Genomic DNA, 57,239 nt, shown 5'->3' with positions numbered 1-57,239 from the left:
TCCCTGCGCGTCCTCGACGGCGCAGTTGCTGTGTTCGACGGCAAGGAAGGTGTTGAGCCCCAGTCTGAGACCGTTTGGCGCCAGGCTGACAAGTACGACGTCCCCCGTATCTGCTTTGTCAACAAGATGGACAAGATGGGTGCTGACTTCTACTTCACCGTTCAGACCATCATCGACCGCCTGGGCGCACGCCCGCTGGTTGTTCAGCTCCCCATCGGCGCTGAGAGCGACTTCCTCGGTGTTGTTGACCTGCTCGAAATGAAGGCATACGTCTGGCCCGGCGACGCCAAGGGTGACGTGACCATGGGTGCCTCCTACGAGGTTCAGGATATCCCCGCTGACCTGGTTGAGAAGGCTGAGCAGTACCGCGCTGAGCTGGTTGAGGCTGTTGCTGAGGCTAGCGAAGAGCTCATGGAGAAGTACCTCGAAGAGGGCGAGCTGTCCATCCCCGAGATCAAGGCTGGTATCCGTCAGCTCGTGATCGCAGGCGAGGCATTCCCCGTTCTCTGTGGTTCTGCATTCAAGAACCGCGGTGTTCAGCCCATGCTGGACGCTGTGATTGAGTACCTGCCCTCCCCGCTGGACGTTCCGGACGTTGTCGGCTCCAACCCCTCCAACGAGGAAGAGAAGCTGACCCGTAAGGCATCCGCTGACGAGCCCTTCGCAGCACTGGCATTCAAGGTTGCAGCTCACCCGTTCTACGGTCAGCTGACCTACACCCGCGTGTACTCCGGTGTTGCAGCTCAGGGCCAGCAGGTTCTGAACTCCACCAAGGGTAAGAAGGAGCGCATCGGTAAGCTCTTCCAGATGCACTCTAACAAGGAGAACCCGGTTGAGGAGATCACCGCAGGTCACATTTACGCTGCGATTGGTCTGAAGGACACCACCACCGGTGACACCCTGTGCGACCCCGCACACCCGATCGTTCTCGAGTCGATGACCTTCCCCGACCCCGTGATCTTCGTGGCTATCGAGCCCAAGACCAAGGGTGACCAGGAGAAGATGTCCACCGCTATCCAGAAGCTTTCCGCTGAGGACCCCACCTTCACCGTTTCGCTGAACGAAGAAACCGGTCAGACCGAAATTGGTGGTATGGGTGAGCTGCACCTGGACATCATCGTTGACCGTATGAAGCGTGAGTTCAAGGTTGAGGCTAACGTTGGTAAGCCTCAGGTTGCTTACCGCGAGACCATCAAGAAGGCAGTCGAGAAGGTCGACTACACCCACAAGAAGCAGACCGGTGGTTCCGGTCAGTTCGCAAAGGTGCAGGTCTCCTTCGAGCCCCTGCCCCTGGATGGCGAAGAGCTGTACCTGTTCGAGGACAAGGTCACCGGTGGCCGCGTTCCTCGCGAGTACATCCCCTCGGTCGACGCTGGTATCCAGGACGCTATGAAGTTCGGTGTCCTCGCTGGCTACCCGATGGTCGGCGTGAAGGCAACCCTGATCGACGGTGCTTACCACGACGTCGACTCCTCCGAAATGGCGTTCAAGATCGCCGGTTCGATGGTCTTCAAGGAAGGCGCTAAGCGCGCTAACCCGGTCCTGCTCGAGCCGCTGATGGACGTTGAGGTTCGTACCCCCGAGGAGTACATGGGCGACGTTATCGGCGACCTGAACTCCCGCCGTGGCCAGGTTCGTTCCATGGAGGACGCATCCGGCGTTAAGATCATCAAGGCTATCGTGCCCCTGACCGAAATGTTCGGTTACATTGGCGACCTGCGTGGTAAGACCCAGGGTCGTGCAGTGTTCTCGATGGCATTCGACAGCTACGGCGAGGTTCCCAAGAACGTCGCTGACGAGATCATCCAGAAGAGCCGCGGCGAGTAATTTTCGCGTCTCACCCGTGGGCCACGGGCTAAAAACCTGTGGCCCACGCCAAAATTTTCAATTAAATCCATTATTGAGAGCATGAACAGTTTCATCTCTGCGGCGTAATCCGCTATTGTAGACGCTAGACCGTTTTATAACGGGATGCGCCGGAGCGAAGATCCGCGTGCATGTTTTCAATCGTTCTAGGAGGAACACTCTTGGCTAAGGCTAAGTTCGAGCGCTCCAAGCCTCACGTTAACGTCGGTACCATTGGTCACGTTGACCACGGTAAGACCACCCTGACCGCAGCAATCTCCAAGGTTCTGGCTGACAAGTACCCGGACCTGAACGAGAAGCGCGACTTCGGTATGATCGACTCCGCTCCCGAGGAGCGCCAGCGCGGTATTACCATTAACATTGCTCACATCGAGTACCAGACCGAGAAGCGCCACTACGCACACGTTGACGCTCCCGGCCACGCTGACTACGTCAAGAACATGATTACCGGTGCGGCTCAGATGGACGGCGCAATCCTCGTGGTTGCAGCTACCGACGGCCCCATGGCACAGACCCGCGAGCACGTTCTGCTCGCTCGCCAGGTTGGCGTCCCCACTCTGCTGGTTGCACTGAACAAGGCAGACATGGTTGACGACGAAGAGCTCCTCGACCTCGTCGAGATGGAGGTCCGTGACCTCCTCTCCTCGCAGGAGTTCGACGGCGACAACGCTCCCGTTGTTCGCGTTTCCGCACTGAAGGCTCTCGAAGGCGACCCCGAGTGGGTTGCTAAGGTCGAGGAGCTCATGGACGCAGTCGACACCTACATTCCGGACCCCGTGCGTGAGAAGGACAAGCCCTTCCTCATGCCCATCGAGGACGTCTTCACCATCACCGGTCGTGGCACCGTTGTTACCGGTCGTGCAGAGCGCGGTACCCTGAAGATCAACTCCGAGGTCGAGATCGTCGGTATCCGCCCGATCCAGAAGACCACCGTTACCGGTATCGAGATGTTCCACAAGCAGCTCGACGAAGCATGGGCAGGCGAGAACTGTGGTCTGCTGCTGCGTGGTCTGAAGCGTGACGATGTTGAGCGTGGTCAGGTTGTCGTGGAGCCGGGCTCCATCACCCCCCACACCGAGTTCGAGGCAAACGTCTACATCCTCTCCAAGGATGAGGGTGGCCGTCACAACCCCTTCTACTCCAACTACCGTCCTCAGTTCTACTTCCGTACTACTGACGTGACCGGCGTTATCACCCTCCCCGAGGGCACCGAGATGGTTATGCCCGGTGACAACACCGAGATGACCGTTACCCTGATCCAGGAAATCGCAATGGAAGAGGGCCTCGGCTTCGCTATCCGTGAGGGTGGCCGCACCGTTGGTTCGGGTCGCGTTACCAAGATCATCAAGTAATTGCCGTAAATTTACGACAATTCGCTAAAGATCTGCCGGAGGGGAGACTCTCCACCAGGTAGCGATACTCAAGGACCCCCGCATCTGCGGGGGTCCTTTTGTTATGCCTTTTTGCGGGTTGCTGAAGGCTCTGGCAAAGGAGAGAACGGCATTATCAGCTGGACTGTACCCAAACCGCTCTAAGCGTTATCAGTTCGTCCTAGTAGCCGCTCAAGGCTTCTGAAGGGGTATGCGTGGCCGATAATGGAGTTTACGGTGAATCTGTAACGGCAGGGAACACCCTCCCCGGCGGCGGTATGACATATCCGTACCCTCTAGCCGTAGATTCTGAACTCCTGGATATGGAAAGAAGCTAGATGTGGAAAGCCCTGGGGCAGGGAGCAGAGGAACGACTGCCTACTCCGTTCAGAGATCTGCTGGTTCGGAGACAGAATCTGGGTCATGCGGACCGGCTTACGGCGGGGGAGCGTCTAAAGACCCTGCAGATAGGAATATAAAATCTTCGGACAAAGAAAAACGGTTCCCAGCCTGAAGGCTGGGAACCGCAATTCGAATGACTGCCCCTCGGAAGGGACATAGGTAATCCTACTACAGAATGCCGTAGGAATAGAAGCTATACGTGCTGATAGCTAGATGTTTTCCTCGTGGCGAGGCTCGTAGCCTTGCTGAGGAGCCGGGGGCTGCTGCATCTGGACATTGCTCTGAGGGTACATACCCGGCTGATTCTGAGACGGCGGGAAGTCCTCAAGCTGCTCAGAACCCTGGTGCGAAGCTACTGCATCCTGCTTGTTCTGTCGAACCAACAGACGCCAGATAACGCCGGCAATGAGCAGAATAGAAATGATTAGCAGGGTCAGCGGGTTCAGACCGTTGAGCAAAATTGCCAGGTCGAGGGTGACTAGCGCAGTTGCGATATAGGTCCAGACTCGGTCGAGCAGCAGAGCGCTCAGGAGAGTCAGGGCAATGCCGAGTACCAGCACCACGATATCCGGACCGTCAGCGGGAACTGCCCACGTTACCAGGGTGAGGAACACCTGCAGGCCCAAAGCCCAGTACAGAGGAGAATCCGATACCTGCGTATCTACAGGCCTCTTTGCGATGAAGTTCTTGAGGACCTTGGCTGCCACAACAGCCAGCATAATCAGGAGAGCAACCTCAAGAATGACGCTCAGAGGATTGGACTTCGAGTAATCAATGACCAGACGGGCGATGAAGAGGCTGAACGCCGTGGTGCAGACGATAGGCAGGTTCTTCGCCTTGGTGACAGATACGAAGGACAGAGCACCCAGACCCCAGAGAAGTGCGTTGAGTTCTACCTGCCTGGGCTCAAAAACCAGCCCAACGAAAGTGTAGAATCCCAGCACCGCAAGAGCGGGAATCATCAGCAGCGTATTGACCGGTGCATAGATACCCTGGCTCAGGGGACGGCGAGACATGAAACGCGCGTAGGGGGCACCCAGCGGGCCGTGCATCGGCAAATCAACCATCGTATTACCGACCGGGACAGCGATGCGAGGACGAACATTTGCGCTCACACCGAAGACCTCAACCGGGAGTGTGACCTTCAGAACGAACAGGATGATGACGGCAATCAGAGCGTAGTAGCCCAGAAGAGTCATCTCCATTGTGCTTTCCCTCGTGTTGAAGAGATTCCACAGAGCACCGATGCAGAAAGTCGTGATGCTGATGGAGGCACCAATCTGCATGCGGGAGACCCTGAAGATGAGGGCAAGCACCCATACAGCGATGAAGATGGCAGGAGTTGCTACTGCGAACAGCAGATCATCGAAGTCGCCAATGAAACGGCCTGCGCTCAGGACAGAACCGAGCGTGAAGAAAATCGCCGCCGCGTATGCTTCGTAGTTTCGCTTGGAGTACGCGTAGAGTAGTACGCTGCACAGCGCCTGAACCGCCAGCAGGGCAAGTACGAGGAAGTCTACGAGCGATTCCTTCATATTGCCGGTGATCGCGAGCAGAATGACCGACCAGCAGATGGGGAATCGCGCAACGGTGAGTAGCTCCGAACGAATCGAAGAGCCAACCGGCATAAAGAAACCAAGCGCACCATAAACGACGGTCAGGAGCGCCGGCAGCGCTACAGCAATGTACTCCTTCTGCAAGTCGTACAGCAGGTAGTGTCGCGAGCCAATCGTCGCGATAAGCAGAGTCGCGTAGAACGCGATACGGACAAACATGACAAGCGTGGAGCGGAAGGATCCAACATCCGAAAGTCGCAACGCGCGGGCCAGAATAAGAGCGCTCAGCACGCTCAAGAAGAGGACGGCACCCGAGAAGAGAGGGAAACCAACCCAGAATCGGTCATGTGCTCCGCCATCAGCATGGTTAGCTACGTACCCAACGAAGAGAGCAAAAACGCCCAAGAAGAGGTAGACCGACATCTCTACAAGACGGTAGCTTGCGTTCTGCGCTGCAACGCCCTGAGAGAGGACAAAAGTCAGTAACGCAATAGCGGCGCAGACCAACGCAAACATCAAAAGTGACTCAGAAGTCTGCATCTCAGGAATGAGAGCGAGGAAGAGCTGAATCATGCCGATGGCATAACCGATGTTGCTCAGTACTGCTCCAGCAGTACGTGCCTCGGGAGCCTTAGCAGTGACCAGATAGATGACTACAGCCGCGGCAAAGAAGAGGTAGAACGTTCCCTGGTTGCCAGGGGAAGCATACATGCCAATGACCGGGATGAGCGCTACAAAACTCATGAGCACCAGAGGCTGAATTGCCTTGCGGTACAGCAAGAAGCTCACGACGCAGAGAACACCGATAACCCAGGGGGCGGGGAAGATACCTTGATTGCCTTCTGCGTAGGGAAGGAAGGCGCTCCAGCGCGTTGCGTACATAACGCTATCAGCGCCATGAGCAGTGTAGAAGGCATCAAGGAGAGCAAAGAAGGAGAAGAATACGCCGACGCATGCATCGATGGCAGGCAACCACTCCATCTTGCGAGCGGGTTGGTGAATAGATTCCTTCGCCCAGGGGATAGCCGGGGTGCTTTGCACCTGCTCGAGCTGTTCATCGGCAGCAGGAGCAGAACCAGCAATAGTCTTCTGCAGACGAGGAATAAATACGTACGCAGAAATCAGGTTAACAACCAGGACCGAGACGAAGAAGAAGCTGGGGAACCACGGGCCGTGATCCGAGTCCATGATGAAGGAGAGAATCGACGCAATCGGGTAGATACGTGCCTGGGCGTAGTAATCCGCCGTGCCGTTCAGCCAGGTGAACAGAATGGCGTGCACAGACATAACCGCAAAGGCAATACCCGCATCCGTGTAGCTCAGATCGTTGGTAAAGAAGAAAATGGCGACGGCAGTAGCCGGGACGAAAATACGGGAAGAATCAACAAGACCTTCGCGGATACCCTTCGGGGCAGCATTCGGGGCAAAGTGCAGAATCAAACCCAGAACAGTGGCAACGGCAGTCAGAGAAACGAAATACCAAACGAAAGGCAGAGCCGCCACCTTCGTAGCTGCCAACGAGTCCGAAACGATGAACGAAATCAGCAGGTACGCCATCACACGGTTACGCATGAGGGCGCAGGCTCCAACAATGGCTGCAGTGCCAACCAGAGACGTGAGGAGCCAGATGTAGCGTCCTTCAGTCCAAATCTTGAGGACATAGACAGCAACGCCGGTCAGAGGAATAAACGCAAGACCCGTTGCCGCAAAAGAATAGGAGGCAATACGCAGGCGCTCCACGAAGCGGTAGGTGAGCAGACCGGCTCCGTAGAAGACAATTGCTCCAAGTGCCATTGCGAGGACACGGAAGATAGCCGTTTCATCCTGAGAAGAAGTCACCGAGGTGACAAAAAGGCCCGCAGCACCAATGAGCAGGAGCGAACCAATGTACAGAACAATATTGAGGAAGATATCCTCATTGACCCGGCGTCGCTGCGCAGGAGGCTGAGGATACGGACTCGATAGGGATGGGGGAACGTACAGTCCGAGACCTTGCGGCTGAACATGCTGAGGGCTCAGAGACGAAGAGTGAGAGCTAGAGGATGCCTGATGAGGTTGTGTCGGCTGAGACATGGTTTCTCCTTAGGCTGTAGTGATACTTCTACGATACGAGAGTCTTTAGGCCTAAAAGCTTTATTAAGAGCAATAAAGCGCATGGAACTTACTGAAAGTAGATTGAAAGCTCCCTGAGAGTTACATCGCGGGAGTATCCTCAGGTTGACAGAGGCAGTTAAGTGTTCTTAAGCACTTAACTTGTGTTCGTATTGCATCAGGGCTCTATCTCTGAGAGAATTGACGACGTTGTCAAAGCGTCTACCTGCACTAAAGGTAGGCCCACGTATGACCCGGTCCGAAGGATGACGGGACGAGTTTGTCTAGAAAATAGGCGACACGCCCGAGTTCGGGGGTCGGTACTCAGGCGGGGTGAGGAACCCGGCAAAGCCGGATTCAGTCCGTTCTGAGTGGCGCACGTGATGAATATATCGCGTTCCTTAAGCGCTATAACAAAGGGGCAAAAGCTCCGATACAGGGAATACATCAAGAAAGAGAGTCCGACAGATGGCGGGACAGAAAATCCGCATCCGTCTGAAGTCCTATGACCACGAGGTCATCGATTCTTCGGCACGGAAAATCGTCGAAACGGTCAAGGGCGCAGGCGCAACTGTAGTTGGCCCCGTGCCGCTGCCGACCGAGAAGAACGTCTACTGTGTTATTCGTTCTCCCCACAAGTACAAGGACAGCCGCGAGCACTTCGAGATGCGTACGCACAAGCGTCTGATCGACGTTGTTGATCCGACCCCCAAGGCTGTTGATGCCCTCATGCGTCTCGACCTGCCGGCAGACGTAAACATCGAGATCAAGCTGTAGAGGATCGCATCTAATGACTAACAAATTCGAGCGCCAGGTGAAGGGCCTGCTGGGCACCAAGCTCGGCATGACCCAGGTCTGGGACGAGGACGGCAAGTTCGTGCCCGTCACCGTCGTCAAGGCTGATTCTAACGTTGTTACCCAGATCCGTAACCAGGAAACTGACGGCTACGAAGCTGTTCAGATCGGTTTCGGTGCAATCGACTCTCGCAAGGTTACCAAGCCCCTGGCTGGTCACTTCGAGAAGGCCGGTGTTACCCCCCGTCGCCACATCGTCGAGCTGCGTACCGCAGATGCTTCTGAGTATTCCCTCGGTCAGGAACTGACCGTTGAGCTCTTCGAAGCAGGCCAGAAGGTCGACGTCGTTGGTAAGACCAAGGGTAAGGGCTTCGCAGGTGTTATGAAGCGTCACGGCTTCAAGGGTGTTGGCGCGTCTCACGGTCAGCACAAGAACCACCGTAAGCCCGGTTCCATCGGTGGCGCATCCTACCCCGCACGCGTGTTCAAGGGTATGCGCATGGCTGGCCGTATGGGCGCAGCACGTCACACTACCTTGAACCTGACTATCCAGGGTGTGGACGCAGAGAACAATGTCCTGCTGATCAAGGGCGCAATCCCCGGTCCCAAGGGCGGCGTTGTTCTGGTTCGTACCGCTGTGAAGGGAGCCTAATACATCATGGCTGTTAAGACCCTTAAGGTAGACCTGCCCGCAGAGATTTTCGACGCGCAGGCATCCGTGCCCCTGCTGCACCAGGTTGTCGTTGCACAGCTCGCTGCTGCACGCCAGGGCACCCACAAGACCAAGAACCGCGGCGAGGTTTCCGGTGCAGGCCGTAAGCCCTTCAAGCAGAAGGGTACCGGTAACGCACGTCAGGGCTCCATCCGTGCACCGCACATGACCGGCGGTGGCGTTGTTCACGGTCCGACCCCGCGTAACTACGCACAGCGCACCCCCAAGAAGATGATTGCCGCTGCACTGCGCGGTGCTCTCTCCGATCGCGCTCGTCACGACCGCGTCCACGTTGTCGAGAACTTCATCTCCGGTGAGACTCCCTCGACCAAGGCTGCAAAGGCTGCATTCGCAGCTATCACCGAGCGCAAGAACGTCCTTCTTGTGATTGCTCGTGCAGAGGACGTTGTGGCTCTGTCCGCACGTAACCTGGAGAACGTCCACGTTCTGTACGCAGACCAGCTCAACACCTACGATGTGCTGGTTTCGGACGACGTGGTCTTCACCAAGGCAGCATTCGACGCATTCGTTGCTGCAGCTCAGAAGAAGGAGGGCGCTAAGTAATGAGCGTTTCCACCAAGTCTGTATACGACGTGATCATCGCTCCCGTCGTTTCCGAGAAGAGCTACGGTCAGCTCGACGAAGGTAAGTACACCTTCGAGGTCGCTACCGATTCCAACAAGCTGGAAATCAAGCAGGCCATCGAGAAGATCTTTGACGTCAAGGTTGCTTCCGTCAACACCATCAACCGTCAGGGCAAGCGCAAGCGCACCCGTTTCGGTTGGGGCGCTCGCAAGAACACCAAGCGTGCGATTGTGACCCTCAAGGAAGGCACCATCGACATCTTCGGCGGTCCGCAGGCATAAGCCCCGCGGAGACCACTTTAACGAAGGAAGAAATATCTAAATGGGTATTCGTAAGTACAAGCCGACGACCCCGGGTCGCCGCGGTTCGAGCGTTGCTGATTTCTCCGAGATCACCCGCTCCACCCCGGAAAAGTCCCTGCTTCGTCCGCTTCACAAGACCGGCGGCCGTAACAACACCGGTCGCATCACCACCCGTCACAAGGGTGGCGGCCACAAGCGCCAGTACCGTCTGATCGACTTCCGTCGTCACGACAAGGACGGCGTTAACGCACGCGTTGCACACATCGAGTACGATCCCAACCGTACCGCTCGCATCGCGCTGCTGCACTACTTCGATGGTTCCAAGCGCTACATCATCGCTCCGAACAAGCTCGCTCAGGGCGACATCGTCGAGTCCGGCCCCGCAGCTGACATCAAGCCCGGTAACAACCTGCCCCTGCGCAACATCCCCGTTGGTACCGTGATTCACTGTGTCGAGCTCCGCCCCGGTGGCGGCGCAAAGCTGGCTCGTTCCGCAGGTGCTTCTGTACAGCTGGTTGCTAAGGAAGGCAAGTACGGTCAGCTCCGTCTGCCCTCCGGCGAAATCCGCAACGTGGATGTTCGCTGCCGCGCAACCGTTGGTGAGGTCGGCAACGCTGAGCAGTCCAACATCAACTGGGGTAAGGCTGGCCGTAACCGCTGGAAGGGCATCCGCCCGACCGTCCGTGGTGTGGTCATGAACCCGGTTGACCACCCGCACGGTGGTGGTGAAGGTAAGACCTCCGGTGGTCGTCACCCGGTTAACCCCAACGGTAAGCCCGAGGGTCGTACCCGCCGTCCCAACAAGGAAAGCGACAAGCTCATCGTTCGTCGCCGTCGTACTGGCAAGAAGCGCTAAGGAGCCTGAAACATGCCTCGTAGTTTGAAGAAGGGCCCTTTCGTTGATCAGCACCTCTACCTGAAGGTTGCAGCTCAGAACGAGAAGGGCACCAAGAACGTAATCAAGACTTGGTCGCGTCGCTCGATGATTATCCCCGACATGCTCGGTCACACCATCGCAGTGTACGACGGTCGCAAGCACGTGCCGGTGTTCATCACCGAGTCGATGGTTGGTCACAAGCTCGGTGAGTTTGCTCCGACCCGCACTTTCCGCAGCCACGTGAAGGACGACCGTAAGGGCAAGCGTCGCTAATCGGTTCACACCGATAAGCTAACGTTTCCCTTTCGGCAATAGACGAAAGAGAGATAGGCAATGGAAGCCAAGGCATCAGCGCGTTTCGTTCGCGTTACGCCTATGAAGGCCCGCCGTGTCGTCAACCTGATCCGTGGTAAGCAGGCGGAAGAGGCTCTGGCGATTCTGAAGTTCGCCCCCCAGGCAGCTTCGGAACCGGTATACAAGATCGTTGCTTCGGCAGTAGCTAACGCTCGTCAGAAGGCAACCCAGCAGGGTCTGCCCTTCCGCGAGGAAGAGCTGTTCATCAGCGAAGCATTCGTGAACGAGGGCCCGACCATGAAGCGCATTCAGCCCCGCGCTCAGGGTCGCGCATACCGAATCAACAAGCGCACCAGCCACATCACCGTGGTAGTTGCTACCCCGGAGAAGGAGGAGGACCGCTAAATGGGTCAGAAAATTCACCCGAACGGTTTCCGACTGGGCATCACCACTGACCACGTCTCCAAGTGGTTCGCTGATTCCAACAAGCCCGGCGAGCGTTACGCTGACTTCGTCCGCGAGGACGTAAAGATCCGCGAGCTGCTGGCAAAGAACCTGGATCGCGCAGGCGTTGCAAAGGTCGAGATCGAGCGTACCCGTGACCGCGTGCGTGTGGACATCCACACCGCTCGTCCCGGTATCGTGATTGGCCGCCGTGGCGCAGAAGCAGACCGCATCCGCGGCGAGCTCGAGAAGCTCACCAACAAGCAGATTCAGCTGAACATCCTCGAGGTTGCTAACCCCGACCTCTCCGCTCAGCTGGTTGCACAGAGCATCGCAGAGCAGCTCGCATCGCGTGTTGCATTCCGCCGTGCAATGAAGAAGGCAATCCAGTCCGCACAGCGTGCAGGCGCAAAGGGTATCCGTATCCAGTGCTCCGGCCGTCTGGGTGGCGCTGAAATGTCCCGTTCCGAGTTCTACCGCGAAGGCCGTGTGCCCCTGCACACCCTGCGTGCGAACATCGACTACGGCTTCTTCGAGGCTAAGACCACCTTCGGTCGCATCGGCGTGAAGGTCTGGATCTACAAGGGCGACCTGACCGACAAGGAGCTGGCAGCTCAGCAGGCAGCAAACAACCGCCGTGGCAACCGCCGCGATGGTGACCGCCGCCGCCAGGGCAACCGTGGTCCTCGTCGCGAGCGCCGCAACGAGAACGCTTCGGCAAAGGTCGAGGCCAAGACTGCAGAGAACGGTGAGGCATAAATGCTTATTCCCCGTCGAGTAAAGTACCGCAAGCAGCACCACCCCAAGCGTAATGGTCTCGCAAAGGGCGGCACCGAGGTTAGCTTCGGTGAGTGGGGCATTCAGGCCCTGTCGCCCGCATACGTGACCAACCGCCAGATTGAGGCTGCACGTATCGCAATGACCCGTCACATCAAGCGTGGCGGTAAGGTCTGGATTAACATTTATCCCGACCGTCCGCTGACCAAGAAGCCCGCTGAAACCCGTATGGGTTCCGGTAAGGGTTCGCCCGAGTGGTGGGTCGCAAATGTCAAGCCGGGTCGAGTCATGTTTGAACTCTCCGGTGTGTCCGAAGAAGTGGCTCGCGAGGCAATGCGCCTGGCAATCCACAAGCTCCCGATGAAGGCACGTGTTGTGCGTCGCCGCGAAGGTGGTGAATAAGCGAGATGGCAGTAGGATCCAAGGACCTGAGCATCGATAAGCTCGCAGAGCTCTCCAACGAAGAGCTGGCTGCAAAGCTGAGCGAAGCGAAGAAGGAACTCTTCAACATCCGCTTCCAGGAAGTCACCGGTCAGGCTAACGCAGGTCGTCGCCGCACTATCAAGCGCGACATCGCACGTATCTACACCGTGCTGCGTGAGCGCGAGCTCGGTATTCGTCCCGCAACTGAAGGTGAGTCCAAGTGAGTGAAGTAAAGAACGAAGAGCGCGGCTACCGCAAGACCCGCCGCGGCTACGTTGTCTCCGACAAGATGGACAAGACCGTTGTCGTCGAGGTCGAGGACCACGTGAAGCACGCACTGTACGGCAAGGTCGTTCGCCGTAGCTCCAAGATCAAGGCACACGACGAGCAGAACACTGCTGGTATCGGTGACCTCGTTCTGATTGCAGAGACCCGTCCGCTGTCCGCTTCCAAGCGCTGGCGTATCGTGGAGATCATCGAGAAGGCTAAGTAAGCCCTCTAATGACTCTCTGCTAGAGCAATAAAAGGAGCCCTCTCCTACCTAGGTAGGAGAGGGCTCCTTTGCGTTTAACCTTTATTCGGGAGAACTCAGCGGGAAGTTCTGTGAGCTGCAGAATCAACGATAGAAGTCATGAAATGCCGAATAAATATTTGTTATAAAACTTTTGAAGATGTCATACAGAAAAGTGGTTACTTTTACCGGACAGGGCTATCAAAGAGCCACGTAGCTTGAGCTGGAGGAAGAAATCCCCTTGTGGAGCGGGTATACGGGGCTTTAGGGAGGATAGCAACGGTGGCTAAAAGAGTCGTGAGAAGCGTGGGCGCTGATAAAAGCTGCTTGAAAATAACCTAGTGAGGCACTTATTATCAACTTTATAGTTGCTTAGTCTAGCCTTGCCTAATCATTAGGGGGTTAGCTATGCATCTTCCGGAGGTTGCACGACCTTTGGAGAAGTACCACTACATATCATCGAGGATCAGCATGACTTCTTCACCCAAGCCCTCACGTAAGTTGCTGGCCATTGCTGGCGCACTTTCCGTTGTCGCAGGTTCTTTCGCAGCGGTTCCCGCTACCTTTGCGGCAAACGTCTCCGCGTCTGTCCCCGGAGGAAACTCCCAGACCTCTGCTGAGGAATGCCGCCACATCGCAGTGAGCGCTACCCAGTACCAGGGCCTGCCCGGCCAGTACCAGCTGGCATACTCGGCGGCAACCTCCTCCCTCTACACCTCCTTCTCTTCCGGCCGCCCGCCGGTACTGACCGGTGGTGTCGGCACCTGGAACGTTGGATCCACCCCGAGCCTCTCCACTGTCTACCAGTTCCCGACCACCGACTTCACCGCTCGTGGCGCTACCGCACCGACCGGTAAGCAGATTGAATCTCCCTACGGTATCGCTTACGACGAAGCAACCGGATACGTATGGGTTACCCAGACCCGCGTCAACAAGGTATCTGTCTTCGACCCCGCGACCAATAAGATTATCTGGAGCAGCGCAGAAGGCGAGGTCAACCACCCGCGCGAGGTACGCATCGATCCCTCCAGCGGCAAGGTCTTTGTCTCTGGCTCCGGCGGCATTAGCGTCTTCGACACCACCCTGCACGCTCTGGTCAAGAAGATTGAATTCACCGATGCCAAGGGCGAATCTGACATCGCAATGAACATGCACGTGGACTCCGCCGATGGCAAGCTCTACGTTCCTTCCCTGAGTGCCGGCACCGTGAAGGTAATCGACACCAAGAGCTACGAGGTTGAGAAGACCATTCAGCTGCACAAGGACAATGCTGAAGCCGACCTGAACGCCTCTGACGTCACCATCGACAAGTCTCTGAAGGAAATCTACGTCAGCTCCCAGGGTGACCGTAAGGGCACTAACTCTGGTATCACCGTCTACGACCTGGAAACCGGCGCCTACAAGAAGACCATTCCTTTCGGCTCTCAGGCTCTCGCCCTTGCCTCCGACGAAGCCCGCGACCTGCTGTACGTGACCGATTACGGTACCGGTAACGTCGGCGTTGTTGACGCACGAACCGGAACCGTTGTTTCTCAGGTGTCCACCGGTGCAACCAGCGGTGCAAATGATGTTCTGGTCACTGCAGACGGTAGCGTATACGCTGTAGCACGTAGCATCGAAGGCGCTTCCGCCATCGAAACGAACTACACCATCGATAAGACCACCGGTGAATACCGCACCTCTAGCACCGAGCCCAAGGGCAAGGACAACGCAGATTCCCCGATTACCCCCGGCGTCATGGTGAAGATCAACACCACCGTTGAAACTACCGCGAAGCCGGTAGTGCAAACTGCTTCTGAAGAACTGGTGAAGACCTACGCTGACGGCGCTAAGCTCTACGCAGTGAAGGACTGGACCACCGGCGAAACCCTGAAGCTGCGTGGTGAAGGTTTCAAGACTCAGGACGGTTCGAAGGGCTCCGTGCTCGCCGTCAAGCTGAACAAGGGCCGTATCTCCGCGAAGGAAGAGCCGAAGTTCAACGGTGTTGAGGGCAACAGCGCAGGTGTTTGGGCGTACATCCAGGCAGATGAGAACGGTAACTTCACCGCTGAGTTGCCGTACCCGACCACCGAGAACTCCAACCTGACGGAAAACCTGAAGAGTGGCGACAAGGTGTCGGTCTTCCTGCTCTCCGGCTCCATTGTTGAAGGTGACACTCCTCGCGGTGGTGAAGCGCTCTCCGCAACTGTTGCAGAGAAGAAGGCAGACACCGCTGAGACCTGCGCACCGGCAGAAACCACCCAGGTTGCTGCTACTCCTTCTGGCGTGACTACCACTTACCCTGCCGGCACTAAGCTGAGCCTGCCGGATAGCGAACAGCCCGCCCCGGCTCCGAGCGAGTCTGCTAAGCCTGAGCCGACTACCCCGGCTCCGAGCGAGTCTGCTAAGCCTGAGCCGACTACCCCGGCTCCGAGCGAGTCTGCTAAGCCTGAGCCGACCACTCCGGCTCCGAGCGAGTCTGCTAAGCCTGAGCCGACCACTCCGGCTCCGAGCGAGTCTGCAAAGCCCGAACCCAGCACCCCGGCACCCTCCGAAAGCGCAGAATCCAATGAGGTTGTGCACGAATACAAGGACGGCGCTAAGGTCTACTTCCCCAAGACCTGGGATGGCCAGAAGCTGACCTTCCGCGGTGAAGGCTTCAAGACTCTGGACGGTAAGGGCTCCGTTATCGCAGTCAAGCTGAATAAGGGCGCTATTTCTCCGAAGGAAGAGCCCAAGCTCGAAGGCGTTGAAGGCAATAGCGCAGGCATCTGGGCATACATCAAGGCGGACGAAAACGGTAACTTCACCGCAACCATCGACCGCCCCACCGTGGCAAACTCTAACCTGACTGAAGAGCTGAAGACCGGCGATAGCGTTGCTATCTACCTGCTCTCCGGTTCCCTGGCAGAGAACGATAACGTACGCGGTGGTGTGGCTGCAGAATACACCTTCAGCATCGACAACCAGGCACCTGCACCGAAGGCATCCGAATCGGCTAATGCACCTGTAACTAACCCCTCTGAGGCGCCTTCCGCACCGGCAGACTCCAAGGAACAGGTAAAGGAAAACGCTAAGGATCAGTCCAAGGCTCCCGCGGATTCTTTGAAGTCTGAGGCTCAGAAGAAGGACAGCACTGCACCGAAGACCTCCGGCTCTTCGTCGCAGAACGCAGCATCTTCCAACAACGGCTCCACCGCTTCGAGCTCCTCGAAGTCTTCGCTGGCTAACACCGGTGCTTCGGGCGTTGTCGTTGCTGCAGGAATCGGCGTTCTTGCCCTGGTCGTTGGCGCAACCGTGCTGGTAGCACGTCGCCGCAAGGCATAGCCCGTACCCCACGGCAGCTCACGATACTACCGCTTGGTGGTAGCGAAAGAGGTAGAGCGGGATCTGCTAGATATTCAAGAACCCGATTGACTCTCTGAAACTGCCGATACGCACTGAAAGGGGCGGTATCCATCGAACCGATGGGTACCGCCCCTTTCGTTTTGCCTATACGTCTGTATTCGAGCGGAAGGCCTAGACCAGGATCAGGAGTAGCAGCGGGGGAGAGCGGAAGAGAAGCGGAGGAAGGGTGAAGCGCACCCTTTACGCTCGCCCGCCCTTATTTGACGAGTTAACAGCCTGAAGAATGAAGTGCGGGATTCTAACACCTCAAATACGAAGAAAACCCGCACCGAAGTGCGGGTTTAGTGTCAAAGCGAGGTTCGGTCCCTAGACAAACGGATTAGCGAGGAAAAAGGGACCCAAGAAATCTGTCCGATAAGGACCGAACCTCTTGTTTGACGCATGCGTCTCTTCTATTATGGTACATCTCGCTGATTTTCGCACCTTGAATCGCGATTTTTGCTAAAAAACTTGATTTTTGAAAAAACAACCCTTAATTTCTAAATTTTTAAGCAGATTTTTTCAGAACGCTGTTTTGAGGGGGTCAGAGGTGAAGAAATATTACAAAATCTATGGCTCTGGTCGACTCGATATAAGTCTTTTAGTTCTAGAAGATACCGATAGCTCTAGATATATGTCTTTCATGCTAATTATGTTTAGATTGTAAAGCTTTTATGGGGTAAATTTGCCCCGCTCAGAGCTGGAGGGGGAAACAGCTCAGGATGCCAATATAGGGCCTCTTGAGGATGAAAGACGCAGTGCATTGACTGCGCTAGAAAAGCCTCAAAAATGGTGGGCAAAGCGTAAGATGTACAGCAGAAAGCTCCGGATGCTAAGCCTGCAAAATATAAGGTGAGCTAGCCTCCAAACTACACAACTCTGGAGATGCCTATGGTTCCCCCTGTCGCAGGAGAAGAGCAGAAGAACGTGCCGGATGCCAAGCGTTTTTCCGTGGATCGTTCCGCGGGACTTGCTGGCCAATATCAAGTGGCATGCAACCCAGAAGAGAACGTTCTTTTTGTAAGTGGAAGCTATAACCACACAAAGACCCACGGCACTCTCTGCGCCACGATTGCTCGCATAAACGCGGATACCCTGCAGATTGAGAAGACGGCTACTCTGCCCGTTATCCCGGAAAATAACCCCGAACTAGCACACCTCTTCCAGGCTCAAGCTGCCTATGGGTTAGCCGCAGACAATGAACGGGGGCTTCTCTGGACCGGAGGAACCCGCACAAACTCGGTCACCGCATACTCCCAAAAGGACCTATCGCTCGTATGGGATTCTCTCGCTCTAGGAGTAGAGATGCTGACTCCGCGCGAGCTATACGTCGCACCCAACGGTGCCGTGCTCGTTACCGGCATGGGTGGCTACCAGGTGATTTCTGCGCCCAACGCAGAAGGGGAGCGTAAGGTTAGCGCCCTTCAAGGGGAAAGTCCCGCCATGCTACTAGGGCCCGTAGCGGATGAAACCCGTAGCCTCCTGTACATCCCGAATATTATGCGAGATGAAATCTGGGTTGTGGATATGAATACCTGGGAGCTCGTGCGCAGGCTACCCGTAATTGGAGGGGAAGATACCAATACTCCAGTCGGTGTACACGGCGTGGAGATTGACTCGTCGCGCGGTGAACTATATGTCTCTGCGCAAGGGCGCGAGGGTAAGAACGGCGGTCTATACGTTCTGAGTCTTGAAGGCGAACGACTCGATTATCTTCCTTTCGGAAAAATGCCCACCGATATCTTGCTCGATGCAGAACGTCACCTGCTCTATGTTGCTGATTTCGGTGGCAAGGGGGAGGCGGCAGTCGCTGGTGGTGGAACTATTACCGTCATTAATACGCTCAATCGAACCATTGTTGAGATTGCGCAGGTGGCCCCCACCCGCATAAACCACCAGGTTCTGCTGAAGGACGGGAGTGTTATTGCTGTCGATAAAGCAGGAGACTACCCCGCAGCTGAGGTTCCCTACGTGCTGGATGCAAACTCTGGCGAATACTACGAGGCTGCAGAAGAGACTCGACCGGGAGAACCTCCTCGCCCTATCGCTCGTGACGGTATCGCGAAAGTATATATGCCCTAGATGATGAGTGAAGAGCGGCTGAGTCGCCAATGTCGTGTCTGCTGTGCTCTCGCGTCGTATGCATGTTTGTGTAAGGAGCGGAACCGCGGTGATCTCCCGCCAGCCCCGCGGCAAGTCTGTCGTGGAGGCATATTAAAACGTAGTAAAATATAAATATCTACCATCCTTGTTTGACACATTGTTTGGTAGATTTCTCGAGGCCCCTTCAGTTTCTTATGCGTCAGGAACTACACGAAGGGGCCTCCTGCTTTAAGTGTCAAATAAGAGACCTTCTCGCTCGAGGGTGATGTGGGATATGAGGTTTTTAGTCCCTAAACCCGACTATTTCCAGAGATAGGGTGGGGGAGACCGAAATCATAGTCAGTAAACTCTTGCGCTACATACCTGCTTCCTGTACAGTGTTAAGACTGTGTGGCTGTATCCAAATAGCCGCGCAACCACGGGCTTCTCGTGCCAGTGCATAATGCCGCTACTTACGGGTGGGATACGCCCGCTTCACGCGGGTCCAAATGCTTCTGGCATGGGTTTGCCCCAGGCGTTTCCGCTAACCCCTTCCACAGAGATGGGGCCCGGGGCGTCAACCAATCCCGTAAAAATGTTCCGCAAGGCTGGCTCGCGCCTAAAGCGAGTCGGAACCGGCGAGACGACAGGAGAAATATGATTCAGCAGGAGTCGCGACTGAAGGTCGCCGACAACACTGGTGCGAAGGAAATCCTGACCATCCGTGTTCTCGGTGGTTCCTCGCGTCGCTACGCAGGCATTGGCGACATCATTGTCGCAACCGTCAAGGATGCAATCCCCGGCGGTACCGTAAAGAAGGGTGACGTTGTCAAGGCAGTCGTCGTCCGCACCAAGAAGGAAACCCGTCGTCCCGACGGTTCCTACATCAAGTTCGACGAGAACTCCGCAGTGATCCTGAAGAACACTGATGGTGATCCCCGTGGTACCCGTATCTTCGGCCCCGTGGGTCGTGAGCTTCGCGACAAGAAGTTCATGAAGATCGTTTCGCTGGCTCCGGAGGTGCTCTAATTCATGGCTAAGATCAAGTCCGGCGACCTGGTTCAGGTTATTTCCGGTGCAGATAAGGGCAAGCAGGGCAAGGTTCTGAAGGTTCTCCCCAAGGAAAACCGCGTGATTGTTGAGGGCGTTAAGGTCGTCACCAAGCACACCAAGGCTAACCCCCTGACCGGCGCAGCAGGCGGCATTCAGAAGGTTGAGGCACCGATCCACGTTTCTAACGTTGCGATTGTTGACCCCGAGACCAAGAAGCCGACCCGTGTTGGTTTCCGCCTCGAGACTGTAGAGCGTGACGGCAAGGAGCGCACCGTTCGCGTGCGCGTTGCTAAGCGTTCGGGTAAGGACATCTAATGACCGAAACCAAGATCACCCCCCGCTTCAAGACCAAGTACGCTGAGGTCGTCGTTCCCGCTCTGCAGGAAGAGTTCAAGTACGAGAACGTCATGCAGACCCCGAAGATCGTTAAGGTCGTCGTAAACATGGGTGTTGGCGAGGCAGCTCGCGACGCAAAGCTCATGGACGGCGCAATCCGCGATCTCACCGCAATCACCGGTCAGAAGCCGATTGTTACCCGCGCTAAGAAGTCCATCGCACAGTTCAAGCTGCGCGAAGGTATGCCCATTGGTGCACACGTCACCCTGCGTGGCGACCGCATGTGGGAATTCCTGGACCGCCTCGTCACCCTGGCACTGCCCCGAATCCGCGACTTCCGCGGCCTCTCGGACCGCCAGTTCGACGGTAACGGTAACTACACCTTCGGTCTGACCGAGCAGTCCATGTTCCACGAAATCGATCAGGACTCGATCGACCGCGTGCGTGGTATGGACATCACCGTGGTGACCTCCGCGAAGACCGACGAAGAAGGCCGTGCAATCCTGAAGGCACTGGGCTTCCCGTTCAAGACCAACTAACGACTACGTTGTAGGTCCAGACCCCGTTACCGCGGGGTAGGGAAACCACAACGAGGAAGGGCAAAAGCCCACAATGACTATGACTGATCCGGTCGCAGATATGCTGACCCGTTTGCGTAACGCAAACTCCGCATACCACGACACCGTATCCATGCCCTACTCCAAGCTGAAGTCTCGCATTGCTGAGATCCTGAAGGCTGAGGGCTACATCGCCGACGTGAAGGTTGAGGATGCAAAGGTCGGCAAGACCCTGACCCTCGTCCTCAAGTACGGTCCGTCCCGCGAGCGTTCCATCGCTGGCGTGCGTCGTATTTCCAAGCCGGGCCTGCGTACCTACGCAAAGTCCACCAACCTGCCCCAGGTTCTGGGTGGCCTCGGCATCGCAATCCTGTCCACCTCTTCGGGTCTGCTCACTGACAAGCAGGCTGCGAAGAAGGGCGTGGGCGGCGAAGTCATCGCTTACATCTGGTAGTCGGTTAGAAGAGAAAGGAAGAGAATAATGTCACGTATTGGACGTCTCCCCATCTCGGTTCCCGCCGGCGTTGAGGTTAAGGTCGATGGCAACCTGGTCACCGTTAAGGGCCCCAAGGGCGAGCTCTCCCACAAGGTAGCTTCCCCCATCACCGTGGCTCTGAACGAAAACGAGATCGTTGTATCTCGTCCGAACGACGAGCGCCTGTCTCGCTCGCTGCACGGTCTGACTCGTACCCTGATTCAGAACCTGATTATCGGCGTTACCTCCGGCTACGAGAAGAAGCTGGAAATCGTTGGTACCGGTTACCGTGTGACCCCGAAGGGTAACGACCTGGAGTTCGCTCTGGGCTACTCCCACCCGATCAACATCACCGCTCCCGAGGGTATTAACTTCGCAGTGGAGGGTGCTAACAAGCTGACCGTGTCGGGTATCGACAAGCAGCTCGTTGGTCAGGTTGCAGCAAACATTCGTGGTCTGCGTAAGCCCGATCCCTACAAGGGTAAGGGTGTTCGCTACGCAGGTGAGCACATCCGCCGCAAGGTCGGAAAGGCTGGTAAGTAAACATGGCTATCAAGTCGAAGGCAGCGCAGCGTGCACGTCGTCACGCTCGCATCCGCAAGTACGTTTCGGGTACCGCTGCGCGTCCGCGCCTGTGCGTCACCCGTTCGACCCGTCACATGTTCGTTCAGGTTATCGACGATGTCAAGGGCGTAACCCTGGCATCCGCTTCCACCATGGAAGCAGAGCTGCGTGCAGCTGACCTGGACAAGACCGCTAAGGCAAAGCGCGTTGGTGAGCTCGTTGCAGAGCGCGCCAAGGCAGCTGGTGTTGAGGCAGTCGTGTTCGACCGCGGTGGTAACAAGTACCACGGCCGTGTTGCAGCCGTTGCTGACGGTGCACGCGAGGGAGGTCTTGCACTCTAATGAGCGAGCAGAACGTAAAGGAAACTCAGGTGAGCGAAGCAGTAGTAGCTGAAACCGCTGAGACCTCCAACCAGCGCGAGGAGCGCCGCAACAACCGCGGCGAGCGTCGTGGCCGTGGTGAGCGCCGTAACAACCGCGCTCGCGAGGAGGAGAAGGACAAGTACATCGAGCGCGTTGTGACCATCAACCGCGTTTCCAAGGTCGTCAAGGGTGGTCGTCGCTTCAGCTTCACCGCACTGGTCGTCGTTGGTGACGGTAACGGCCTGGTCGGCGTTGGCTACGGTAAGGCTAAGGAAGTTCCCGCAGCAATCTCCAAGGGTGTCGAGGAAGCAAAGAAGAACTTCTTCCGCGTTCCCCGCATCGAAGGCCGCACCATCCCGCACCGCGTGCAGGGTGAGGCAGCTGCAGGCGTTGTGATGCTCCGCCCGGCAACCGCTGGTACCGGTGTTATCGCAGGTGGCCCCGTGCGTGCAGTACTCGAGTGCGCAGGCATTCACGACGTGCTGTCCAAGTCGCTCGGTTCCTCGAACCAGATCAACATCGTTCACGCAACTGTTGCAGCACTCAAGGAGCTCGAGGAGCCCCTGGCAGTGGCAGCCCGCCGTGGCCTGCCCACCGATGAGGTTATCCCCAGCTACCTGCGCAACACCAAGTCTGAAAAGGCAGGTGCGTAGTAATGGCCAAGCGTATTCAGCCCAGCGACGCAAAGCTGGAAATCACCCAGGTCAAGTCCTATGTTGGTCAGAAGCAGAACATGCGCGACACCCTGCGTTCCCTGGGCCTCAAGCGCCCCGGCAACAAGGTAGTCCGCACTGCTGACCCCGTCACCGTTGGCATGGTTAACACCGTTGCTCACCTGGTGAAGGTTGAGGAGGTCAAGTAAAGATGGCAGAAGCTATCAAGATTCACGATCTGCGCCCGGCACCGGGTGCCCACAAGGCAAAGACCCGCGTTGGCCGCGGTGAAGGCTCCAAGGGTAAGACCGCAGGTCGCGGTACCAAGGGTACCAAGGCACGTTACCAGGTTCGTGCAGGCTTCGAAGGCGGCCAGCTGCCGCTGCACATGCGCCTGCCGAAGCTGCGCGGCTTCAAGAACCCCTTCCGCACCGAGTACCAGGTTGTTAACCTGGACCGCATCCAGGAACTGTTCCCCAACGGTGGCGACGTCACCGTCGAGGCACTGGTTGCTAAGGGCGCCGTTCGTAAGAACGAGCTCGTGAAGGTTCTGGGCAACGGCGAAATCTCCGTCAAGGTGAACGTTGTTGTTGACAAGGCATCGGCTTCCGCTATCGAGAAGATCGAGGCCGCTGGCGGTTCTGTAACCGTTAAGTAGTCTTCAAGACGAGAAAGCCCCCGTCCGTACGCTGTACGGCGGGGGCTTTTTGCTACTTGAAAAGATTCACAACAGGACTATATTCCTGTATTCGCATATTTGAACGCTTGGTGTGCGCCACATTTTGTGTTCAAAAATCACGCTAAGAGAATATAAAAGCTACATAATCTGCTAGGGAGTTATCGTTACCCGCTCCAAACACGATAGACTGGAAGATGTGTTTACTGCGCCCTAAAACTCTTTGAGAGGGATGGGCGCCCCATAGACTTACAGGAGGACATGTGCTGAGCGCATTCGGGCGAGTCGTTAAGACCGCCGATTTGCGGCGTAAGCTGCTGTTTACCCTGGCAATGATTGTGCTGTACCGCGTGGGCACTTTCATCCCCGCGCCAGGCGTTTCCTACGGAAATGTACAGCAGTGTCTAAACGCCAATGTTACGAGCGGTGGCGTCTACGATATCGTCAACCTTTTCAGTGGTGGCGCACTGCTGCAGCTTTCGATTTTTGCCCTCGGCGTGATGCCGTACATTACCGCGTCCATTATCATCCAGCTGCTGCGCGTGGTCATCCCGCGATTCCAGGAGTTGCACGATGAGGGCGCGCAGGGTCAGGCAAAGCTCACCCAGTACACCCGCTACCTGACCATCGCTCTTGCTCTGCTGAATGCAACCACCATCGTCTCGATGGCACGCTCTGGCGTTCTGCTGGGTAACTGCCCGGGCATCATCCCCCAGGATGACGTACTGCACATCCTGCTGATTATCGTCACCCTGTGTGCGGGTACCACCGTCATCATGTGGATGGGCGAGCAGATTACCGAGCGCGGCGTCGGCAACGGCATGTCCCTGCTGATCTTCACCTCCATCGCTTCCTCCTTCCCGAGCGCTCTGGGCTCCATCCAGCGCACCCACGGTTGGGGTATCTTCGCGGCTGTCTGCGGTATTGGCCTGCTGGTCATGCTCGCCGTGGTCTACGTGGAACAGTCCGTTCGCCGTATTCCCGTGCAGTACGCAAAGCGCATGATTGGTCGACGCACCATTGGCGGCACCAGCACCTACATCCCGCTGAAGGTCAACATGGCCGGCGTGATCCCGCTGATCTTCGCCTCCTCCCTGCTGACCCTGCCCGGTCTGATTGCCCAGTTCAACACCCCCACCAACGGCTCCACCCCGCCGGACTGGGTTAACTGGATCAACGCATACCTGGTGCGTGGCGACCACCCGCTGTACATCGTCCTCTACTTCTTCATGATTATTGGCTTCGCCTACTTCTACGTGGCGGTCACCTTCGACCCGGTGGAAGTAGCGGACAATATGAAGAAGTACGGTGGCTTCATCCCCGGTATTCGTGCTGGCAAGCCCACTGAGCGTTACCTCAGCTACGTACTCAACCGAATTACGTTGCCTGGCGCACTTTACCTGGGTGTAATTTCCATGATTCCCCTGGTAGCGCTTATCCTATTCAACGCAAACCAGAATTTCCCGTTCGGCGGCGCCTCGCTGCTGATCGTGGTGGGTGTTGGTCTTGATACTCTCAAGCAGATCAACGCTCAGCTCCAACAACGAAACTACGAAGGACTGCTCCGATGAACCGTCTGCTCATCGTCGGCCCTCCCGGTGCAGGTAAGGGCACCCAGGCCGTCAAGATCGCTGAAGCGCTGAAGATTCCCGCAATTTCTACCGGCGATATCTTCCGTAAGAACATCAAGGAAGAGACCGAACTCGGTAAGGAAGCGAAGTCGTACATCGACTCCGGTAACCTGGTTCCCGACTCTGTCACCAACAACATGGTGCGTGCACGCCTGGACGAAGGCGACGTCGTCAACGGCTTCCTGCTCGACGGCTACCCCCGCAACACTGCACAGGTGCACGAGCTGGACTCCATCCTTGAAGCTAAGGGCGAGAAGATCGACCGCGTTCTGCTGCTCGTTGCAGATAACGACGAACTCGTCGAGCGTCTGCTCAACCGTGCAGCTGAGCAGGGTCGTACCGATGACAACGAAGAAGTCATCCGTCACCGCCTGAAGGTCTACGAAGAGGAGACCGCACCGCTGATCGCAATCTACCGTGAACGCGGCATCGTCAAGGAAGTTAACGGCCTCGGCGAGATTGCTGAAGTCACCGAGCGCATCCTCGACGCTCTGAAGTAATCTTCTGCTGTACCCCCGCAATTTGAGGTGCATGATGCATCACAAAGACTTGCGGGGGTACAGTGCTGTCTGTAGAGTTCTAAGCTTGGGCGCACCGCCCCCTATACCTAAGGAGCCAGAATGGCACGAGTCGAAATTAAAACCAATGCACAGCTTCAGCAGATGGCTCGTGCAGGCGTCATCACCAGCCGCGCGCTCGATGCGGCAGTGGCGGCTGCTCGCCCCGGTGTAACCACCGCAGAGGTGAACGCCGCTTTTGAACGCACCATGCTGGAACTGGGTGGTACCTCCAACTTCTACGGCTACTACGACTACCCGGCAACCGTATGCACCTCCGTCAACCACGAGGTTGTTCACGGCATCCCCGGCGACTATGTCCTAAAGGACGGCGACATCCTCTCTATCGACGGCGGCGCGTACGTTATCGACCCCGCAACCAACCGCCAATGGCACGGCGACTCGGCACGTACTGTGCTGGTCGGTGACAACGTGAGCGAAGCACGCGCGGAGCTCTCCGCCGTCACCTGTGAGGCAATGTGGCACGGCATCGCCGCTCTGGCAACCGCAAAGAAGGTCGGCGAAATCGGCCTTGCCATCGAAGCGTACGTGACCGAAGAATACGGCGATAAGTACGGCATTATTGAAGATTACGTAGGCCACGGCATCGGTTCCCAGATGCACATGGCACCGGACGTGCTGAACTACGCTGTGCGTGACATGGGCCCGAAGATCAAGCCCGGTATGGCTTTCGCTATCGAGCCGATGCTTGTGACCGGTTCCATCGAGACCAAGGTGCTTTCCGACGACTGGACCGTTGTGACCGTTGACGGCTCCGATGCCTGCCAGTGGGAGCACTCCGTTGCCGTGCACAGCGAAGGTATCTGGGTCCTGACCGCAGAAGACGGCGGCGCAAGCGAACTGGCTCGCTTTGGCGTAACTCCTGTGCCCATCCCCGCCTAAATCCCACTCCGAGGCGTAGGGGAGGGGCATCTACCTCCACAGTAAGAAACCGGCGAATCCGGTCCGGTGCGTGATAACGCATCCGAAAGCATCCACATTACAAGGAAGAAGCTCCATGAGCGAAACTCTCAACAGCGGCGAGGCAACCGCACCCGCTGCGACCAAGGTGCCGGTTGAAATCTCGAACGTTCGCCCCGCACCCGGCCAGATTGCCCTGAAAGCACCGCGCCGCGCGAAGCCGCCCAAGCACATCGCTGACTTCGACATGGCTGGTCGCCGCGAATTTCTGAAGGAACTGGGCTACCAGTCGTTCCGTGCATCCCAGCTATCTAAGCACTATTTTGAGCGTCTGGTCACTGACCCGGCTGAGATGACTGACCTGCCGGCTAAGGACCGCGAGCAGATGGTTGCGCAGGCTATGCCGCAGCTTCTGACCCCGGTTCGTACCCTGGAGGCTGATGGTGGCGACACCCTGAAGGTTGTGCACCGCCTCTTTGACGGTGCGCTCATCGAGTCCGTCATCATGCGCTATGACAACCGCGTGACGATGTGCATCTCTTCGCAGGCTGGCTGCGGCATGAACTGCCCCTTCTGCGCAACCGGTCAGCAGGGTTTGACCCGTAACCTGTCCACCGCAGAAATTGTGGAGCAGGTTGTAGCCGGCGCCCGCTACCTGAAGCAGATGAAGGGCCTGGAAGAAGCAGAAGGCGGCTCTGAGGATACTCGTCCGCTGCGTGTTTCGAACATTGTCTTCATGGGTATGGGCGAGGCGCTCGCTAACTACAAGGCAACCATGGGTGCTGTGCACCGCCTGATTGACCCTTCGCCCGAGGGCCTGGGTATTTCTGCTCGCGGTCTGACTATGTCGACCGTGGGTCTGGTGCCGGGTATTCGTAAGTTCGAGATGGAGAAGCTGCCCATTACTTTGGCGCTGTCTCTGCATGCTCCGGATGATGAGCTGCGTGATGAGCTGATCCCGATTAACCAGCGCTGGAAGGTTGATGAGACCCTGGACGCTGCGTACGACTACTACCGTACGACCGGCCGTCGCGTTTCCATTGAGTACGCGCTGATTCGTGACATTAACGATCAGGGTTGGCGTGCGGATCTGCTGGGTAAGAAGCTGGCGCAGCGCGGCCGCGGTTGGGTGCATGTGAACCCGATTCCGCTGAACCCGACCCCGGGTTCGAAGTGGACGGCGTCCCGTAAGGGCGTGGAGCAGAACTTTGTGGAGCGTCTGCGTGCCCACGGTATTCCGACGACTATTCGTGATACTCGCGGTTCCGATATTGATGGCGCATGCGGTCAGCTTGCCGCTAAGGAAGACTAAGCGGCTGAGCTGTAACCGATAAACGGTGCCCCTTTCCCACGCGAGGAAGTCCTTAAAGCTTTCTCAAGAGTGGGGGAGGGGCTTCTTCCCTTTAAACCTTAAGTGCCTGATGTCATAAAAATCACGGTTGTTTTTCCCTGGTCTTTGCCGTAGAGTTAACGGTTGGTTGTTTGTGCCAGTGTTAAGTGCGCCTTAAAACGCCCCAGCACCTCACCGCGGTGAGCTCACAAACAGAAGATACATTTGCCCGCCGCACCTGCGACGGGCACCGACGTTAGCGGAGGATATGGCTAAGAAAGACGGCGTCATCGAGATTGAAGGCTCTGTGGTTGAAGCTCTGCCCAACGCGATGTTCCGTGTTGAGCTGGATAACGGCCACAAGGTTCTCGCACACATCTCGGGCAAGATGCGTCAGCACTACATTCGCATCCTGCCTGAGGACCGAGTAGTAGTGGAACTGAGCCCCTACGACCTTTCCCGAGGTCGTATCGTCTACCGTTACAAGTAAACCCGAGATAAACGTCGCCCCTGGCGGCGTTTAAATCGTGTTCAAAGGGATAACGCAGTTCCCCAACGTAAGTGAGGGAACCTCTTATCTCGCCAGTAATCAAGTTGCAATCAAAAGGAATGCGATGAAGGTCAAGCCGAGCGTTAAGCCGATCTGCGATAAGTGCAAGGTGATCCGCCGTCACGGTGTGGTCATGGTGATCTGCGAAAACCCGCGCCACAAGCAGCGCCAGGGCTAATCCCTAGCAGCTGACTTCATAGCCGCCCCGAAAGAGGGCGGAATTGTCATAGGCACCGCTCCGAAGCAACGCCAACGAGGCGCCTTCGGATACCTCCGGACTCAGAGGCCGGGGACCGGGTCAGAACAACCCGGGCAGTGATGCTATAGACCTCTGGAAAACAACAAGGAGAAGCCAGTATGGCACGTCTCGCTGGAGTTGATATTCCCCGCGAAAAGCGCGTGGAAGTTGCTCTCACTTACATCTACGGCGTGGGCAAGACCCGTGCACACGAAACCCTCGCTGCTACCGGCGTCAACCCTGACACCCGCGTCAAGGACCTGACCGACCAGGAGCTCGTGGCACTTCGTGACTTCATCGAAGGCAACTACAAGGTTGAAGGTGATCTTCGCCGCGAGGTTGCAGCTGACATCCGCCGTAAGGTTGAAATCGGTTCCTACCAGGGCCTGCGCCACCGCCGCGGCCTGCCGGTTCACGGTCAGCGCACCAAGACCAACGCACGTACCCGTAAGGGCCCGAAGCGTACCGTCGCAGGTAAGAAGAAGTAAGACACGTTGCTCTGTTGGGTATCTCTATCCGACCAACGTATAAGTAAACCTTTGTAGGAGAATCAAAAATGCCTCCCAAGACTCGCGCTGCGGCAGCTCGTAAGACCAACCGCCGCAAGGTTAGCAAGAACATCGTTGCTGGTCAGGCTCACATCAAGTCGACCTTCAACAACACCATCGTCTCCATCACCGATCCCACCGGTGCAGTGATCTCCTGGTCCTCCGCTGGCGACATGGGCTTCAAGGGCTCCCGTAAGTCCACCCCCTACGCCGCACAGCTGGCTGCTGAGGCTGCTGCAAACCGCGCCAAGGAGCACGGCGTCCGCAAGGTTGACGTGTTCGTCAAGGGCCCCGGTTCCGGTCGCGAAACCGCAATCCGCTCCCTGCAGGCTGCAGGCCTCGAGGTCGGTTCGATCCAGGACGTTACCCCCGTTGCACACAACGGTTGCCGTCCCCCGAAGCGCCGCCGCGTCTAATTAGGTCCCTGACCTAATCCCTCGACGGGTACACTCCACGGAGCTGTACCCGGAGAGTACAGACACCCGTCTGCTTCCTAAGATATGTTTTCCCCAACCTGTGGGCTCATATAGCGGAGCTCACCGAAAGGAAACAAAGTGCTTATTGCACAGCGCCCCACTCTGACTGAAGAGGTCGTAGCGCCCAACCGCTCGCGCTTCACCATCGAGCCTCTGGAGCCCGGTTTCGGCTACACCATGGGTAACTCCCTCCGCCGTACTCTGCTGTCCTCCATCCCCGGCGCCGCTGTTACCAGCGTCCGCATTGATGGCGTACTGCACGAGTTCAGCACCGTTCCCGGCGTGACCGAGGACGTCACTGAGATCATCTTGAACATCAAGAAGCTCTCCATCTCTTCTGAGAACGACGAGCCCGTCGTGGCCTACCTGCGCAAGCAGGGCGAAGGTGAACTGACCGCAGGCGACATCGAGGTTCCCGCTGGCGTGGAGATCCACAACCCGGAACTGCACCTGGCAACCCTGAACGCCTCGGCAAACTTCAACGCTGAGCTGGTTATCGAGCGCGGTCGCGGCTACGTGACTGCAGCTCAGAACAAGGTCGGCGATGGCGAGATTGGCCGTATCCCGGTTGACTCCATCTACTCCCCGGTTCTGAAGGTTACCTTCAGCGTGAACGCGACCCGTGTTGAGCAGCGCACCGACTTCGACAGCCTGACCCTGGACGTCGAAACCAAGGAAGCCATCGCACCGCGTGACGCCGTTGCTTCTGCAGGTAGCACCCTGGTCGAGCTCTTCGGCCTGGCACGTGAGCTGAACATTGCAGCTGAGGGTATCGAAGTTGGTCCGTCGCCCGCCGACGAGTCCATGGCCGCTGATCTGGCACTGCCGATCGAGGACCTGAACATGTCCGTCCGCTCCTACAACTGCCTCAAGCGCGAGGGCATCCACACCGTGGGTGAGCTCGTGACCCGCAGTGAAGCTGACCTGATGGACATCCGTAACTTCGGTGCTAAGTCCATTGACGAGGTCAAGGCAAAGCTCATCGAGCTCGGCCTGGCTCTGAAGGACTCCCCTCCCGGTTTCGAGCCTGCTGCACGCCCGCTTGATGACGAAGACGGTTCCGGCGAATAATTTCGACCGAATAGTTCACCCGGTTTCACCGGGATCAGTCAAACTTGATTCCCTAAGAGGCTCCGCTGCTGGGGCGTTAGGGAACGCAACTATGGAGATTTAACTATGCCTACTCCCACTAAGGGTCCCCGCCTCGGCGGTTCCCCGACCCACGAGCGCCACATGCTCAACAACCTGTCGGCGCAGCTGTTCCAGCACAAGCGCATCACCACCACCCTGACCAAGGCAAAGCGCCTGCGTCCGGTGGCAGAGCGCTTCATCACCTTCGGTAAGAAGGGCGACCTGGCTGCTCGCCGTCGCGTGCTGCGTTCCATCACCGACAAGTCCGTCGTGCACGAGCTCTTCACCGTTATTGCTCCGGCAATGGCAGAGCGCCCCGGTGGTTACACCCGCATCATCAAGATCGGTAACCGTAAGGGCGACAACGCTCCCATGGCAGTCATCGAGCTCGTCATGGAGCCCGTTGCAACCAAGGGTGCAGTTGCTGAGGCAACCAAGGTTGCTGAGAAGGCAGCTGAGGCTCCCAAGGCTGAAGCAGCTGAGGGCCTGCCCGCAGGTTCCCACGCACCCCTGGAGTCCGGCGAGGCTCCCGAGGGCTTCGAGGTTAAGGGTAACGCCGATTCCATGAAGTACCACGTGCCCGGTTCCCGCTGGTACTCCAGCACCAAGGCTGAGATCTGGTTCGACTCCGCTGAGTCGGCAGAGGCTGCAGGTTACGCCCCCGCAGGTGGCGCAGCAGCACAGAAGGTTTCCGAGTAATACGGAATCTAGCTGATATAGGCTAAGCCTAAAATACGTCAATCCGCCGTCCACTATTGTGGGCGGCGGATTGGTGTATCTGCATACTTAAGAGGATACGGTTCTTTGCGCATTCGCTATCCAAGAGCCGGTCTGTAGTCTTCAATCGTCCTTTACCGCTGAAAGGCACACCAATGCATAACGCTACTGCTTTAGAGAATCACGAAGAGCCGCTCTTCATCGCTACGCACCGCGTGCGCATTGATTGCGCTTACGACGGTTCCCTTTTCAGCGGATGGGCTGCCCAGCCGAACCTGGTCACCGTGCAGGGAGTCATTGAGAACGCCCTTGAACTGATTTTGCGTGTACCTCACCGCGTGGTGGTCGCGGGTCGAACCGATGCCGGTGTGCATGCGGAAGCCCAGACCCTACATTGCGATCTGAGTGATGAGGACTGGACTCGCCTGCAGGGGCGAACCGGGGAAGATGACCCGACGGCTGCACTGGGGCGCCGCCTCACCGGTGCTCTTCAGCGATGCCTTTACGATGCGGAAGAACAACTCAACCTGCCGAAGAACGTTCGCGGTATTTTGCAGGGGGCTATTCAGATTCACCGCGTGAGCGAAGTGCCCTTCGATTTTGATGCGCGCTTCTCGGCCACCGGCCGCCGCTATGTTTACCGCATCGCGGATGGTGCGGCAGACGGTCTGAACCCTCTGCACCGCACCTACACCTGGGCGGTGCCGGAGCACCTGGATTGTGCTGACCTGAACGAATCGGCGCAGCAGTTACTCGGCCTGCGCGATTTTCTTTCCTTCTGTAAGCCGCGCGAAGGGGCGACTACGATTCGCGAACTGCGGGAACTCAGCTTTACCCGCACTGAAAGCGGGCTGATTGAGGTGCGCGTGGTGGCTGACGCCTTCTGCCATCATATGGTGCGTTCACTCGTCGGCGCCCTGGTTCTCTACGGTACGGGCAAACGCGACACTGCCTGGTTGCGTGAACGGATTGAGAACCCGGGACGCGAGGCTTCGCTGACTCTGGCGCCTCCGCATGCGCTCGCTCTGGCTGAGATTTACTACCCTGCGCCGGAGCTCTACGGCGCGCAGGCGGAGCGTGCTCGAGCAAAGCGCGAAGAGCACGAAGCACAGAGTGCTTAATGCCCTGTGCATATTGAGCCTCGTCATCTTGCGCATGCTCCGCAAAGCGTCGCGGGGGAGTGCAACTACCACGGGTGAATTACACGGATGGAATTTAAAATGTGTTTAAGGTAAAAAAGCCCTATTTTTAAGGCTTCAGCGGTGGATTAAGCACTCGACGTCCTGTATAGTCTTGATATGTTGTGCGTGTTCTACCCGAGCGCGCTCTAACCGCTGTCTAGTTGCAGGACGTTAAGGCGGTCTAGAGTACGGGCAGAACGGGCGGCAGCTCGGTCCTCACCCGGGTGTTCGTCATGCACGTAAGTAAAAGGCGCGATACCCAACTAAGCGCCGTATGTACATTTCGAGACAAAGGCCAATATTTTGCGCACTTATACTCCCAAGCCCGGCGAAGTCGAGCGCCAGTGGCACGTCATTGACGCCACCGACGTCGTTCTCGGCCGCCTCGCAAGCCAGACCGCTATCCTGCTGCGCGGTAAGCACAAGCCGACTTTTGCTCCCCACGTTGACACCGGTGACTTCGTTATCATCGTGAACGCTGAGAAGGTCGCCCTGACCGGTGCAAAGCTCGAGCAGAAGCGTGCATACCGCCACTCGGGTTACCCCGGCGGTCTGAAGTCCGTGAACTACGCAGAGCTGCTTGAGACCAACCCCGTTCGCGCGGTTGAGAAGGCTGTCAAGGGCATGCTGCCCAAGAACAAGCTTGCTGCACAGCAGCTCAAGAAGCTGAAGGTCTACGCTGGCCCCGAGCACCCGCACGCGGCACAGCAGCCCAAGACCTACGAATTCAACCAGGTCGCCCAGTAATTCGGGCCTACGAAGAAACAATAGGAGAAATCGTGGCTCAGAACGAAGAGCAGATCGTAGTCGAGGAAGAGCTGACCAGCTACACCTCGGAGTCCGCTGCCCCCGCAGCGGCTAAGGCAGCACGTCCGGCCCTGACCGTTGCAGGCGCAGCAGTTGGTCGCCGCAAGGAAGCAGTGGCACGCGTTCGCGTTGTGCCCGGTTCCGGCAACTGGACCATCAACGGCCGTAGCCTGGAAGACTACTTCCCCAACAAGCTGCACCAGCAGGACGTCAACCAGCCCTTCAAGCTCCTGGAGCTCGAGGGTGCATACGACGTCATCGCACGCATCAACGGTGGTGGCCCCTCCGGTCAGGCAGGTGCTCTGCGCCTGGGTATCGCTCGTGCACTGAACGAGATCGACCGCGAGAACAACCGCCCCGCACTGAAGAAGGCTGGCTACCTGACCCGTGACGCACGCGTCATCGAGCGTAAGAAGGCTGGTCTTAAGAAGGCACGCAAGGCTTCGCAGTTCTCCAAGCGTTAATCGCTGGTTTTCACGAAGCGTTACGCCCCGCTTCTCCTTCGGGAGAGTCGGGGCGTTTTGCGTATCTGCTCACCGTGAGCGTTACAAGGTTATAGGGTGCATATAACTGTTACGTTTGTTCATCGAAGAGCACACCGGTAGAGTTAAAGAGTCAAAGCAGACAGGAAGAAAAGAGTACTCATGGCAGAGCAGAATCCCTCCACCCAGCCCGAAGAGAAGGCAGTGGAGGCTCCTCAGACTGAAGCCCACCAGCACGCCGCTGGAGGCGCACACGCACACACCGGTTCTGAGAAGAAACAAGCCATCAAGGAAGCCCTGAAGCCCCAGGCACGCCGCACCTCCGTTGTCGAAGACTACTCGGCAGAGCTGGACGAAATGGCTTCCCTCACCCGCGCCCTCGGCAAGGACAAGAAGGACGACGAAACCTCGCAGGCATGGAAGAAGGGTTATCCCTACGACACCAAGCTCAGCCGTAAGGCATACGAGAAGGAAAAGCGTGCCCTGCAGATTGAGCTGCTGAAGCTGCAGCTCTGGGCTAAGTCCACCGGTCAGAAGATCCTCATCATCTTCGAAGGCCGTGACGCAGCAGGTAAGGGTGGCTCCATCAAGCGCTTCACCGAGCACCTGAACCCCCGTGGCGCTCGCGTTGTGGCACTGGAGAAGCCGACCGATATCGAGCAGACCCAGTGGTACTTCCAGCGTTACATCAAGCACCTGCCCTCCGGCGGCGAAATCGTCCTGATGGACCGCTCCTGGTACAACCGTGCCGGCGTTGAGCGCGTTATGGGCTACTGCACCCAGGCACAGTACTTCGAGTTCATGCGCGAAGTTCCGGACCTGGAGCGTATGCTGGTGAACTCCGGTATCCGCATCATCAAGTTCTGGTTCTCCGTCACCCGCGAAGAGCAGCTCGCACGCTTCACCTCCCGCCGTACCGACCCGGTCCGCCAGTGGAAGCTTTCCCCCACCGACCTGGCTTCCCTGGACAAGTGGGACGACTACACCGCGGCGAAGGAAGCAATGTTCTTCTACACCCACACCGGTGACGCTCCCTGGACCGTTATCAAGTCCAACGACAAGAAGCGCGCCCGCCTGGAAGCAATGCGTTACGTGCTCTCCCAGTTCGACTACACCGCCAAGGATGAGGCTGTTGTCGGCGAGCTCGATTCGCTGATTGTTCGCTCCGCATCTGACGTCTTCGAGGACGAGTCCGGCGACTCTCCCGACGGTTTCCCCGTCGTCAAGTAAGCGACGCAAATAGGGCATGAGCCTTAGCCCGCTCTAGGGCAATAAACCGCCATATAGCGTGCACTGCAAAGGTGCCTGTCTCTCTTTTTCCAACCCCTGGAACGGAGAGCAGGCACCTTTGCGCGTCTACAGAAACATTAGCTATGAAGCAGATATATAGAGGCTGAAAATCACTCTCCGATTCTGAAGAAAATACGGTGTATACGCCTGGGGAGAGTTATGCCCATCGTAAAATAAAAGGGTGACTGAACGACTTTTTGGAACCGACGGCGTACGCGGTCTGGCAAACGATGTAATTACTCCCGCCCTGGCTATGGAGCTCGCGCAGGCGGCCTCTATTGTGCTGGGCTTTGACACGGTAGAAGAGGGTGTACGCCCCCGCGCCGTGATCGCAAATGACTCCCGATCCTCTGCAGACTTTATTGTCTCTGCGATGAAGGCTGGCTTCGCTAGCTCAGGCGTTGACGTACTGGACGCAGGTATCGTCCCCACCCCCGCAGCAGCGTACCTGGTGGCACACACCGGTGCTGACTTCGGTGTGATGATTTCTGCATCGCACAACCCCGCAGCGGACAACGGTATTAAGTTCCTTGCACGTGGCGGCCAGAAGCTGGAAGACTCCGTCGAGGACGCTATTGAGCGCGTCTACCGTGAGAAGTCCTTCCGCTACCCGACCGGTGGCGCTGTAGGTACCGTCAAGCCCCTGGAGAACGGTACCGAAGCTTACGTGAAGCACCTGGTCTCCACTCTGCCCGAGGGCAAGCCCCTCACCGGCAAGAAGATTGTTCTGGACTGCGCAAACGGTGCAGCATACGCAGCATCTCCCGCAGCCTTCGAGGCGCTGGGTGCTGAGGTCATCGCACTGGCTGTGGAGCCCAACGGCACCAACATCAACGACGGCGTGGGCTCCACCCACCCCGAGAAGCTGCAGGCAGCAGTGGTTGAGCACGGTGCAGACCTCGGTATCGCACACGACGGCGACTCTGACCGCTGCCAGGCAGTTGACGAGAAGGGCAACCTGGTAGACGGCGACCAGATTATGGCTATCCTGGCTGTTGCCGCTAAGCGCGAAGGCAAGCTCTCCAAGGACACCCTCGTCGCAACCGTGATGAGCAGCCTGGGTCTGGAACTGTACCTGCGTGAGCACGGCATTACCCTCGGCCGTACCGCTGTTGGCGACCGCTACGTCCTCGAGTCCATGCGCGAGCACGGCTACAACCTCGGCGGCGAGCAGTCCGGCCACGTCATCATGAGCGACTACGCAACCACCGGTGACGGCGTTCTGACCGGCATCCAGCTGGCAGCAGAGGTGGCTCGTAGCGGTCAGACTCTCTCCGAGCTGGCATCCCGCATGCAGCCCACCCCGCAGCGTCTGATCAACGTCAAGGGCGTTGACCGTGCGGCTGTGAAGACCAACGAGGCGCTCGCTACCGCTGTGAGCGAGGCTGAAGGCGTACTGGGCGAGAGTGGCCGCGTGCTGCTGCGTGCATCCGGCACTGAGCCTCTGGTTCGCGTGATGGTTGAGGCTGCAACCCAGGAGCAGGCTGATGAGGTTGCTCAGCAGCTGGCTGACGTCGTGGCTAAGGAATTGGCACTCTAAACGTATTCTTCCGGTGCGAAGACCGGAATGGAGGATAGAGAAAGGGCTGGGAAGGTGTTACCTTCCCAGCCCTTCTTCGTTATCTTAGGCGGGCGTAGGGGATAAGGATGCGGAAAACCCCCGTATCCACGGGGGATACGGGGGTTTGAAAAATTAGTGGTAGAGAGCAGAGAAATTACTTCTTTGCCAGAGCGTCGCGGATCTCCTTCAGGAGGTCAAGCTCGGTCTCTTCCTTTTCAATAGCCTCGTCTTCAGCCTTCTTCTTAGCCAGCGCGAGTTCAGTCAGCTTCTGAGTGGGCACAACAACTGCGAAGTACACAGCAGCTGCAATCATGATGAAGTTGACAATAGCGGTCAGGAACACGCCAACCTTGATCTGGCCGAAGACCAGGAAGTTGTCGAAGTTGGGGGAGCCAACCAGCATGGAGATAGCCGGCATCAGGACGGCCTGGACAAGCGAGGTCACCACAGCGGTGAAGGCGGTACCCATAATCAGACCAACTGCGAGGTCGATGACGTTACCGCGGATTACAAAATCTTTAAAACCCTTAAGCATGAGATATAGAATAGCGCCTTTTTGCCTCAGAAAATGCCATATTCTGAGAAAATTTTCGTTGTAAAGCATGTGTTTTTCTTCACAGTGGTTCTGTGGCACCCAATACTTAAGGTCTAGGTCACATAAAGGTGACTAAAAATCTTTGAAACCTGCGAAAAACCGCGGATTTACGCGGCGTGTACGCGAAAAAATATGCATCTACTGTGCCTATTTATTTCCGGCACAGAATCTAGAAAGACGATACACATCACCACTCGGCGCACCTGGCAAAGCCGAAAGCTTAGCCCAGAGCCTAGTTCGCACTTGCATAATCGGGTGCCGCACCCGTACCGATAAACTCCTCAAAAGTCTTCGCGCCCGAAGACACATACTCCTGAGCAATCTGCACACCCACATAACGGTAATGCCACGGCTCAAAACGATAGCCGGTCACCGACTGACGACCATCGGGGAAACGCAAAATATATCCGTAACGCGGAGCATTCTTCGCCAGCCACTGACCAGCCAGCGTATCGCGGTAACACTCCTCCAGGCGGCAGCCCTCAGGAGAGGCGAAATCAATCGCCAAACCCGTCTGATGCTCCGAGTAGCCGGGGCGAGCCGATAACTGATCCGCCACCTGCTGACCGTTCACCGAAACCCAATACTGATAGGTCTGCTGCTGCACCGCATACGAACGATACGCGCTAGAAACAAGCAGAGTCACGCCATCAGCAGCAGCCGCATCAATCATCGTGTCCGCTGCCTTAGCGGCCTCTGCACGCAACTGCTGACCGTAGAACTCCACCAGATCACTCGGCTCCCAATCCAGCTGCGCAAAGGGACGCATCTTATTCACAAGACAACGCAGCGAGTCCGGCTGAGCCTCAACACTCGGCTGCGCCGGAGCGAGCGTGGCGGATCCCGATGCGCTCGCAGACGCCGAAGCGCTCGCAGAAGCGGTGGGGGAGGGAACAGTCGAAGAGGCAACACCGGTGGGAGAAGGGATCCCAGAAGCCGAAGCGTTTGCCGCCGAGGGCGAGGAGGCAGCTGAGGAAGAAGCTGCAGAAGAAGCTGACGGCGAAGAAGAAGCACCCTGACCCTGCGAACCACAGGCCGCCAAAAAAGCGGTACCGCCAACGCCCAAAGCGGCGCCCAAAAGAGTGCGGCGGTTCACCACAGAATTTTCACAAGAGGCCTGAGAATCGGATGTGCGGTGCGGGGAATTCACAATAACTCCTAATCGTGCTGCGTAACGGTGCATACAAAAAGCGCCGGAAGCCTAAACCCACCCCGCGAGGGAGTGGAGCCTCCGGCGCCTTCTACTAGAATGCACCACAAATGCGTGACACGAGTGGCTAAAAGTCGCACACGAACACTAAAAGCCCAAAAAGCCTCTAATTCTTACGCAGAAGAACCTGCTCCACGGTATGCTCGGCACCCTTCTGCAGAATCAAATGCGCACGAGCACGAGTCGGCAAAACATTCTGCACCAGGTTCGGCTCATTCACGCTCTTCCAAATACCTGTTGCCACCTCAACCGCCTGCTCATCGCTCAGCTCCGCATAACGCTTGAAATAGGACTCCGGATTAGCAAAAGCCGAAGAACGCAGCGTCAAGAAACGATTTACATACCAGCGCTCAATATCCTCAGTGCGGGCATCGACATAAATAGAGAAATCAAAGAAATCACTCAACGTCAGATCAGAAGTCTCAGGACCCTCAGCCTGCGAAGGAGCCAAAACATTCAGACCCTCAAGAATCAGCACATCCGGTGCCGTGACCTCAATATGCTCATCCGGCATGATGTCGTAATACAGATGCGAATACTTAGGCGCAACCACACGTTCAGCACCAGACTTCACCTGAGACACAAAATTCAACAGAGCACGGCGATCATACGACTCAGGAAAACCCTTACGGTGCATAATACCGCGACGCTGAAGCTCAGCATTCGGGTATAGGAAACCATCCGTAGTCACCAGCTGAACCTTCGGAGTAGAAGGCCAACGACTCAAAAGAGCCTGCAAAATACGCGCCGTCGTCGATTTACCCACAGCAACAGAACCCGCCACACCAATAATGAACGGCACGCGGCGCTGAGACACATGCAGAAAATCATTCGTCATATGGTTCAGCGAAGACGCAGCAGTCACATACAGATTCAGAAGACGGGAAACAGGTAGATAAATACGCTGTACCTCCTCAAGGTCGACAGTTTCACCCAGACCTCGAAGAGACTCAATCTCCTCAGCGCTGAGGGGGACAGAAATCTCATCGGCTAGGTGCGACCAACGGGAACGGTCAAGATGCATGAAACGGTCATCGCCAGAAAAATACGGTGCGGTGCTCATTTATCTAAGTGTACGAACTTTCAGCCTGCGGGGAAAATATCCGCCCTCACGGTTTGTCCGAAGAAATAAATTTATGGAAAGAAAAGCATAAAACCCGAAAAAGCTAGGAAAGCCACATTAAACGTGACGCATAACGGTATTTCACCGTGCGCATATTCGGATACTTGTGGGATAAACTTATAGCATGTGTGGAATCGTAGGATATGTAGGTCTGGACACTGCTCCGGACGGTAACAAGTTTGACCACAACGCATACGATGTGGTCCTCGAAGGTCTGCGCCGCCAGGAATACCGCGGCTATGACTCTGCTGGCGTGGCACTCGTGTGCCCCGACGGTATCGTATTCCGTAAGAAGGCAGGCAAGCTCCTGAACCTTGAGAACGAGGTCAAGGAACACCCCCTGCCGGACTCCCAGATTGGTATCGGTCACACCCGTTGGGCAACCCACGGTGGACCCACTGACAACAACGCTCACCCCCACGTTGTCGACAACGGCCGCCTCGCCGTCGTACACAACGGTATTATCGAAAACTTCGCAGAACTGCGTGCCGAACTGCTCGCCGAAGGTGTAGAGTTCGCATCTCAGACCGACACCGAGGTAGCTGCGGCAACCATCGCAAGCATCTACAACAAGCTCGGTACCGGTGACCTCACCGAGGCAGTACGCATCGCGTCCAACCGCCTGGAAGGTGCCTTCACCATCCTGGCAATCCACGCCGACCACCCGGACCGCGTTGTTGCAACCCGCCGCAACTCCCCGCTGGTCATCGGCCTGGGTGAGAACGAGAACTTCCTCGGCTCGGACGTCTCCGCGTTCATTGACTACACCAAGGAAGCTGTCGAGATGGGTCAGGACCAGATTGTGACCATCACCGGCACCGACTACTCCATCATCGACTTCGAAGGCAACCCCGCAGAGGGCAAGCCTTTCCACATCGAGTGGGACGCAGCAGCAGCCGAAAAGGGCGGCTACAACTCCTTCATGGAGAAGGAAATCCACGAGCAGCCCGCAGCTGTTGAGCAGACCCTCATGGGCCGCCTCGACGAGAACGGCAACCTGACCCTCGACGAGCTGAACATCGACGACTCGGTGCTTCGCTCGATTGACAAGATCATCGTCGTCGCATGTGGTACCGCAGCATACGCAGGCCAGGTGGCACGCTACGCCATCGAGCACTGGTGCCGCATCCCCACCGAGGTTGAGCTCGCACACGAGTTCCGCTACCGCGACCCCATCGTGAACGAGAAGACCCTCATCGTGGCGCTCTCGCAGTCCGGTGAGACCATGGACACCCTGATGGCAGTGCGCCACGCACGCGAACAGGGCGCAAAGGTTATCTCCATCTGCAACACCCACGGCTCGACCCTGCCCCGCGAATCCGACGCTGCACTGTATACCCACGCAGGCCCCGAAATCGCAGTGGCATCCACCAAGGCATTCCTGGCACAGATCACCGCAGCATACCTGCTCGGCCTGTACCTGGCACAGCTGCGCGGTAACAAGTACAAGGACGAAATCGCTTCGATCCTCGCCGAGCTGCAGAACATGCCCGCAAAGATCCAGAAGGTCATCGACAACGACACCCAGGTCAAGGAACTGGGCGTCGAAATGAAGGATGCCTCCTCCGTGATCTTCCTCGGCCGCCACGTGGGCTTCCCCGTCGCAATGGAAGGCGCACTCAAGCTCAAGGAAATCACCTACATCCACGCTGAAGGCTTCGCAGCAGGCGAGCTCAAGCACGGCCCCATCGCACTGATCGATGAAGGCCAGCCGGTCATCGTAGTGGTTCCCTCCGCAAACGGTCGCGACTCCCTGCACGGCAAGGTCGTCTCCAACATCCAGGAAGTGCGCGCACGCGGCGCCTTCACCATCGTCATCGCTGAGGAAGGCGACGAGGCAGTCAAGCCCTACGCAGACCGCCTCATCACCGTCCCGGCATGCCCCTCGCTGCTGCAGCCCCTGCTGGCAACCGTGCCCCTGCAGATCTTCGCATGCGCACTGGCAGAAGCTAAGGGCCTGGACGTTGACCAGCCGCGTAACCTCGCAAAGTCCGTGACCGTGGAGTAATCCTTCTGAAGTAACCTCCTCGGAAATCGCCTCAGCGATTACGAAAGGGCGGTGGTTGAGTTCTTAGAGAACTCAACCACCGCCCTTGTCGTTTAACCACTCGGTTATTCATGGATGATCCAACAAAAATAGACGCTGTGGAACAGGCATCAACCAGGTGTCATATTTGACGGTAAACCGCCCAAAAGACGCGAACCTCGCTAGACTTAAAACAAGAGAAACCGCAAACAGGACGCGGCACCACCCCTAGCCCAGAAGGTGAAGCTCATGATTATGGGAATCGGCGTAGATACTGTCAACATCGAACGATTCGAACGAATCGTCACCGAAACACCCGCCTTCGTCCGCCGCGTCTTCACCCCCAACGAACGCACCCGAAACGTGCGCTCCCAAGCCGTACGATTTGCCGCCAAAGAAGCCGTCGCAAAAGTACTCGGAGCACCCGCAGGACTCAACTGGCAAGACTGCGAAGTAGCCACTGCCGAAAGCGGCCAGCCCTACCTCATCATTCAGGGCACCATCGCCCGCCGAGCTAAAGAACTCGGCATCAACCGCATCCACCTCTCGCTGACCCACGACGAACCCATGGCCATCGCCATCGCAACGGCGGAATACCTCAGCGACGCAGAACTGGCGCACCTGCAAAAGTTCAACCCCGAAAGCTACCGACTCAGCGTTATCGCCGGTGACGACACCGAGGACTAACGCAGAGTCACACCAACACCACACCAGGTGACCCCTAAGGCCCGCACGGTGCCACCCAAGGAGACAGCAATGAAGCTCATCTACACTGCTTCCCAGGTACGCGAAGCAGAAAAGCCCTACATTGAAGCCGCCGACTACGACGGCTACCTCATGCAACGTGCTGCAGACGCCGTTGCAGCCGAAGCGCAGGACCTGCTCCACGGCAAGGAGAAAGCAAAAATCCTGTTGCTCATCGGTCCGGGCAACAACGGCGCAGACACCATCTACGCCGGCGCCCGTCTCAGCGCCAAGGGCCACCGCGTTGATGCCGTCGTCTTCGACCCCAGTGAAAAGAACCTCGAACTCATCGCCCGCGAAGGCGGCGAAGGCACCCGCGTGCTCGACCCCGAACACACCCACGAGCAGCTTGCCGGCTACGACCTGACCATCGATGGTATTCTCGGAACTGGTTCCAGCGGCGCCGTACGCGGTAGCGCTGGCGAATACCTGAGCACCCTGCGCGCCGCACAGCTCGACGGCAAGCTCGGTGCAGTCCTCGCCGTAGACACCCCCTCCGGAGTCGACAACAACCGCGGAACCGTGCATGAACCCTCCCTACGCGCCGACCGCACCGTCACCTTCATCGGCCACAAGCTACCGGCAGGAACTAGCCACAGCGTGCACGCCGGAGATATTAAGCTCTACGACCTGGGCGTACCCGAAGCCCTCAACGCCCACAAGCCCGCCCTGCGCGTCCTCGAGCGCGAAGACTACCGCGAGCTCATCGAAGTACCCGACGAACACTCCCACAAGTACACCCGCGGCGTACTCGGCATGCTCACCGGAAGCCTCGAATACCCTGGCGCTGCCCTCATGAGCGTGCGTGCCGCTCTCAACACCGGCGTGGGTATGGTTCGCTTCAACGCCAACTCCCACGAGCTGCGCCAGCTCATGATTGCCCACAACCCCGAAACCGTCTACTTCAGCGGCGCACCCGCCCTGCAGAGGGTCACCGTCTGGGCGGGGGGCTCCGGATCCAGCCACGATTCGCTGGATAAGAACCGCTACCTGCTCCACTCGCCCGAACCCGCCATTCTTGACGCGGGCGCCTGCGACCTGGCGGCAGAATACATGGCAACCGGCAAGCAGCTCGGCTCCCACAAGATTCTCACCCCGCACGCGGCAGAGCTCGAACGCTTCCTGCGCATCGTGCATGAGCTCGCCCCCGAAGTCTGGACAAAGCACCTGGGCGACGCCATCGTACCCAGCCGCAAGGACATCGACGCAGAGCCCTTCCGGTGGGTGCGTGCCGCCTCCGAACTCTCCGGCGCCACCGTCATGCTCAAGGGCGGCTACACGCTCATTGCAGCACCCAACGGCGCTACCTACAGTGTTGCCGGAGGAAGCCCCTGGCTCGCCACCGCAGGTAGCGGCGACACCCTCACCGGTATCTACGGCGCCCTGCTCGCCCAGACCGTAGCCGCCTTCGATGCCCGCGGAGAAGCCCTGGAAGGCTGCACCTTCGCCTCCATTGGTGCGCTCGCCGTCTACCTGCACGGCGAAGCCGCACGCGCCAGCGCCACCGGAAGCGTCAAGGACGCCCTGCCCGGCCCGGCACCCGCAACCCGAGTCGCAGAGATGCTCCCCGAAGTTATCGCGCGACTCATCGCCGAATAGGGGAGCGGAACACCCCTAACGCTCTGACTCTCGGTTCAAGACGAAGGGAAGAGCTCCCCAGACACCCTGGGTATGTAGAAGGGGCGTGAATCCACAGGAAATGGATTCACGCCCCTTCAACGCGTTTATATCAATGCACGATGCCGAGCTGCCTGTGCCGGGACAGCATCACTAAAACCGGCATACGCGCCAGCAGGAGAAACTCCCGCAATCCTTCTTAGTACGCGCCTTCCTTAGCGAAAACCGCACGGACAGTACGCAGAAGAATAATGAAGTCACCGGTAAGCGACCAGTTCTCAACATAGTAGAGATCCAGACGAACCGACTCTTCCCATGAAAGATCACTACGGCCCGAAACCTGCCACAGACCGGTAATACCCGGCTTCACCAGCAGGCGGCGGTACGCAATATCCTCGTACTGCTCAACTTCCTCAACCAGCGGAGGACGGGGACCCACCAGCGACATATCGCCAATGAACACGTTCCACAGCTGAGGCAGCTCATCAATCGAGTACTTACGGATGAACTTACCGATGGGGGTAATACGCGGGTCGTCCTTCATCTTGAAGAGCACGCCGTTACCCTCGTTCTGCTCCATGAGGCGCTTCTTAACCTCTTCAGCGTCAGTACGCATCGAACGGAACTTCACCATCTTGAAAAGCTCACCGTTCAGACCCACACGGTTCTGAAGGAAGAAGACCGGGCCGCCATCACGCTTAACCAGCAGAGCAACCACCAGGAACAGCGGAGAGAGCAGAATCAAACCCAGGCCCGAGGACACAACGTCCACGGCGCGCTTGAAGAACGCCGACAGACCGGTAATACGCGGAGTCGACACGTGCACCAGCGGCAGACCGTTCAGCGGCTGCATGTGCATACGCGGACCAGCAATATCGGTCGTAGCCGGAGCCATAATCAGCGAAATATGCGCATCCGCCAGCTTCCAACCCAGCAGACGAACCTGATCCGGGCTCAAGTGGTGACCATTCGTAACAGCGACCATGTGAATATCGTTCTCGCGGATAGCTTCCATAATGTCAGCCGGAGAAGTGCTGTAACCAAGCACCGGAATCGGCGCACCAGCAACAGTAGTACCGGGAGTGAAACCGGGCAGGTAGAACGCAGCGGGGGACAGGCCGGAAGCAACCACATCCTTCAAATTCTTGTACAGGTGCTGACCGGTCGTCACATCAGAAATAATCATGACGCGAGTCAACGCGCGACCGCGAGTACGCGAACGCACCAGGCCCTGACGAATAACCCAACGCTCCATCAACAGGAAGAACAGACCCAGCGGGTAAGCAATCAGCAGGTACATGCGGGTGACGTCAACCTTGAGGAAGAACGCCACAATAATCAGCAGACAGAAGAAATAAGTACTGCCGCGAGTAATGAGGCGGTACTCCTCAGTACCGAAACCCATAATGCGCAGGCTACGGGAGCCATTCACCTGGAGAATAAACCACCAGCCAACGGTCAGGCCAATACCCAAGAAGATATAGTCCATCGCGGGTACGCGGCCATCGAGAACATTAATAGGCCAAACGTTCACATAGGGCAGGTCAGCATTTTCCCACCCGAAGCGAATTAGATGCGCAGCGACAACCGCAATAGCAATGGCGAAAAAATCGCCAAAGTAAAGGGCACGCTGAACCTTGGGATGCCAGCTTCGCCTGATAACGAAGTCTGAACCCCACATTTTTTTAAGACGATCTTGTACTTTCAACGGTGTAATCTTCCCCGGAAATTTGTCCTGTATTGCGGACTGAGAGCGGCGAATAGGCACATTTACCCCTAATTATCGGTGTAAGGGAGACGTGTCCTAGTCTTTGTCCTGATGAATGAGTGAACCCTTAATCTTGCTGAGTGAATAATGGCAGAGACTACGGCAAAGGCGCTGGTAAGACGCCTAGTGGAGCGTTATATGAGCCCGCTGAGCGCATAAACGTGTTCCGTAAACTATTCTACGGGGTCGGGGGTCTTCCGTCTCGAAGAATGAAGAGGCAAAGTCGCTCCGGTGTGATGAAATCAATCACAGAAAAAGAAGAGAATAAGAGCCTCCGGGAAGAATGCCTAGTGGAGCTAAGAAACTCCCAAAACTACCGGTATGTTTCACGCATCTGCAGAAAAACAATAACCGGCATATAAAAAGACAAACCCCGGAGGCTCAATAACAAGCCCTACGCACACGGCGTAAAAGGGACATTAAGGGCGCTCAAGCCCCGCACAATCCAAAATGAAATTAATCATCGGTTCATAGCGACGCGGCGGAACGTTATCATCCATCGGCACACACACCGGCAAATCTCCCTGCTCAGCCGCAACAAACAGACCCGGATCATTACAATCCGCAATGCCAATCGTCAGCAGCTTACGAGTAGACGCCGCATAACCACCCATACCGTGATCCGAAACCACCAGATCCGGGGTCACGCCGCGCGCCTCCAGCTGATCCAAAGCGATGCGCATCGGGCCGGGGAAATGCGTATGCTGCAGGTTGCCGTACTGCTCAAACATCACGACATCCATAATCTGGCGGACGTCACCGTCGAGGAAGCGCTCGCCCTCCTCAATCTGAAGAACTTCAGCACCAGCAGCCTTCGCCGCCGCAGCCATCACCGCGTACATGGGGAACAGACCCGCCGGGTGGCCGGTCGCAAACAGAATGCGGGAGCCAGCGCGTACCGCCTCACCGAAAATGCGGGCGTACTCCTCCAACGTGCTGATGCACTGCTCGGCACCAATCGTGTCCTGACCGTGAGTATGCGAACGGTCCGGGTTCAGACCCGCGCGGCGGACCATTACCTCAAACACCGAATCGTAATCCCACTCGCGGGTCCACTGCACACCAAACTCAAGGTGCTCATTACCGTCCAGGAAACCCTGAATATGGTCCAGATTGTTCTCGCGCGGGGTCGCCACCTCGCCGGTAATACGCACCGAATCCAGGTATGCGGCGAACTCATCGCGGCTCATGGAGAAAGACATTAAAACTCCTCACAACGTCAAAAATAAATTACTGCGAGATACCCTGACGTACCTCGGCATAAGCTTCAAGGGTCCTACGCGCAGTCTGATCCCAACCCATCGTGCGGGCACGCGCCGCGGCGTTCGCGCCCAACGAATGACGTAAATACGGGGCACGCACTAGACGCTCAATAGCCGCCGCCCAACGCTCCGGGGTACGAGGCGCCACCAGCAGACCCGTACGATGGTTCTCCACCGCATAGCGCAAACCGTCAGCATCCGTAGCGAGCACCGCCGCGCCGCACGCCTGCGCCTCCAGCGCCACCAGACCGAACGTTTCAGAAGAAGAAGGGGACGCCACAATATCGGCGGCACGGAAAATATTCGCCAGCTCAGACGCCGGAACTGGGGCCTTCAAATGCACCCGATCTGCCACGCCCAGCTGCTCCGCGCGCTCCAGGAGGCGGCGCTCATAATCCGAATCGGAACGACCAATAATGTCCACATCCACCTGCAGGTCATCCGGGAGCAGTGCGAGCGCCTCCACCAGCAGATGCGGGCCCTTCAACGGCTGAGGCCTACCGGCAAACACAATGCGGCAACGAGTCTCCGAGGTGTCGTTGAGCGGATGCACCCCCGGAATCGTATGGAAAATCGAGGTGTCAACACCCGGCGGGATAATGGCAAGCTTCTGCGCATCCGTACCGTAGTACTCGCCCATCTGCTGCGCCTCCAGGGGAGTATTCACAATCACCTGGCTCGCGGAGCTACTCATCAGACGCTCGGCGCGGTATCGTTCCTCAGACTCGGGCGCTTCACCTTCGCCGCGGCGCGCATCCTTGGCGGCAGCCGTCGTATGCGGAGTGAAAAGAACGGGAACCGGGAATCCAACGCCCTGAGCCGACCACAGCTGGGATGCGCGAGCCGCAGCCTGACCAGATAGCCAGTAGTGGGCGTGAATAATATCTGGGGTGTACAGTGCCTGCTCCACGCACGCATGCGCAAAATCATCGGTGACCGTAGCTAACTCGTTCTTCGAAAGACCACGAGCGGACGGAAGATCAAGGCTGTGGCGCACAATGCGCTCGCCGGGCTGAGGAGGCTGACGGAACGGCGAATCAGCCGGAAGCGCCTCACCGCGGTCCAGCGTGAAAACCTCAACCCGCAGCTCCGGATCGAGCTCCAGCATGGCGTGCACCGACCGGGCAATATAGACGTTCATGCCGCCTGCATCTCCGCTACCGGGCTGCGCAAAGGGGTCGGTGTGCATGGAATACACGTGAACCGTCCGAACCGGCGGCAGAGTGCTCATCGATGCTTTCCTCTCTCAAAGGTGTACCTGACCTAGTGTAGCGCGATAGGACTTTCGCACACCGGGAGGTCTAGAATTTAGTAGAAGAGAGGCTGACCAAGCGCAGCCTGTAGTACCCGCCCGTCAGAAGGACCGTGAAGGACCATGACTCACCCTCAGCAGCCTGCCGAACCGCTTTACTGCCCGCCCTGCACTCCCGGCCAGGTGGAACGTAGCGCCACGATTGACCTTGACGCGCTGGAACATAACGTGCGCCGCCTCAAGGAACTCATTGGTGACCGCATGCTCATTGCCGTGATTAAGGCGGATGCGTACGGTCACGGCGCGTACCCGGTGGCACGTTCAGCTATTGCTGCCGGTGCCGACCTGCTGGGCGTGGTGCACGTGAACGAGGCCCTGGAACTGCGTGCTGACGGTATTGACGCGCCGCTCATGGCGTGGCTGCACACCCCCTCCACCGACTTTGATGCGGCACTGCAGGAGAAGATTCGTCTGGGCGTTTCCGGCTGGGACCTGGAGGCGGTAGCCGCCGCCGCTGAACGCACCGGCGAGCGCGCTATCGTGCATCTGAAGGCTGATACCGGTCTGGGTCGTAACGGCGCCACCGCGGCGGATTGGCCCGCGCTGGTGGCTCGCGCCGCCTCCCTGGAGGATGCCGGTCTGATTACGGTTGAGGGTATTTTCAGCCACCTGGCGGTTGCGGACGAGCCGACCCGCGCCGAGACTGCCCAGCAGCTCGACACCCTGGATACGTTTGTGGCCCAGGCACGCGAGGCTGGCCTGGACCCGAAGATTGTGCACCTGGCGAATTCGCCGGCGACCCTGACCGCCTCCCTGGAGGGGTGGGATACGGAGGAGCGTCTGCTCGGTGACGGTGTGCGTTGCGGCCTTGCTCTGTACGGTCTCTCTCCGCTGCCGGGGGTCACCTCTGAGGACTTGGGCTTGAAGCCCGTCATGACGGTGGGTAGCTACATCGCCGCGGTGAAGGAAGTCCCGGCAGGTCAGGGCGTTTCCTACGGTTTGCGCTACCACACTCCCAAGGCAACTACCCTGGCGTTGGTTCCGCTTGGCTACGCGGACGGTGTGCCGCGCATTGCGGAGAACGCGCCGGTGCGCATCTACCCGGGCGCGCAGAATACGGAGAACGGCTCCGTGCCTAACAACGCGGAGGGCACGACCTACCGCGTGGTTGGTCGCGTCGCCATGGACCAGATGGTTGTTGACCTGGGCGAACCCGGTCTGAGCGACCCCGCCCTGGGCTACCTGGGGGCGCCTGCCATCCTTTTTGGTGCCGGTGAGAATCCGCCCGTGGAAGAGTGGGCGGATGCCGCGCAGACCATTAACTACGAAATCGTGACCCGCATTTCGTCCCGCGTGGAGCGCCTCTATGTTGGCGGCTCCTGGGTTGAAGCTGAGCTGAACGAGCTGTGGGGTACCGGGCAGGAGCAGGAGGGCTAATGAGCTCTGAGTATATTTCTGCCGCACTCGACCTGGATGTGACCGGCCCCGACCATACCCGCCGCCTGGCGCTCACCCTGGCGCAGCACCTGAACGCCGGGGACGTACTGTTGCTCTCGGGCGAGCTCGGCGCGGGTAAGACCACGTTCACCCGCTCCCTGGGTGAAGGCCTGGGCGTGCGTGAAGGCGTTATCTCACCGACCTTCGTGCTCTCGCGCGTGCACCCGAACCTGCCGGACGGCCCCCGCCCCGGCGGCCCCGACCTGGTGCACGTGGACGCCTACCGCCTCTCCAGCGCCGAAGAGCTCGACGACCTGGATCTGGAGTTCTCCCTGCCGCGCTCGGTGACCGTCATCGAGTGGGGTCGCGATAAGGCTGAGCACCTGAGCGATTCCCGCCTGGAGCTGGACTTCACCCGTCTGACCGGCGCGGATGCACGCTTCGCCTACTCTGGTGCCGAAGAGTTCAGCTGGGACGACGAAGATGACGAAAGCGACGAGGACGCGGACACCCCCGAGCCTCGCCTGCTGCGGGTACGAGCCTTCGGCCCCCGCTGGGAGCACGCTTTCGACGCCCTGAAAGAAGCCCTGCAGAGCGCCTAGAGCCCGCGCGTTAGAATGATAGGGTGCTAGTACTTGCCCTTGATTCATCCGCCACCGCATCTGTGGCGCTCGCCCGTGTGCACGGCTCCGAAGCCGGTGCGTCCTTCGAAATCCTCGCCCGCTACGAGAGTGAAGATACCCGCTCCCACGCCGAGGTGATGGGCCCCTACGCGCAGGCGGCCCTGCAGGACGCTGGCGTGCGCGGCGAAGATTTGGATGCAATTCTGACCGGTACCGGTCCGGGACCTTTTACGGGCCTTCGCGCCGGTATCGTTACTGCGCGCGCTCTGGGTTTTGCCTGGTCGGTGCCGGTGTACGGCATGATGAGCCTGACCGCGCTGGCTGAGCGTGCTGTGTCTGGCGTGGTTGCCGGGGACGCAGCTGGAGACACAGCCGGGGAAGAGAATGTAGAACGAGCGTTCGCCTCTGCTGAAGGTGCTGAGCCTGTAGAAGGTACTGAGCTGCTCGTACTCTCCGACGCGCGTCGCCGCGAAGTCTACTCCGCCCGCTACCGCGTGAACGCCGAAGGCTACACCCTGGTGGACGGCCCGAACGTATGCCCCGCCTCCGAAATTCTGCCCGGTGAGGGGCCCTCTTACGCCTACGGTTACGGCGCCGGACTGTACGCCGAGACCCTCGAAGAGCATGGCTGGACTATCGTCGATTCCGCCCGGGAGGTTCACCCGCACGCCGAGTACCTGGTCGCCGCCGCGGCACGCCTGGGTGTGCAGAACCTGAGCGAGGACACCTCCGCCCAGTACCTGCGCGATTCGGATGCGAAGGTCCCCGCCGCGATGCTCGCCCGCCAGCAGAAGCAGGCGGCACAGGCTGCTGGTCAGGCTACTGCACAGACTGCGGCGCAGAAGGAGAGCTAAATGAGCACCGCTGAGAACTCTGAAAATATCGTGCGAGACGACCTGGCGCTGAATAACCTGGCACTGGGCGCCCGATTGCGCGTTGCCGAACTCGCGGACGTGCAGGCAATGCACCGCATGGAGACCACCCTGTTTCCCGCCGACGCCTGGCACATCGACATGTTCCTCGAAGAGCTGACCCACCCGACCCGCACCTACTACATGCTCGAACTGCCCGCAGAAGGCTCGGAAGGTAATGAGGGTGACTGGCGCGCCATCGGCTACTGCGGAACCATGGTCGTAGCCGACACCGCCGACGTTCAAACCATCGGCGTGCTTCCCGAGTACGAGGGCCACGGTTACGGCCGAGCCATGCTCGAGCAGATGCACGAGCGTGCCCGCGAGCTGGGTGCCGAGCGCATCCTACTGGAGGTGCGTGCCGACAACCCGCGCGCCCAGCGCCTCTACGAACGCAACGGCTACCGTGCGATTCACGTACGCCGCGGCTACTACGATGACGGAACCGACGCCATCATTATGGAATGCACGTTCTAAATAGCCTGTTGAGCTAAACGGTGCATCACTCCCAGTAATACTTGGCACCTTTCCGCCACATCACCTTTACACCACAGCATCAAGAAGCACTACGCGCAGACAGCGCAACAGAAAGACGAACTATGAGCACTCGCGAACCCCTCGTTCTGGGCATCGAATCCTCCTGCGATGAGACCGGTATCGGCATTGTGCGCGGTGCACAGCTGCTCAGCAACACCATCTCCTCCTCCATGGAAGAGCACGTGCGCTTTGGCGGCGTGATTCCCGAAATCGCCTCCCGTGCCCACCTGGACGCCATGATTCCCGCCCTCAAGGCGGCACTCGCCGAAGCGGACATCACCCTCGACGAGGTGGACGCTATCGCCGTCACGGCGGGCCCCGGCCTGGCGGGCGCACTCATGGTGGGTGTCTCCGCGGCGAAGGCGCTCGCTATCGCCACCGGCAAGCCCCTCTACGGCATTAACCACCTGGTCGCCCACGTTGGCGTTGGCCTGCTGGAGGACAACGGCACCGAAGACGGCTCCGACCTGCTGGCGAATGCCGGTTCCGGTGGTCTGGGTGCGCTGCTGGTCTCTGGCGGTCACACCGAAATCCTGCAGGTGCGAGACATTACCTCCGATGTGCGCCTGCTCGGCGCAACCCTGGATGACGCCGCCGGCGAGGCCTACGACAAGGTCGCCCGACTGCTCGGCCTCAACTACCCGGGCGGCCCCGCCATCGACCGCGCCGCCGCAGAGGGCAACCGCAACGCCTTCGTGTTCCCGCGCGGCCTGTCGAACCGCAAATTCATGGGCACCGCCGAGAACCCCGGAGAGCATCGCTACGACTTCTCCTTCTCGGGCCTGAAGACCGCAGTGGCGCGCGTGATCGAAAGCTTTGAAGCCGCCGGTGAAGAGGTCCCGGTCGCCGATATTGCCGCGTCCTTCCAGGAGGCGGTCGTGGACGTCATCACCAAGAAGGCGATGCTTGCCTGCCGCGAGCAGGGCATGAAGACCCTGCTACTCGGCGGTGGCGTTGCGGCTAACTCGCGCCTGCGTGAGCTGCTTGCTGCCCGATGCGCCTCTGAGGGGGTGCGTCTGATTATCCCGAAGTTCACCCTGTGCACCGATAACGGCGCTATGGTTGCCGCCCTGGGCGCCCGCCTGGTCGCCGCCGGTCGTGAGCCCTCGGGCGTGGACTTCACGACGGACTCCTCCCTGCCGGTGACCACGGTCTGCTTCTAGGCGGGCTGTTCTAAACGTCCTGCTTCAGAAGGGCAGTGCGGGCGCGTTCCTGTGGCTCGCCTCAAAAATACTCATAGAAATGCCTCGGCGCAGTCTCCCAAAGGAGTGCGCCGAGGCATTTCTGTATTCAAGCTTTAGTTGGGGGGGAATCGGCTCTAGCGCAGTGCTCGCGCGCGGGACTGCGCGGCAACATCCAGCGCCACCTCACGCAGAGAGCCGGTCTTCTCGAAGACCGCACGCTGGCGATCCGCACCGGTACCCTCCACAAGGATGCGACGCACCTGCGCCAGCTCCAGCTCGCAGTCAAGGTCGCGTGCCACCGGCTCCAGCTTGGGCAGAAGCAGTTCGAAATCTTCGCGCAGGGTGCGCTGTACCGGCTCGTTGGAGACTACGATCTTAGCCTCCAGGCCGTAGCGGGCTACGCGCCACTTATTCTCCTGCGCGTGCCAGGGGGCGAGCACTTCAATGCTTTCGCCCGCCTCAATGCGGCGGGAGAAGTACTCCACCAGGCACTGCGTGAACGCCACGATCGCGGCAACATCCGGCAGGGAGGCGAGGCCATCGCAGTAGCGCATCTCAATGGTGCCGTAGCGCGGAACCGGGCGCACATCCCAACGGTCCTCGCTCGGGTCGTTAATCACATCGGTTGCCACCAGCGATTCCAGGTACTCGCTGTACTGCTCCCAGGTGTCAAAGTGGAAGGGCAGGCCGTTGGTCGGCAGCTGCTGGTAAAGCTGGGTGCGGTGCGAAGCATAGCCGGTGTCGATTCCATCCCAGTAGGGGGAGGAGCACGAAAGCGCCAGCAGGTGCGGGCCGTAGTTGGTCAGCGCGTCAATGAGCGGCAGAACCTTATCGCGGGAGTCAATGCCGACGTGCACGTGCACGCCGTAAATGACCATGTGGCGGCCCCAGTACTGGGCACGCTCGACCACGCGCTGGTAGCGTTCCTTCGCCACGACCGGCTGATCAGCCCAGTGGGAGAAGGGGTGCGTGCCGGCGGGGTAGAACTCAATGCCCAGGTCATCGGTAATCTCGCGGATGGTGTCGGTCAGCTCCTGCAGTTGGCGGCATGCCTCGGCGACGGTGTGGCAGATGCCGGTCACCACTTCGATGGTGTTCTCCAGGAATTCGCCGGTCACGTGCGCGCGGTCGGAGGCGGGCTCGAGTAGCTCGGGGCGGTGCTCGCGCAGGATGGACAGCACCTCACCGGCGCGCTGGGTCAGTTCGCCGCTTTCACGGTCGATAAGTGCAATCTCCCATTCCACGCCGAGAGTGGACTGCGGGGAGGAAGCAAAGTCGATCATATGGCCTTTCCTGCGTCTGGAAATAGTGTCGTGCACAGTGCCGACTACGGAAGTTTGCTATCGGTGGGTTCGGCCCGGCAGGGTACTAGCTGGTGAGAGCCGGCTCCGCGGGGGAGTACCTCTACTGGGCCTCGTATCTTTATTAGGCCCGTATCTTCTCATTAGGCACTGTATCTAGTGTACGGTCTAGCGGTGCTCAGCGCCCTGTCGAGTGCAGAATCCGAAAACGGTACCGTAACGAATCGTCACGAACGGTAACTGAGCACGGTGCTGGGTAGTTGGGGTTGGGCGAGGCTAGAGCGGGCGCACGTGCCAGCCGATACGGCGCGAGTCCCTGCCCGAACCGATGCGGGTGAAGACCAGGGTTGCCGGACGGTAGGTGGGCTCCTGCGCACCCGAAGAAGAATTAGCATTCTTTTTCTGTTTTTTCTTAGAGGTCTTAGAACCTGCAGAACCCAGCAGGCGCGCACGCAACTGCTCCGGAACAATATCCACGCCACGCTTCTTAATCGTCAGCGCCGTAAAGCCCTGCTCACGCACCCAACGCTTCAGCTGCTTCTCCTGCAGGGGAATCTCCTCCAGCACCTCATAGCAGGCGACCAGCGGATGCTCCACCGGCTCTGCAGAACACAGGTACGCCAGGTGCTCATCCAGTAGGTGCGCACCAATACTCTGCGCAAACTCCGCGACCAGGTGCGAGCGCACAATCGCCGGGGCGGGCTCCAGCAGGTATTCATCTGGCTGCGGCAGGGACACCGGAACTTCAACGCTCTGCTCCGCCTCTTCAGCCGTGAGGGGGCTACGGAAGCTCACCGCCTCGTAGGGCGGTAGTAGGGCGCTGGTTTTCTTGGAGTCTTCGTTAGAGCTTTCGTTGGGGATTTCCTCGGGGCTTTCACCGAGGTCGGCTTCTTCAGCGGGCAGCTCACGCACCGAAGTTGCGGTGCGAGCCACACCCTCCTGCGCCAACGCGTTAAACCAGAGCACCAGCTCGGCGAGGGACCCCTCCGACTGAATCCACTCCGCCTCAACACGCGGGGCTGGGTTCGCCTCCGAGGCAATGTCCTCGGGGGAGGGGATGCCCTCATGCGGAAAACCGGGACCCAGCTTCACGCCCATCGGCACGCCCGTACGCGCCAGATTCAGCACGAACGAGAACGGGGGAGAGAACGCCTCAGGATCAAAAAGACGCTCCGTCTGAGCCTTCTTCGCACCGCGCAGCTTACGGCGTGCCGGGTCCATCCACACGATGCCCGCCGGATCGCCAGCGGCGTCCAGAAGCTCGCCGTGCACATAGTCGGTCACATCGCCCGAATACACGCGTGCCTGCGGGCAGAATTCAAGGTTTTTCGCCGCAAAAGAAGCTGTCAACGGGTCCAGCTCCACCGCAACCACGGCGCCGCGATCCGCCGCATACACGGCAGAATCCGAGGCAATACCGCACCCCAAATCAGCCACCGTACCGGCAGCCGGACGCAGACGCTGAGCGCGATAATGCGCAATCACCGGGCGGGTCGCCTGCTCCGCCGCCTCCTGAGTCAGCATGAGGACGCGGGCGCGCTCGCCGAACTTGGCACGCGCACGGGTGCGAGCCTGTGCCAGTGAAATAATCTGCGCGGACTCCTCGGGGGTAAAACCGCGCGAACGCAAAGACGTGACGGCGCTGAGGGTGTCCGAATCCAGCGGGTAGAGCTCATCGGCTGCCGCGAGCGCTTCGGCGCTGAACGGAAGCTCAGCGGCGGGGGTAAAAGGGGAGGTAGGCATGCTCCTCATTTTACGGGGTGGCATGCCACGGGCGCGTCCCCGAGTATGCCTGCCGAAACCCCACAGTGCAGCCCGTGCCGCCCAGCTTTTTGCTCAGCGTTCGCCTTGCGGTGAAACACCCCGGCAGAGCGCTACTTTTCTTGACCGAAAGCGCAGGTGAAATTAGAGTTGAGGTAGCACTCGAGACAGTACATTGGGCGCACCACTGCGCCGCTGTCTCGCATTAAACGTCAATCCACAATCCGGAGGAACCGATTATGGCCATCAAGCCGCTGGAAGACCGCGTCGTTATCAAGATTGAACAGGCTGAGCAGACCACCGCATCCGGTCTGGTCATCCCCGAAACTGCGAAGGAAAAGCCGCAGGAAGCACGCGTTGTCGCCGTTGGCCCCGGCCGCGTGGATGAGAAGGGCAACCGCATCCCCGTTGACATCAAGGAAGGCGACGTTGTCGTGTTCTCCCGCTACGGTGGCACCGAGGTCAAGTACCAGGGCGAGGAGTACCTGATTCTCTCCGCACGCGACGTGCTGGCAATCGTCGACTAATCACTTCGAATACTCATGCGCCGTACCGTTCACCCGGTGCGGCGCATGAGCTATCATCTGCCCCCTCATTTTCTTTCTGTGACGCACTAGGAGTAGCGAACACATGGCTAAGCAGCTTGAATTCAACGATGCCGCCCGCAAGTCCCTGCAGGCCGGCGTCGATAAGCTGGCAAACGCGGTCAAGGTAACCCTTGGCCCGCGCGGGCGCAATGTTGTGCTCGATAAGCAGTGGGGTGCGCCCGTCATCACCAACGACGGCGTGTCCATTGCCCGCGAGATTGAACTGGACGACCCGTACGAGAACCTGGGCGCCCAGCTGGCGAAGGAAGTCGCCACCAAGACCAACGACGTTGCCGGTGACGGCACCACCACCGCAACCGTGCTCGCGCAGGCGCTGGTGAACGAGGGCCTGCGCAACGTGACCAGCGGCGCGGCTCCCGCGGACGTCAAGCGCGGCATCGAGGCGGCCGTGGAGGCTGTCTCCGCACGCCTGCTCGAGAACGCACGCCCCGTGCAGGGCCCCGAGGTGGCGCACGTCGCCGCTATCTCCGCCCAGTCCGAGCAGATTGGTGAGCTGCTGGCTCGCGCCTTCGAGAAGGTCGGCCAGGACGGCGTCATCACCATCGAGGATGGTTCCTCCACCGAGATTGAGCTGGAGATTACCGAGGGTATGCAGTTCGACAAGGGCTACCTCTCTCCCTCCTTCGTCACCGACGCCGAGCGCGGCGAGGCTGTCCTGGAGAACACCCTGGTGTTGCTCTACCAGGGCAAGATTTCCACCATCGCAGAGATCATGCCCGTGCTCGAAAAGA

58 protein-coding genes (2 of these 58 cut by a window edge) are annotated in these 57,239 nt (G+C 58.3%); 49 read left to right on the top strand and 9 right to left on the bottom strand.

Translation table 11 applies throughout. From position 1 onward, the window contains the following. Together fusA and tuf are read left to right on the top strand one after the other, a co-directional pair. Nucleotides 1–1,827, top strand: partial view of an elongation factor G gene (gene fusA, locus RWL87_RS01190; protein ID WP_070737711.1) — the 3' portion only. Its footprint begins 288 nt before the window's first position; 1,827 of the gene's 2,115 nt are visible here — the last part of the coding sequence; the start codon falls outside the window, past its left edge; the stop codon is at nt 1,825–1,827. A 200-nt stretch (nt 1,828–2,027) separates the two neighbouring features. Further along, nucleotides 2,028–3,218, top strand: coding sequence for an elongation factor Tu (tuf, locus tag RWL87_RS01185; protein WP_005504946.1), 1,191 nt, complete (start codon nt 2,028–2,030; stop codon nt 3,216–3,218). Between the two features lie 629 nt (nt 3,219–3,847). On the opposite strand, the gene RWL87_RS01180 is transcribed toward tuf, so the two are convergent. Further along, nucleotides 3,848–7,267 carry a Fe2+/Zn2+ uptake regulation protein gene (locus RWL87_RS01180; protein ID WP_313968619.1) on the bottom strand — a complete coding sequence of 1,140 codons (3,420 nt, stop codon included), beginning with the start codon at nt 7,265–7,267 and terminating at the stop codon, nt 3,848–3,850. 486 nt (nt 7,268–7,753) lie between these two features. Between RWL87_RS01180 and rpsJ the strand changes: the two genes are divergently transcribed. The 37 genes from rpsJ to glmM all read left to right on the top strand — a co-directional run bounded on the left by rpsJ (nt 7,754) and on the right by glmM (nt 36,528). Beyond that, nucleotides 7,754–8,062, top strand: a complete 309-nt coding sequence (rpsJ, locus tag RWL87_RS01175; RefSeq protein WP_004005287.1) for a 30S ribosomal protein S10 — start codon at nt 7,754–7,756, stop codon at nt 8,060–8,062. Between the two features lie 13 nt (nt 8,063–8,075). Beyond that, on the top strand, nt 8,076–8,732 hold the full coding sequence (gene rplC / locus RWL87_RS01170; protein ID WP_005504955.1) for a 50S ribosomal protein L3: 657 nt from the start codon (nt 8,076–8,078) through the stop codon (nt 8,730–8,732). Between the two features lie 6 nt (nt 8,733–8,738). Next, nucleotides 8,739–9,356: a 50S ribosomal protein L4 gene (gene rplD / locus RWL87_RS01165; protein ID WP_313968618.1), complete on the top strand. Its 618-nt coding sequence runs from the start codon at nt 8,739–8,741 to the stop codon at nt 9,354–9,356. Further along, nucleotides 9,356–9,658, top strand: coding sequence for a 50S ribosomal protein L23 (rplW, locus tag RWL87_RS01160; RefSeq protein ID WP_005504959.1), 303 nt, complete (start codon nt 9,356–9,358; stop codon nt 9,656–9,658). The genes rplD and rplW overlap by 1 nt, the downstream gene beginning before the upstream one ends. 40 nt (nt 9,659–9,698) lie before the next feature. Further along, complete coding sequence (rplB, locus tag RWL87_RS01155) at nt 9,699–10,535, top strand: 50S ribosomal protein L2 (RefSeq protein WP_005504961.1); 837 nt, start codon at nt 9,699–9,701, stop codon at nt 10,533–10,535. Between the two features lie 12 nt (nt 10,536–10,547). Beyond that, nucleotides 10,548–10,829 carry a 30S ribosomal protein S19 gene (gene rpsS / locus RWL87_RS01150; protein ID WP_004005282.1) on the top strand — a complete coding sequence of 94 codons (282 nt, stop codon included), beginning with the start codon at nt 10,548–10,550 and terminating at the stop codon, nt 10,827–10,829. Nucleotides 10,830–10,889: 60 nt separating this feature from the next. After that, nucleotides 10,890–11,255 (top strand): 50S ribosomal protein L22, encoded by a 366-nt coding sequence (gene rplV / locus RWL87_RS01145; protein WP_005504964.1) that lies wholly within the window; start codon nt 10,890–10,892, stop codon nt 11,253–11,255. Beyond that, complete coding sequence (gene rpsC, locus RWL87_RS01140) at nt 11,256–12,053, top strand: 30S ribosomal protein S3 (RefSeq protein WP_005504966.1); 798 nt, start codon at nt 11,256–11,258, stop codon at nt 12,051–12,053. Next, nucleotides 12,054–12,473 carry a 50S ribosomal protein L16 gene (gene rplP / locus RWL87_RS01135; RefSeq protein ID WP_044150210.1) on the top strand — a complete coding sequence of 140 codons (420 nt, stop codon included), beginning with the start codon at nt 12,054–12,056 and terminating at the stop codon, nt 12,471–12,473. It abuts the gene before it with no gap. Between the two features lie 5 nt (nt 12,474–12,478). Continuing rightward, nucleotides 12,479–12,718, top strand: a complete 240-nt coding sequence (gene rpmC / locus RWL87_RS01130; RefSeq protein ID WP_005504969.1) for a 50S ribosomal protein L29 — start codon at nt 12,479–12,481, stop codon at nt 12,716–12,718. After that, on the top strand, nt 12,715–12,987 hold the full coding sequence (gene rpsQ, locus RWL87_RS01125) for a 30S ribosomal protein S17 (RefSeq protein ID WP_012903053.1): 273 nt from the start codon (nt 12,715–12,717) through the stop codon (nt 12,985–12,987). The genes rpmC and rpsQ overlap by 4 nt, the downstream gene beginning before the upstream one ends. 489 nt (nt 12,988–13,476) lie before the next feature. Beyond that, nucleotides 13,477–16,311, top strand: a complete 2,835-nt coding sequence (locus RWL87_RS01120; protein ID WP_313968617.1) for an LPXTG cell wall anchor domain-containing protein — start codon at nt 13,477–13,479, stop codon at nt 16,309–16,311. Nucleotides 16,312–17,262: 951 nt separating this feature from the next. Beyond that, a complete protein-coding gene (locus tag RWL87_RS01115; protein WP_303985972.1) occupies nt 17,263–18,453 on the top strand; it encodes a YncE family protein in 1,191 nt (396 codons plus the stop codon). Between the two features lie 657 nt (nt 18,454–19,110). Next, a complete protein-coding gene (rplN, locus tag RWL87_RS01110; protein WP_005504986.1) occupies nt 19,111–19,482 on the top strand; it encodes a 50S ribosomal protein L14 in 372 nt (123 codons plus the stop codon). Between the two features lie 3 nt (nt 19,483–19,485). Beyond that, nucleotides 19,486–19,821, top strand: a complete 336-nt coding sequence (gene rplX / locus RWL87_RS01105) for a 50S ribosomal protein L24 (RefSeq protein WP_005504988.1) — start codon at nt 19,486–19,488, stop codon at nt 19,819–19,821. Next, nucleotides 19,821–20,381: a 50S ribosomal protein L5 gene (gene rplE / locus RWL87_RS01100; RefSeq protein WP_005505001.1), complete on the top strand. Its 561-nt coding sequence runs from the start codon at nt 19,821–19,823 to the stop codon at nt 20,379–20,381. The genes rplX and rplE overlap by 1 nt, the downstream gene beginning before the upstream one ends. Before the next feature lie 73 nt (nt 20,382–20,454). After that, entirely contained in the window at nt 20,455–20,853 is a 399-nt protein-coding gene (gene rpsH, locus RWL87_RS01095; RefSeq protein ID WP_049331925.1) for a 30S ribosomal protein S8, read from the top strand. Between the two features lie 27 nt (nt 20,854–20,880). Beyond that, entirely contained in the window at nt 20,881–21,417 is a 537-nt protein-coding gene (gene rplF / locus RWL87_RS01090) for a 50S ribosomal protein L6 (RefSeq protein ID WP_313968616.1), read from the top strand. Nucleotides 21,418–21,419: 2 nt separating this feature from the next. Next, the gene (rplR, locus tag RWL87_RS01085) at nt 21,420–21,779 is read left to right on the top strand and encodes a 50S ribosomal protein L18 (protein ID WP_005505006.1); all 360 of its coding nucleotides are present in this window, start codon (nt 21,420–21,422) and stop codon (nt 21,777–21,779) included. 29 nt (nt 21,780–21,808) lie between these two features. Further along, a complete protein-coding gene (rpsE, locus tag RWL87_RS01080) occupies nt 21,809–22,453 on the top strand; it encodes a 30S ribosomal protein S5 (protein ID WP_171840195.1) in 645 nt (214 codons plus the stop codon). A gap of 2 nt (nt 22,454–22,455) precedes the next feature. Then, on the top strand, nt 22,456–22,662 hold the full coding sequence (rpmD, locus tag RWL87_RS01075) for a 50S ribosomal protein L30 (RefSeq protein ID WP_004005265.1): 207 nt from the start codon (nt 22,456–22,458) through the stop codon (nt 22,660–22,662). Between the two features lie 2 nt (nt 22,663–22,664). After that, nucleotides 22,665–23,111, top strand: coding sequence for a 50S ribosomal protein L15 (gene rplO / locus RWL87_RS01070; protein ID WP_005505008.1), 447 nt, complete (start codon nt 22,665–22,667; stop codon nt 23,109–23,111). Nucleotides 23,112–23,392: 281 nt separating this feature from the next. Continuing rightward, nucleotides 23,393–24,700, top strand: coding sequence for a preprotein translocase subunit SecY (gene secY / locus RWL87_RS01065; protein ID WP_304269640.1), 1,308 nt, complete (start codon nt 23,393–23,395; stop codon nt 24,698–24,700). Next, nucleotides 24,697–25,260 carry an adenylate kinase gene (locus RWL87_RS01060; RefSeq protein ID WP_070633782.1) on the top strand — a complete coding sequence of 188 codons (564 nt, stop codon included), beginning with the start codon at nt 24,697–24,699 and terminating at the stop codon, nt 25,258–25,260. The genes secY and RWL87_RS01060 overlap by 4 nt, the downstream gene beginning before the upstream one ends. A gap of 120 nt (nt 25,261–25,380) precedes the next feature. Continuing rightward, nucleotides 25,381–26,220: a type I methionyl aminopeptidase gene (gene map / locus RWL87_RS01055; RefSeq protein ID WP_313968615.1), complete on the top strand. Its 840-nt coding sequence runs from the start codon at nt 25,381–25,383 to the stop codon at nt 26,218–26,220. A gap of 115 nt (nt 26,221–26,335) precedes the next feature. After that, nucleotides 26,336–27,550, top strand: a complete 1,215-nt coding sequence (rlmN, locus tag RWL87_RS01050) for a 23S rRNA (adenine(2503)-C(2))-methyltransferase RlmN (RefSeq protein ID WP_005505017.1) — start codon at nt 26,336–26,338, stop codon at nt 27,548–27,550. Nucleotides 27,551–27,836: 286 nt separating this feature from the next. Beyond that, nucleotides 27,837–28,058, top strand: coding sequence for a translation initiation factor IF-1 (gene infA / locus RWL87_RS01045; RefSeq protein WP_005505018.1), 222 nt, complete (start codon nt 27,837–27,839; stop codon nt 28,056–28,058). Between the two features lie 124 nt (nt 28,059–28,182). Further along, entirely contained in the window at nt 28,183–28,296 is a 114-nt protein-coding gene (rpmJ, locus tag RWL87_RS01040) for a 50S ribosomal protein L36 (RefSeq protein ID WP_004005257.1), read from the top strand. A gap of 179 nt (nt 28,297–28,475) precedes the next feature. Then, on the top strand, nt 28,476–28,844 hold the full coding sequence (gene rpsM, locus RWL87_RS01035) for a 30S ribosomal protein S13 (protein WP_005505026.1): 369 nt from the start codon (nt 28,476–28,478) through the stop codon (nt 28,842–28,844). Between the two features lie 68 nt (nt 28,845–28,912). Further along, nucleotides 28,913–29,320, top strand: coding sequence for a 30S ribosomal protein S11 (gene rpsK, locus RWL87_RS01030; protein ID WP_005505028.1), 408 nt, complete (start codon nt 28,913–28,915; stop codon nt 29,318–29,320). Between the two features lie 138 nt (nt 29,321–29,458). Further along, complete coding sequence (locus tag RWL87_RS01025; protein ID WP_005505031.1) at nt 29,459–30,451, top strand: DNA-directed RNA polymerase subunit alpha; 993 nt, start codon at nt 29,459–29,461, stop codon at nt 30,449–30,451. A 105-nt stretch (nt 30,452–30,556) separates the two neighbouring features. After that, nucleotides 30,557–31,210 (top strand): 50S ribosomal protein L17, encoded by a 654-nt coding sequence (gene rplQ, locus RWL87_RS01020; RefSeq protein WP_005505032.1) that lies wholly within the window; start codon nt 30,557–30,559, stop codon nt 31,208–31,210. A 173-nt stretch (nt 31,211–31,383) separates the two neighbouring features. Then, nucleotides 31,384–32,349 carry a tRNA pseudouridine(38-40) synthase TruA gene (gene truA / locus RWL87_RS01015; protein WP_313968614.1) on the top strand — a complete coding sequence of 322 codons (966 nt, stop codon included), beginning with the start codon at nt 31,384–31,386 and terminating at the stop codon, nt 32,347–32,349. A gap of 363 nt (nt 32,350–32,712) precedes the next feature. After that, nucleotides 32,713–33,156, top strand: a complete 444-nt coding sequence (rplM, locus tag RWL87_RS01010) for a 50S ribosomal protein L13 (RefSeq protein ID WP_005505035.1) — start codon at nt 32,713–32,715, stop codon at nt 33,154–33,156. A gap of 32 nt (nt 33,157–33,188) precedes the next feature. Beyond that, nucleotides 33,189–33,680 (top strand): 30S ribosomal protein S9, encoded by a 492-nt coding sequence (gene rpsI / locus RWL87_RS01005; protein WP_005505036.1) that lies wholly within the window; start codon nt 33,189–33,191, stop codon nt 33,678–33,680. A gap of 180 nt (nt 33,681–33,860) precedes the next feature. After that, nucleotides 33,861–34,928 carry a polyphosphate kinase 2 gene (gene ppk2, locus RWL87_RS01000; RefSeq protein ID WP_313968613.1) on the top strand — a complete coding sequence of 356 codons (1,068 nt, stop codon included), beginning with the start codon at nt 33,861–33,863 and terminating at the stop codon, nt 34,926–34,928. Nucleotides 34,929–35,169: 241 nt separating this feature from the next. Continuing rightward, nucleotides 35,170–36,528, top strand: coding sequence for a phosphoglucosamine mutase (gene glmM, locus RWL87_RS00995; protein WP_313968612.1), 1,359 nt, complete (start codon nt 35,170–35,172; stop codon nt 36,526–36,528). A 175-nt stretch (nt 36,529–36,703) separates the two neighbouring features. Here glmM and mscL read toward each other — a convergent pair whose 3' ends face one another. The 3 genes from mscL to coaA all read right to left on the bottom strand — a co-directional run bounded on the left by mscL (nt 36,704) and on the right by coaA (nt 39,417). Continuing rightward, a complete protein-coding gene (gene mscL, locus RWL87_RS00990) occupies nt 36,704–37,084 on the bottom strand; it encodes a large conductance mechanosensitive channel protein MscL (RefSeq protein ID WP_313968611.1) in 381 nt (126 codons plus the stop codon). Nucleotides 37,085–37,376: 292 nt separating this feature from the next. Further along, nucleotides 37,377–38,240, bottom strand: a complete 864-nt coding sequence (locus tag RWL87_RS00985; RefSeq protein ID WP_313968610.1) for a M15 family metallopeptidase — start codon at nt 38,238–38,240, stop codon at nt 37,377–37,379. Nucleotides 38,241–38,460: 220 nt separating this feature from the next. Further along, nucleotides 38,461–39,417 (bottom strand): type I pantothenate kinase, encoded by a 957-nt coding sequence (gene coaA / locus RWL87_RS00980; protein ID WP_005505041.1) that lies wholly within the window; start codon nt 39,415–39,417, stop codon nt 38,461–38,463. 184 nt (nt 39,418–39,601) lie between these two features. Here coaA and glmS point away from each other — a divergent pair, with 184 nt between their 5' ends. From glmS to RWL87_RS00965, 3 genes are all read left to right on the top strand, one after another. Further along, entirely contained in the window at nt 39,602–41,485 is a 1,884-nt protein-coding gene (glmS, locus tag RWL87_RS00975) for a glutamine--fructose-6-phosphate transaminase (isomerizing) (protein ID WP_313968609.1), read from the top strand. Between the two features lie 267 nt (nt 41,486–41,752). Further along, complete coding sequence (locus tag RWL87_RS00970) at nt 41,753–42,190, top strand: holo-ACP synthase (RefSeq protein ID WP_070831739.1); 438 nt, start codon at nt 41,753–41,755, stop codon at nt 42,188–42,190. Nucleotides 42,191–42,259: 69 nt separating this feature from the next. Continuing rightward, complete coding sequence (locus RWL87_RS00965; protein ID WP_313968608.1) at nt 42,260–43,846, top strand: bifunctional ADP-dependent NAD(P)H-hydrate dehydratase/NAD(P)H-hydrate epimerase; 1,587 nt, start codon at nt 42,260–42,262, stop codon at nt 43,844–43,846. 217 nt (nt 43,847–44,063) lie between these two features. Here RWL87_RS00965 and RWL87_RS00960 read toward each other — a convergent pair whose 3' ends face one another. The 3 genes from RWL87_RS00960 to RWL87_RS00950 all read right to left on the bottom strand — a co-directional run bounded on the left by RWL87_RS00960 (nt 44,064) and on the right by RWL87_RS00950 (nt 48,125). Then, nucleotides 44,064–45,545: a sugar transferase gene (locus tag RWL87_RS00960; protein ID WP_296544704.1), complete on the bottom strand. Its 1,482-nt coding sequence runs from the start codon at nt 45,543–45,545 to the stop codon at nt 44,064–44,066. Nucleotides 45,546–46,051: 506 nt separating this feature from the next. Beyond that, on the bottom strand, nt 46,052–46,834 hold the full coding sequence (locus RWL87_RS00955) for a phosphatase (protein ID WP_313968607.1): 783 nt from the start codon (nt 46,832–46,834) through the stop codon (nt 46,052–46,054). 28 nt (nt 46,835–46,862) lie between these two features. Next, complete coding sequence (locus RWL87_RS00950) at nt 46,863–48,125, bottom strand: glycosyltransferase (protein ID WP_313968606.1); 1,263 nt, start codon at nt 48,123–48,125, stop codon at nt 46,863–46,865. Nucleotides 48,126–48,269: 144 nt separating this feature from the next. Here RWL87_RS00950 and alr point away from each other — a divergent pair, with 144 nt between their 5' ends. The 5 genes from alr (at nt 48,270) to tsaD (ending at nt 52,817) form a co-directional block, all read left to right on the top strand. Next, nucleotides 48,270–49,583, top strand: a complete 1,314-nt coding sequence (gene alr / locus RWL87_RS00945) for an alanine racemase (RefSeq protein ID WP_313968605.1) — start codon at nt 48,270–48,272, stop codon at nt 49,581–49,583. Further along, nucleotides 49,583–50,185: a tRNA (adenosine(37)-N6)-threonylcarbamoyltransferase complex ATPase subunit type 1 TsaE gene (gene tsaE / locus RWL87_RS00940; RefSeq protein ID WP_313968604.1), complete on the top strand. Its 603-nt coding sequence runs from the start codon at nt 49,583–49,585 to the stop codon at nt 50,183–50,185. Before alr ends, tsaE begins: the two co-directional genes overlap by 1 nt. A 23-nt stretch (nt 50,186–50,208) precedes the next feature. Beyond that, nucleotides 50,209–51,060 carry a tRNA (adenosine(37)-N6)-threonylcarbamoyltransferase complex dimerization subunit type 1 TsaB gene (gene tsaB, locus RWL87_RS00935; RefSeq protein ID WP_313968603.1) on the top strand — a complete coding sequence of 284 codons (852 nt, stop codon included), beginning with the start codon at nt 50,209–50,211 and terminating at the stop codon, nt 51,058–51,060. Next, complete coding sequence (gene rimI, locus RWL87_RS00930) at nt 51,061–51,594, top strand: ribosomal protein S18-alanine N-acetyltransferase (RefSeq protein WP_313968602.1); 534 nt, start codon at nt 51,061–51,063, stop codon at nt 51,592–51,594. A 122-nt stretch (nt 51,595–51,716) separates the two neighbouring features. After that, a complete protein-coding gene (gene tsaD / locus RWL87_RS00925; RefSeq protein ID WP_049345721.1) occupies nt 51,717–52,817 on the top strand; it encodes a tRNA (adenosine(37)-N6)-threonylcarbamoyltransferase complex transferase subunit TsaD in 1,101 nt (366 codons plus the stop codon). A 155-nt stretch (nt 52,818–52,972) separates the two neighbouring features. Here tsaD and RWL87_RS00920 read toward each other — a convergent pair whose 3' ends face one another. Continuing rightward, entirely contained in the window at nt 52,973–54,121 is a 1,149-nt protein-coding gene (locus tag RWL87_RS00920; RefSeq protein ID WP_313968601.1) for a glutamate--cysteine ligase, read from the bottom strand. A 294-nt stretch (nt 54,122–54,415) separates the two neighbouring features. Beyond that, a complete protein-coding gene (locus RWL87_RS00915; RefSeq protein WP_313968600.1) occupies nt 54,416–55,891 on the bottom strand; it encodes a THUMP-like domain-containing protein in 1,476 nt (491 codons plus the stop codon). A 248-nt stretch (nt 55,892–56,139) separates the two neighbouring features. On the opposite strand from RWL87_RS00915, the gene groES reads away from it, so the two are divergent. Both groES and groL read left to right on the top strand, forming a co-directional pair. Then, complete coding sequence (gene groES, locus RWL87_RS00910; RefSeq protein ID WP_005505066.1) at nt 56,140–56,427, top strand: co-chaperone GroES; 288 nt, start codon at nt 56,140–56,142, stop codon at nt 56,425–56,427. Between the two features lie 103 nt (nt 56,428–56,530). Next, nucleotides 56,531–57,239 carry the beginning of a chaperonin GroEL gene (groL, locus tag RWL87_RS00905; RefSeq protein WP_070824594.1) on the top strand. Its footprint extends 878 nt past the window's final position, so only the first 709 of its 1,587 coding nucleotides appear in the window; it begins with the start codon at nt 56,531–56,533; its stop codon lies off the right edge, out of view.

It is taken from the genome of uncultured Rothia sp., from assembly GCF_963555405.1.
Taxonomy (GTDB): domain Bacteria; phylum Actinomycetota; class Actinomycetes; order Actinomycetales; family Micrococcaceae; genus Rothia.
Note: the sequence above shows the minus strand (reverse complement) of the source record. Positions and strands in the feature narration are given on the sequence as shown.

Excerpts from the sequence above, each read along its gene's own strand:
- rpsK (WP_005505028.1), top strand. The coding sequence starts at position 28,913 with ATGCCTCCCAAGACTCGCGCTGCGGCAGCTCGTAAGACCAACCGCCGC.
- rplF (WP_313968616.1), top strand. The coding sequence starts at position 20,881 with ATGTCACGTATTGGACGTCTCCCCATCTCGGTTCCCGCCGGCGTTGAG.
- rplQ (WP_005505032.1), top strand. The coding sequence starts at position 30,557 with ATGCCTACTCCCACTAAGGGTCCCCGCCTCGGCGGTTCCCCGACCCAC.
- rplV (WP_005504964.1), top strand. The coding sequence starts at position 10,890 with ATGGAAGCCAAGGCATCAGCGCGTTTCGTTCGCGTTACGCCTATGAAG.
- rpsH (WP_049331925.1), top strand. The coding sequence starts at position 20,455 with ATGACTATGACTGATCCGGTCGCAGATATGCTGACCCGTTTGCGTAAC.
- rpmD (WP_004005265.1), top strand. The coding sequence starts at position 22,456 with ATGGCCAAGCGTATTCAGCCCAGCGACGCAAAGCTGGAAATCACCCAG.
- ppk2 (WP_313968613.1), top strand. The coding sequence starts at position 33,861 with ATGGCAGAGCAGAATCCCTCCACCCAGCCCGAAGAGAAGGCAGTGGAG.
- rpsS (WP_004005282.1), top strand. The coding sequence starts at position 10,548 with ATGCCTCGTAGTTTGAAGAAGGGCCCTTTCGTTGATCAGCACCTCTAC.
- RWL87_RS01180 (WP_313968619.1), bottom strand. The coding sequence starts at position 7,267 with ATGTCTCAGCCGACACAACCTCATCAGGCATCCTCTAGCTCTCACTCT.
- tsaD (WP_049345721.1), top strand. The coding sequence starts at position 51,717 with ATGAGCACTCGCGAACCCCTCGTTCTGGGCATCGAATCCTCCTGCGAT.
- tsaE (WP_313968604.1), top strand. The coding sequence starts at position 49,583 with ATGAGCTCTGAGTATATTTCTGCCGCACTCGACCTGGATGTGACCGGC.
- glmS (WP_313968609.1), top strand. The coding sequence starts at position 39,602 with ATGTGTGGAATCGTAGGATATGTAGGTCTGGACACTGCTCCGGACGGT.
- rplB (WP_005504961.1), top strand. The coding sequence starts at position 9,699 with ATGGGTATTCGTAAGTACAAGCCGACGACCCCGGGTCGCCGCGGTTCG.
- RWL87_RS00915 (WP_313968600.1), bottom strand. The coding sequence starts at position 55,891 with ATGAGGAGCATGCCTACCTCCCCTTTTACCCCCGCCGCTGAGCTTCCG.
- RWL87_RS00970 (WP_070831739.1), top strand. The coding sequence starts at position 41,753 with ATGATTATGGGAATCGGCGTAGATACTGTCAACATCGAACGATTCGAA.
- RWL87_RS01120 (WP_313968617.1), top strand. The coding sequence starts at position 13,477 with ATGACTTCTTCACCCAAGCCCTCACGTAAGTTGCTGGCCATTGCTGGC.
- rpsC (WP_005504966.1), top strand. The coding sequence starts at position 11,256 with ATGGGTCAGAAAATTCACCCGAACGGTTTCCGACTGGGCATCACCACT.
- rimI (WP_313968602.1), top strand. The coding sequence starts at position 51,061 with ATGAGCACCGCTGAGAACTCTGAAAATATCGTGCGAGACGACCTGGCG.
- rplD (WP_313968618.1), top strand. The coding sequence starts at position 8,739 with ATGGCTGTTAAGACCCTTAAGGTAGACCTGCCCGCAGAGATTTTCGAC.
- rplE (WP_005505001.1), top strand. The coding sequence starts at position 19,821 with ATGACCGAAACCAAGATCACCCCCCGCTTCAAGACCAAGTACGCTGAG.
- RWL87_RS00965 (WP_313968608.1), top strand. The coding sequence starts at position 42,260 with ATGAAGCTCATCTACACTGCTTCCCAGGTACGCGAAGCAGAAAAGCCC.
- rplR (WP_005505006.1), top strand. The coding sequence starts at position 21,420 with ATGGCTATCAAGTCGAAGGCAGCGCAGCGTGCACGTCGTCACGCTCGC.
- map (WP_313968615.1), top strand. The coding sequence starts at position 25,381 with ATGGCACGAGTCGAAATTAAAACCAATGCACAGCTTCAGCAGATGGCT.
- rlmN (WP_005505017.1), top strand. The coding sequence starts at position 26,336 with ATGAGCGAAACTCTCAACAGCGGCGAGGCAACCGCACCCGCTGCGACC.
- rplC (WP_005504955.1), top strand. The coding sequence starts at position 8,076 with ATGACTAACAAATTCGAGCGCCAGGTGAAGGGCCTGCTGGGCACCAAG.
- RWL87_RS00950 (WP_313968606.1), bottom strand. The coding sequence starts at position 48,125 with ATGAGCACTCTGCCGCCGGTTCGGACGGTTCACGTGTATTCCATGCAC.
- rpmC (WP_005504969.1), top strand. The coding sequence starts at position 12,479 with ATGGCAGTAGGATCCAAGGACCTGAGCATCGATAAGCTCGCAGAGCTC.
- rplN (WP_005504986.1), top strand. The coding sequence starts at position 19,111 with ATGATTCAGCAGGAGTCGCGACTGAAGGTCGCCGACAACACTGGTGCG.
- RWL87_RS01060 (WP_070633782.1), top strand. The coding sequence starts at position 24,697 with ATGAACCGTCTGCTCATCGTCGGCCCTCCCGGTGCAGGTAAGGGCACC.
- rpmJ (WP_004005257.1), top strand. The coding sequence starts at position 28,183 with ATGAAGGTCAAGCCGAGCGTTAAGCCGATCTGCGATAAGTGCAAGGTG.
- alr (WP_313968605.1), top strand. The coding sequence starts at position 48,270 with ATGACTCACCCTCAGCAGCCTGCCGAACCGCTTTACTGCCCGCCCTGC.
- rplO (WP_005505008.1), top strand. The coding sequence starts at position 22,665 with ATGGCAGAAGCTATCAAGATTCACGATCTGCGCCCGGCACCGGGTGCC.
- truA (WP_313968614.1), top strand. The coding sequence starts at position 31,384 with ATGCATAACGCTACTGCTTTAGAGAATCACGAAGAGCCGCTCTTCATC.
- rpsM (WP_005505026.1), top strand. The coding sequence starts at position 28,476 with ATGGCACGTCTCGCTGGAGTTGATATTCCCCGCGAAAAGCGCGTGGAA.
- infA (WP_005505018.1), top strand. The coding sequence starts at position 27,837 with ATGGCTAAGAAAGACGGCGTCATCGAGATTGAAGGCTCTGTGGTTGAA.
- rplX (WP_005504988.1), top strand. The coding sequence starts at position 19,486 with ATGGCTAAGATCAAGTCCGGCGACCTGGTTCAGGTTATTTCCGGTGCA.
- coaA (WP_005505041.1), bottom strand. The coding sequence starts at position 39,417 with ATGAGCACCGCACCGTATTTTTCTGGCGATGACCGTTTCATGCATCTT.
- RWL87_RS01115 (WP_303985972.1), top strand. The coding sequence starts at position 17,263 with ATGGTTCCCCCTGTCGCAGGAGAAGAGCAGAAGAACGTGCCGGATGCC.
- RWL87_RS00920 (WP_313968601.1), bottom strand. The coding sequence starts at position 54,121 with ATGATCGACTTTGCTTCCTCCCCGCAGTCCACTCTCGGCGTGGAATGG.
- rplW (WP_005504959.1), top strand. The coding sequence starts at position 9,356 with ATGAGCGTTTCCACCAAGTCTGTATACGACGTGATCATCGCTCCCGTC.
- rpsJ (WP_004005287.1), top strand. The coding sequence starts at position 7,754 with ATGGCGGGACAGAAAATCCGCATCCGTCTGAAGTCCTATGACCACGAG.
- rplP (WP_044150210.1), top strand. The coding sequence starts at position 12,054 with ATGCTTATTCCCCGTCGAGTAAAGTACCGCAAGCAGCACCACCCCAAG.
- mscL (WP_313968611.1), bottom strand. The coding sequence starts at position 37,084 with ATGCTTAAGGGTTTTAAAGATTTTGTAATCCGCGGTAACGTCATCGAC.
- RWL87_RS00955 (WP_313968607.1), bottom strand. The coding sequence starts at position 46,834 with ATGTCTTTCTCCATGAGCCGCGATGAGTTCGCCGCATACCTGGATTCG.
- RWL87_RS00960 (WP_296544704.1), bottom strand. The coding sequence starts at position 45,545 with ATGTGGGGTTCAGACTTCGTTATCAGGCGAAGCTGGCATCCCAAGGTT.
- groES (WP_005505066.1), top strand. The coding sequence starts at position 56,140 with ATGGCCATCAAGCCGCTGGAAGACCGCGTCGTTATCAAGATTGAACAG.